The following is a 57107-nucleotide window of genomic DNA, read 5'->3' as shown; positions in this document are numbered from 1 at the left end:
GTACCTGTTCCTCTACGCGCCGATTGCCTTGATCGTGTTGTTCAGCTTCAACGCCGGGCGCAGTGGCCTGGCGTTCCAGTGCTGTTCGGTGCAGTGGTTCGGCACCGCATTCGGCAACCCGTTCATCATGGAGGCACTGGGTAACAGCGCGCTGATTGCTTTTAGCTCGGCGGTGATCGCCACGCTGTTCGGCACCCTGGCGGTGTTCGGTTTGCAGCGCTGCGGCCCCAAAGTGCGCCTGCTGTTCGATGCGCTGACCTATTGCGCAATCATCGTGCCGGGCATCGTCATCGGCATCTCGACGCTGATCGCCTTCATCAGCCTGTTCGACCTGATCAACCCACTGCTGGCGAGTTGGTTGCCGACGGTGCCGAAGTTGAACATGGGCTTCTTCACCGTGATCGCCGCGCACTCGTTGTTCACCATGGCGCTGGTGATGGTGATCGTGCGCAGTCGCGTCGACTCGCTCGACAAGGCCTTGCTGGAAGCCTCGGCGGACTTGTACGCCCCGCCGATGGACACCTTCTGGCGAGTCACCCTGCCGCAGATCAGTCCGGCGATCATGGCCGGGTTCCTGCTGGCTTTCACCTTTAGCTTCGACGATTTCATCATCGCGTTCTTCGTCGCCGGTTCCGAAACGACCTTGCCGATCTACATCTTTTCATCCATCCGCCGCGGCGTGACGCCGGAGATCAATGCAGTGTCCACGGTGATCATCTGCGTGTCGCTGGCCTTGCTGTTCACTTCCCGCCATCTGCAAAACCGCCGCACCGGCGTTCAGGAGTCGCACCATGCGTGATCAGCTCTACATCAACGGCGAATGGGTCAGCCCGGATCTGGGCGGTTATCTGGACGTGATCGACCCAGCCACCGAGCAAGTCTTCCATCGCGTCGCGGCAGGCACTGAAGAGGACGTTGACCACGCCGTGCGTGCGGCCCGTCGCGCCTTCGACAGTGGCTGGAGCCAGACCACCGGCGCCGAGCGCGCGCAGTGGCTGGAAGCATTGGCCAATGAACTGGAAAGCGGCCAGCAGGCACTGGCGGAGCTGGAAGTGCGTGACAACGGCAAACCGTTGCCAGAAGCGCAGTGGGACATTGGCGACGCGATTGGGTGCTTGCGTTATTACGCAGGGTTGGCCCGCGATCTCGATCAACAGCAGGACCAACCGCTGGCCTTACCGGACGCACGCTTCCGCTGCCGCATCCGCCACGAGCCGATTGGCGTGGCCGGGCAGATCATTCCCTGGAACTACCCGTTGCTGATGGCCGCGTGGAAGGTTGCGCCAGCCCTTGCCGCCGGGGCCACGGTGGTGTTGAAACCGTCCGAGCTGACGCCGTTGACCGCCCTGGAGCTGGCGGCCGCCGCCGACCGCATCGGCTTACCCGCTGGAGTGCTGAACGTAGTGACCGGACTCGGTGCCGAGGCTGGCAGCCCGCTCACCGAGCACCCGGGCGTGGACAAACTGGCCTTCACCGGCAGCGTGCCCACCGGGGCGAAAATCATGTCGGCGGCGGCGCTGGACATCAAGAACATCAGTCTGGAGCTGGGTGGCAAGTCAGCCTTCATCGTGTTTGACGACGCTGATATCGATGCCGCAGTGGAGTGGATTCTGTTCGGAATTTTCTGGAACCAGGGCCAGGTGTGCAGCGCCACGTCACGCTTGCTGGTTCAAGAATCCATCGCCCCGCGCCTGATCGAACGGCTGGTAGAAGAAACCCGCAAGATCAGCATGGGTCCCGGCATGCAGCCCGGTGTACTGCTCGGTCCGCTGGTCAGCCAGGGCCAGTACGACAAGGTGCTCGGGTTCATCGATCAAGGACTGGCCAGTGGCGCCCGTTTGCTCACGGGTGGGCGGCGGCCGGCCCACCTGAACCAAGGTTACTTCATCGAACCGGCGATTTTTGATGAGCCAGGCCACAGCAGCATTCTATGGCGCGAAGAGGTGTTCGGTCCGGTGCTGTGCATCAAGCGCTTCAAGACCGAAGAGCAAGCCGTGCAGATGGCCAACGCCAGCCGCTTCGGCCTCGCTGCCGCCGTGATGAGCGCCGACTTGCAGCGCACGGCCCGCGTCGCCAACCAACTGCGCGCCGGGATCGTCTGGGTCAATTGCTCGCAACCGACCTTCGTCGAAGCGCCCTGGGGCGGCATGAAACACAGCGGCATCGGCCGTGAACTGGGGCAATGGGGGCTGCACAATTACCTGGAGGTCAAACAAGTGACCGAGTACATCAGCGATCAGCCGTGGGGTTGGTACTTGAAGTAAGCAGGCCCTGTAGGAGCGAGCATGCTCGCGATAGCGGTGGGCCGGCCAATATCTCTGTTGGACGTGCCGACCTCTTCGCGGGCAAGCCCGCTCCTACCGGGATTTGTGGACGGCCGGCGGATTGGCATTCACTGAAGATCAAACTGTAGGAGCGAGCATGCTCGCGATGGCGGTGGGCCGGCCAATATCTCTGTTGGACGTGCCGACCTCTTCGCGGGCAAGCCCGCTCCTACAGGGATTTGTGGACGGCCGGCGGATTGGCATTCACTGAAGATCAAACTGTAGGAGCGAGCATGCTCGCGATAGCGGTGGGCCGGCCAATATCTCTGTTGGACGTGCCGACCTCTTCGCGGGCAAGCCCGCTCCTACAGGGATTTGTAATCAGCGGGATTGGCGTTCACTGAAGATCAGGCTGTGTATCACTGTGTATCGAACCGGTTTCCCGATACACAGGCTTTCATCCCTCCCACCCTTTCGACACAGAACGGATACGTCACCGCGTTCAAATGCAGGCACGGTTTGAAGGGGAGCACCCCAGAGCCCCTGGCCAATGGCTTGCAACGGAGACATCCCCATGAAGATGGCATTGCAGAAACACTTCACCGCTCACCGCTCACCGCCTGGTCGGCTCGTCGGTCCTTGCTCTCACCCTGTTAAGTGGTTTCGGCGTGGCCCACGCGCAAGCGACTGCGCCCTCGACCAGCGCCAGCGCCTCGTACTCGACCCCTTCTCCGTTCGGCCCGCTCAAACACGTCAACGCCGGCCTGCTGAACGTGGCCTATGCCGAAACCGGGCCGGCCGATGGCCCGGTGGTGATACTGCTGCACGGCTGGCCCTACGACATTCACAGCTATGACGAAGTCGCGCCCTTGCTCGCCGCCAAGGGCTATCGCGTGCTGATGCCGTATGCCCGTGGGTATGGCGACACGCATTTCCTGTCCGAGAAGACCATGCGCAATGGCCAGCCGGCCGCACTGGCCAGTGATGTCATCGACTTCATGGATGCACTCCAGATCAAACAAGCCGTGCTAGGGGGTTATGACTGGGGCGCTCGGTCGGCCGATATCGTGTCGGCACTGTGGCCGGAACGGGTCAAGGCACTGGTGTCGGTCAGCGGCTATCTGATCGGCAATCAGGCGGCGGGCCAGAATCCTTTGCCACCCAAGGCTGAGTTGCAATGGTGGTATCAGTTCTACTTCGCCACCGACCGAGGTCGTGCCGGGTACGAAAAGAACACCCACGACTTCGCCAAGTTGATCTGGCAATTGGCGTCGCCGAAATGGGCGTTCGATGACGCTACCTTCGACCGCAGCGCCAAGGCCTTGAGCAACCCCGACCATGTCGACATCACCGTGTTCAACTACCGCTGGCGACTCGGGCTGGTAAAAGGCGAAAGCCAATACGAAGCGCTGGAGCAAAAACTTGCCACGGCGCCGCCGATCAACGTGCCGACCATCACCCTCGAAGGCGACGCCAACGGCGCTCCGCACCCGGCCCCCGAGGACTATGCCAGGCGATTCACCGGCAAATACGAGTTCCGCCTGATCAACGGCGGCATCGGCCACAACCTGCCGCAGGAAGATCCACAGGCGTTCGCCAAGGCGGTGATTGACGCGGATCATCTTTGAGGTGAGTCAGGCACCTTCACAGCAACGGCCCGTGTGACTGACCGGGCCGCTGTTTTCCGGGCGAGATGTACTGCAAAGAAAAACGCCACACCCTTCACTATTTCCGGCCACCCCCCACGCACAGGGGCATTTACCCCAGAGCTGGTTGGATTGCCCCAGCCCCGCCTTTCATCATTCTGGTTGCCGCGATGGCTGTGGCATTCGCTGTCCCCGGTTTCAGGCGCAACGCTGCAAAAGTGCCGGGGTCTTTCTCATTCGTCGCTCGCCCAAGCCTGTTGGCATAGAGAATGCTGGGTAATCACCCAGGCGTGACCTGCAAACCCAAGCGGGCGAACAGGGATATGAACCACACCAAAGGACACTCGCCATGCATGCACTATCCGCATTGTTCAGGCGCCTGCCTCAAAGAACGAGTGGCTCGATTGCGCCCATTGGACAATTCAACCTCCTGCGCTGGTTTTCAGTCATCAGTTTCATTCTCATCAGTGCGATCGCTGTCGGATTGGGTACGGTTTCAACGCGTTTTCTGGTGACCGAAAGCCTGGAGCGCGACGCCCTGCTGTCAGCGCAGTTCATTCAGACCATCGCGACCGGCGAGATACGCCATCACCAACTGCTCGGAATGCGAATGGGGGATGTGCTGGCGGCCACCCCGTATGGGATGTTGTCGGATGAAATGACGCAGAACAGGCACCGTGCACGCTCGGAGTTTCTCGACCACCTTTCGCACCTCCCCGATTCACTGCTGATCAGCATCTATTCCCCGCTGCGAACGGTGATCTGGTCCACCAACCCACAACGGGTCGGGCAGCGATTTCTGAACAACGACGCGCTGGAAGCAGCCTTTAGCTCCCGGGATCGCGTTTCCACCCAATACAGCGATGCGGATGAAGTCCGCGCCGAGCAGCAATTTTTGTATCCACCCAAAATGTTCTTCATCGAGAGCTACATTCCCCTGGTCGATGACCTGGGGAATACCCTGGCGGTGGTGGAAATCTACAAGGAACCGTTCGACCTGATTGAACGGTTCAACCGGGGGCATCGAATCATCTGGCTGGCCACGGCCGTGGGCGGCCTGCTCTTGTATTTCGGGCTCTACTGGATGGTCCGGCGGGCATCGATCCAGCTGGCGTCCCAGCAAGCCCAGCTGGTTGCCAACAAGACCTACGTTGGCCTGGTCGAGATGTCCACGGCGGTGGCCCACAGTTTGCGCAATCCACTGGCCTGCATCCGCTCCAGTGCTGAACTGGCCAACGACATGGACGGTCAACCGGCGACCAAAAACATCGCCGACATCGTCAACCAGGTTGATCGCATGTCCAAGTGGGTCCATGAGTTGCTACAGTGCTTGCGCCCGATCCACGGCGAGCCAGAGCTGGTGGAGCCCATGGCGATCGTTCAGGCCACAGTGTCCCGCTTCGGTACGCAACTGGCCCAGTCTAGAATTCATGTCGACCTCAACGGCAACGAGCAAACGCCACGGGTAGTCAGCAACCCGCATTTGCTTACGCAAATCGTCGACAGTGTGATGGCCCATGCCATCGAATCGATGCCTGCCGGGGGGACATTGACTATCAAGTCCCGCCTGGAGGACAGCCACCAATGGCTGCATCTGTCGATCGATGACACCGGGGAAGGCGCATCGCGTCAGCAGGAAATGCTCGCGTTCAAGTCTTTCTACACCACCCGGCAAGGCAGGCTGGGTATCGGGTTGATCATGGTGAAACAGATCATGGAAAGTTTTGGTGGAGAGGCCAGTCTGACCCGTCACGAACAACAAGGAACGTCGGTGCGATTGAGTTTCAGGGTGATAGAGAGAACAGACAGCTCCCTGCGATAAACCTTGCCCGTATCCCCGGTCATTGCTCAAATCCTTGAGCACCAACGGTACAAAGTGCAGCGCCCGCAACCCGCTACACTTTCTTCGCTCGGCCGTTGCACCCGTACGGCCGACTCCCCTGACACTTGATCCGGAGGTCTCCCATGAGCGACGCCAGTACCGAACTCAAAACCTTCACCGGCTGGGCCGCCACTGCAGCCGGCGCGCCACTGGAACGCCACAGCTACGATCCAGGTCCCTTGGGCAATGACGAAGTGGAAGTCGCCGTGGAATATTGCGGCGTCTGCCATTCCGACCAGTCGCTGATCGATAACGATTGGGGCATCAGCCAGTACCCGTTCATTCCTGGGCACGAGGTTGTCGGTCGGGTGGTGCGGGCAGGCGCGCAAGTGCGTGGTCTCAAGGTCGGCCAACGGGTGGGCATTGGCTGGTACAAGGGCAGTTGCATGCACTGCTCGTCCTGTATCGAAGGCTCGCATAACCTGTGCCGTACGGTGCAACCGACCATCATCGGCAGTAACGGCGGTTTTGCCGACCGCCTGCGCTCGCACTGGGCCTGGGCCCTGCCGATCCCCGACGGGCTCGACCCGGCCATGGCCGGACCACTGTTCTGCGCAGGCTCAACGGTGTTCAACCCACTGGTGGAATTCGGCATCAAGCCCACTGATCGAGTGGGTGTGGTCGGCATCGGCGGACTCGGTCATCTGGCGCTGGGTTTTCTCAATGCCTGGGGCTGCGAAGTCACCGCATTCACTTCGTCATTGAGCAAACAGGATGAAGCCAAGCGCTTGGGCGCGCACAAGGTGGTGGCCTCGACCGACAGCGAAGCGCTGAAGGCCATCGCCGGCACCCTGGATTTTCTGTTGATCACCGCCAACGCCGATCTGGACTGGGCGGCCATGCTTGCCACCCTGCGTGGCAAAGGCCGACTGCATTTTGTCGGCATCGTGCCCGGTGCGATTCCGGTTCATGTGTTCGACCTGATCCCGCAGCAAAAAACCTTGTCCGCCTCGCCAGTCGGGTCGCCTGCCAACACGGCGCTGATGCTGGAGTTCTGCGCCCGGCATCAGATTCTGCCGCAGGTCGAGATGTTTCCCATGAGCCGGGTCAACGAGGCAGTCGAACATTTGCGCAGCGGCAAGGCGCGTTACCGCGTCGTGCTGGATGCCAGTAAATGACCGCCCCGCTCACACCTTAGGGATTGGCCGCCTGCGCCGGCAATGCCGGCGCCGATGGTTTATACGGGTCCAGGCGAATCGACTGGTTGAGACGTAGAACAGCGTCCGGTCAACGCAACTACTTCGCGTCTGCGCCTTGAGGCTTGTAAAACTTGAACAACCCGATGTTCGCCGTATTGGTGTACTCCCTGGCCCAATCAGGCTTCACCGTACGGTCGTGAAAATACAATGCGCCTTTTGTGCGATCCGGTAGTTGTTTGTTCAATGCCTTGCGCGCGATTTCCTTGGCCAGCGCGTAAGGCACTTCTTCCTGTACGGAATCGGAGCGCCCGTCGCACCACCAGGAGAACTGGCAGCTTTTGCTTTCAGAACCCCGCTTGACCACGGCGCAGACCGTGTCCGGAAAACCCTTGTGCCCCAGTCGATTCATGACCACATTGGCCACCGCTTCCATATCGGCGGCGTTCTTGCCTTTGGCTTCCCAGTAGATCGAGCGGGCCATGCAGGTGATTGCGTCATCCAGTGGTGCTTTGCCTGCCGGGTCCACGGCCTGGACTTCAGGCTGGGTAATGGCTTGCGCCTTGGGTGCCGGCGCCGGGCTCCTGTCCTGTGCAGCTTTTTGCTCAAGCGCTTGGGCCTTGTCTTCGGCGACTTTTTGTTTTTGCTGCTGTTCGGTGGCGAAAACCGGGCCGGCAAGCAACGTGACGGCAAGGCAAGTGGCGATCCAGTCTAGACGCATAGTGGGGTTCAACCCTGTTGGCGATGTGCCTTCAGTGTAGTAGTGAAATGATTGCACTCGCCCCACTACACTTGGAAAATCCGTTGCCCATGAGGGGGCAACTTCGCGCATCATGGGCGCAGTCAGTTCAAAGGGGATTTCCATGCGTTTGACGTCATCCGCCATGCGTTTTGCCGGTTTGTCACTGGGCCTGGTGTTCGCGGCCTCAGCCGCGGCCAGCGACGAGTCGCAGTTGATCGAGTCGATCAACCAGTACCGCAACCAACCGCAGCGCTGTGCCGGCCAGGCCTCCTCGGAGTTGCCGCCGCTGTCGGCCGATCCACGCCTGGTGCTGTCCGCCGCCAGTGTCGGCAACCTGCAACAGGCCATGGCCACGGCGGGTTATCCGATGAAGAACGTGCAGGCGATCAGTTTGTCCGGCCCGCGTGATGCGCCGTCGGCGATGAAAGCCATCCAGGAAAGTTTTTGCCAGATCGTGCTCGATCCGCAATTCGTCGACGTCGGCGTCAGCCGTCAGGACCGTGAATGGCGCATTACCCTGGCGCGTCCCCTGTTGAGCGGGCGACTGGGCGACTGGCAGGCCGAAGGCCAGAAACTCCTGGCCGAACTCAACACCGCCCGCAGCCGCGCCACCCAGTGCGGCACACAATCTTTTGCCGCCACCACGCCGCTGACCTGGAACGCCACGCTGGCAACGGCGGCCGAGACTCACTCGCGGTCCATGGCCAACAACAACTACTTCGATCACAAGGATCGCGACGGCCGCACCCCCGGTGATCGTGCGGAACTGGCGGGCTACGACTTTCAGCAAATCGGCGAAAACATTGCCGCCGGGCAAGACAGCGTGAGCAAGGTAGTCGACGGCTGGCTCGCCAGCCCCGGCCATTGCGCCAACCTGATGAACCCGCAGTTCCGCGATCTGGGCGCGGCGTACGCGACCGACCCGAAGAGCGACGGCGGGATTTACTGGACGGCGATGTTTGGGGCGCAGTGAACGGGGCAACGGGAAGCTTCATAGAGGTTATCGATGACCCGGTCATTAACAGTGATTGGACGCCGCGTCCCTTTGTTTCTAGCCTGCGCCGTTTGATGAACACGAGCCGTGGCTGGACTACGGCTCTTCTCTGGCGAACACCATGATCGTAAGACCCAAGCCCAACCTGATCGGCATCCTGACTTCGCTCAAGGGCTCGATTGCCAAACGCATCGCCTGGCGCGCGTTGATGGTGACGCTGCTCGCGTCAGCCATCGTGCTCGTTGAAATGTGGCACCCCAGCTACTTTTCCAAAGTCAGTGCAACGCCCTTCACCCTGCTCGGCTTGTCGTTGTCGATCTTCATGAGCTTTCGCAACAACGCTTGTTACGACCGCTGGTATGAAGCGCGTAAAGCGTGGGGCGATCTGCTGGTGGGGGTTCGCTCCCTGGCGCGCGAAGCCCAGGTCATCAAGGAGGAAAGCGAGCGTCACAGCCTGCTGCGAAACCTGTGCGGTTTTGCTCACGCGCTGAACGCCAGGTTGCGTAAGGAGGACGAACTGGCCGCCAGTGGCGCCTGGCTCGATCCGGTGCCCAAGGACACTGCCGGCGACCTCTGCGGGCGGATTCTGATGCAGGTCGGACAGCGCTGCTCGACCCTCGCCGAGTCCGGCGCGATCAATGAATGGCGCTACACGCTTATGTCCAACCAGTTGACCCGCCTGACCCAGGTCCAGGCCATCTGTGAGCGGATCAAAAACACCCCGCTGCCCTTCCCCTACACCCTGTTGCTGCACCGGACCATTTACCTGTTCTGCATCCTGCTGCCCTTCGCCATGGCCGAGCCGCTGGGCTGGATGACGCCGATTTTCACCGCGATCGTCAGCTATACCTTTTTCGGTCTGGACGCAATTGCCGATGCCCTCGAGGACCCGTTCGGCGGCGATGAGAACCAGTTGCCCACCGATGCGCTGGTGCGCATCATCGAGCGCGACGTTCTGGCGGCACAAGGTGTGAGCCCCTTGCCACCACTGCTGGAACCCGTGGACTTTGTGCTGAGCTGAACCCATAAGGAAATCCGTTTGAAGCCGATCTCGGAACAGGATCTGTCGACACCTCAAGCCATCAGCCTGCGTGCAGCATTTCTGTTCTGGCTCAAACTGGGCTTCATCAGTTTCGGCGGGCCGGCGGGGCAGATTTCGATCATGCACCAGGAACTGGTCGAACGCCGGCGCTGGATTTCCGAACGGCGCTTCCTGCACGCCCTCAACTATTGCATGTTGCTGCCCGGCCCCGAGGCCCAGCAACTGGCGACTTACATCGGCTGGCTGATGCACCGGACCTGGGGCGGTGTGATCGCTGGCGTGCTGTTTGTGTTGCCGTCGCTGTTCATCCTGATCCTGCTGTCCTGGGTGTACATCGCGTTCGGGGACGTACCGGTGGTGGCCGGGTTGTTTTACGGGGTCAAGCCGGCGGTGACGGCGATTGTGCTGCAAGCGGCGCATCGCATCGGCTCGCGGGCGTTGAAGAATAATTGGTTGTGGGGCATTGCCGCGGCGTCTTTCGTGGCTATTTTTGTACTCAACATGCCGTTTCCCCTGATCGTGCTGGGCGCGGCGGTGATCGGTTATTTCGGCGGGCGACTGGCTCCGGAAAAATTCAGGACCGGGGGACACAGTGCTGCCGAAAAAACCTTCGGTCCAGCGTTGATCGACGACGACACACCGCCCCCTGAACACGCCCGTTTCAGTGGATTGAAACTGGCGCGTCTGCTGGTGATCGGCGCGGTGTTATGGACGCTTCCCATGGCGATCCTCATCACCCTGTTCGGCTGGGAAGGCACGCTGACGCAAATGGGCTGGTTCTTCACCAAAGCGGCGCTGCTCACGTTCGGCGGCGCCTACGCGGTGCTGCCGTATGTGTACCAGGGCGCGGTCGGCCACTATGGATGGCTGACACCGACGCAGATGATCGACGGCCTGGCGCTCGGCGAAACAACGCCCGGCCCGTTGATCATGGTGGTGGCATTTGTCGGCTTCATCGGCGCTTACGTGCATCAGGTGTTCGGCCCGGATCAGGCTTTTGTCGCCGGTGCACTGGCCGCATCGCTGGTAACCTGGTTTACCTTCCTGCCCTCGTTCCTGTTCATTCTCGCCGGTGGCCCGCTGGTGGAGTCGACACACAACGAACTCAAATTCACCGCGCCGTTGACCGCGATCACGGCCGCAGTGGTCGGGGTGATTCTTAATCTGGCGTGTTTTTTTGCCTATCACGTCCTTTGGCCGAACGGTTTCAGTGCAAACCTCGACTGGCCTTCGGCGCTGATCGCGATGGCAGCGGCGGCTGCGTTGCTGCACTTCAAGCGCGGCGTGATCGAAGTATTGATCGGCAGTGGGGTGCTCGGCCTGGGTCTGATGCAATGAATCAGGCGTTTACACACGCCACATTCCCCCCTAGTATCCAGCCACGCCCGGATGGCTTGTCACACTGGCCTCCGACGAAATCCAATGCTGGAAAACTCGCTATGAACCGCATTGTCAATCTGCCCATGGCCTTGAGCCGTTCCAAACTTCGTCACTCCGCACGTCCGCCGGATAGCACCCTGCTCGTCTAAGCGCGTCCCCAACGCGTCGAGCCCTCTCCCTCGCTAATCCCTTGCCTGCATGCCCCGGATCTTTGTATCCGCCGTCGTGCCGAGGCCCGAATCCGTGCGTCCGCAGGACGCCAACGTGAGTGACGAACCATGAAATTCGCAGCCCTTGAAGACGCCAAACGCTTTCTGGCCGACAACCCCGATATCGATATGATCGAGCTGTTCATTCTCGACGCCAACGGCGTGCCGCGCGGCAAGCTGTTGCACCGCGAAGAACTGCTGGCGGTCTACGAAAGCGGCCGTCCGCTGCCCAGCACCATCCTCGGTTTGACCCTGCAAGGTGAGGACGTCGAAAACTCCGGTCTGGTCTGGGACGTGGGCGACATCGATTGCCGCGCCTATCCGCTCGAAGGCAGCCTGGTGCGCTTGCCGTGGCGGCAGATTCCGACCGCCGCCGTGCAGGTCAGCATGCACCCTGAAGAAGGCATGCCGGCGAGCATCGCCGACCCGCGTCACCTGCTGATCAATGTGATCGAGCGTCTGAAAGCCGAGGGTTACTACCCGGTGATGGCCTGCGAACTGGAGTTCTACCTGCTCGACGCCAAACGCGACCACAACGGTCGCCCGCAACCGGCGCTGGACGCGGACGGTGGTCGACCGCGACACACGCAGGTGTATGGCCTGCGCGAACTGGAACAGATCGAACCGTTCCTCGCCGACCTTTATGCGGCGTGCAAGCTCCACGGCATTCCAGCTCGCACGGCGATTTCCGAGTACGCACCGGGTCAGGTGGAAATCACCCTGGAACATGGCGATGCCCTGGAAGCGATGGACCAAGCGGTGCGCTACAAGCGTCTGGTGAAAGCCATCGCCCACAAGCACGGCATGCAGGCGACGTTCATGGCCAAGCCGTTCGATCACCTGGCGGGCACCGGTATGCACATGCACGTCAGCATCGCCGACGCCGAGGGACGCAATCTGTTCGCGTCCGAAGACCCGGCCGGTACGCCACTGCTGCGCACCGCCATCGGCGGCATGCTGGCTTCGTTGCTTGATTCACTGCTGCTGTTCTGCCCCAACGCCAACTCCTACCGGCGTTTCCAGGCCAACAGCTACGCACCGCTGGCGCCGACCTGGGGCGTCGACAACCGCACCGTCAGCCTGCGCGTGCCCGGTGGCCCGGCCAACAGCCGCCACATCGAACACCGCATCTGCGGCGCCGACGCCAACCCGTATCTGGCGGCCGCGGCGATTCTGGCGGGGATTCATCGGGGCATCAGCGAAAACATCGATCCGGGCGATCCGGTGGAAGGCAACGGCTACGCGCAAGCTACGCAATTGCTGCCGACCGATTGGCTGACGTCGCTGACAGCGCTGGAGAATTCAGTATGGGCGCGGGACGCCTTGGGTCAGGAGTTTCTGGGGGTGTATCTGGCGGTCAAACGCGCCGAGTACCGGCAGTTCATGGCTGAAGTGGGTGAGCAGGACTGGCGCTGGTATTTGACTGAAGCGTAAGCCCCTGTGGGAGCGAGCTTGCTCGCGATTGCGGTGTGTCATTGACCTGTGATGTTGCCTGACATGGCCTCATCGCGAGCAAGCTCGCTCCTACAAGATTCGCGTCGCCTTCACTTCCCCTTTTGCGTAGACACCCAAATGACCCAACAACGCTGCAACTCCTACTACACCGCAACCCTCAACCAGGACACTGATTACCCGACCCTGCAAGGCCGGCACCGCGTCGACGTGGTGATCATCGGCGGCGGTTTCACCGGCGTCGCCACCGCTGTCGAACTGGCGGAAAAAGGCCTGAAAGTCGCCATTGTCGAAAGTAATAAAATCGGCTGGGGCGCCACCGGGCGCAATGGCGGCCAGGTCACCGGCAGCCTCTCGGGCGATGAAGCGATGCGCAAACAGATGCGCCGCACCATTGGCGACGACGTCGACGATTTCATCTGGCACCTGCGCTGGCGCGGGCACCAGATCATCCAGCAGCGGGTCGAGAAATACGGTATCGCCTGCGACCTCAAGCACGGTCACCTGCATGCGGCCTACAAGCCTGCTCACATGGACGGCTTGCGCAAGGATTACGACGAAGCCGTGCGCCGTGGCATGAGCGACGAGGTCAGCCTGCTCGATCGCAGCCAGGTACGCGACCTGTTGCAAAGCGACCTCTATCACGGGGCAATCAAGAACACCCGCAACATGCATTTGCACCCGTTGAACCTGTGCATCGGTGAAGCGCGTGCGGCCGAGCGCCTGGGCGCACTGATCTTCGAAAACAGCGAAGTGCTGGAAATCATCCACGGCGACACACCGGGCGTGCGTACCGCCCACGGCCGCATCGATGCCAGTCAAGTGCTGCTGGCCGGTGACGTCTATCACAAGCTCGAACCGGGCAAGCTCAAGGGCAAGATCTTCCCGGCCATGGGCGGCATCGTCACCACTGCGCCGCTGGGCGATCTGGCGAAGCAGATCAACCCCGAAGACCTCGCGGTCTACGACTGCCGTTTCGTGCTCGACTACTACCGCCTGACCGCCGATGGTCGCCTGCTGTTCGGCGGTGGCGCCAACTACAGCGGCAAAGACTCACGCGACATCGCCGCCGAACTGCGTCCGTGCATCGAGCAAACGTTCCCGGCGCTCAAGGGGGTGGCCATCGATTACCAATGGAGCTGCGCGATGGGCATCGTGATCAATCGCATCCCGCAGCTGGGCAAGCTTTCGGACAACGTCTGGTACTGCCAGGGCTACTCCGGCCACGGCATCGCCACGAGCCATATCATGGGCGAAATCATGGGCCGGGCGATTACCGGACAAATGGAGCAGTACGATACGTTCGCCGCGTGCCAGCACATTCGTGTGCCGATGGGGGACCTGCTGGGCAACCCGATGCTGGCGGCGGGCATGTGGTATTACCAGATGCTGGAGCGGTTGCGCTGAGCCAATTGCTGCATTTTCAGCATTGATGTTGTCTGTACGGGCCTCTTCGCGAGCAAGCTTGCTCCTACAGGGATTGCGGTCGAACACAAAATTTGTGTCTGACAGATATCCCCTGTGGGGCTTGCCCGCGATGGGGCCACCCGCTACACCGCAAACACATCGTCAAGTATCAATTCTTTCGATCTCTCAAATCACTACGGCGAATTTTTTATTTGCTCCCGATCTGTTCAAGATGGCGCCATTGCCAATCGAACGGATGGAACCCTCATGAATCTCAATTTCGCTTTCGCCTGCATGATCGTGGTGTCTTTTGCCGTTGCCCTGGGACACGCCTGATCAGCACCGCTTTGTTGACCTGAATCAAGCGTCTGTCGGCAATTTCCGCAACAGGCAGGGAAAAGACTGACAGATCATGAATATGCTCTATAACCAGTGGTGACACGATTTTCGATCAGGGGAACTGGAAGGCTCCCTCGGAAATTGATCTCTATTAATGCCGCGGACAATTGAGTGCCCGCCAGGAGACGCCACGATGAAAGCCCTGAAGATTGCCGCCAGCGAAGGCGCGCAGGAATGTTTCAAAAATGCCCGGGAAGTGGTCCTGCTCGGCAACACCGACTTCACCAATGTTGCGGTTGCGGTGGTCTCTGTTGCCGATGTTTTGGCCGGTGCCCTGGACGCCATCCAGCGCACCGGATTCGATATTCCGATTTTTCTGGTCGCCTCCCCAGGGGTGGAAACCCAACCCCGACAAGTCTACAAGCACCTGCAAGACGTACTGTTGCAGGTAAATGGCATTTTCGACAGGACCCGTGCCAACGTCGAATACCATGGCAACCAACTGGAAACCGCGGCCCGGGCCTATGAAGCAACCCTGCTGCCGCCCTTCTTCGACTCGCTGAAAAAGTACACCGAATCGGCCAACGCCACATTCGCCTGCCCAGGTCACCAGGGTGGGCAGTTCTTCCGCAAGCACCCGGCAGGCCGGCAGTTTTTCGACTTCTTTGGCGAGACGCTGTTTCGCGCCGACATGTGCAACGCCGACGTCAAGCTCGGCGACTTGCTGATCCACGAGGGCCCGGCACTGCTGGCACAAAAACACGCGGCGAAAGTGTTCAACGCCGACAAGACCTACTTCGTGCTCAACGGCACTTCCGCCTCCAACAAAGTGGTGACCAACGCCCTGCTCACCCCGGGCGATCTGGTGCTGTTCGACCGCAACAACCACAAGTCCAATCACCAAGGGGCGCTGATCCAGTCCGGCGCGACGCCGGTGTACCTGGAAACGGCGCGCAACCCCTATGGTTTCATTGGCGGGATCGACTCGCATTGTTTTGAAGAAGACTACCTGCGTGAGCTGATTGCCGAGGTCGCGCCGGATAAAGCCCAGCTGCCACGGCCGTTCCGCCTGGCGATCATTCAGCTCGGCACTTACGATGGCACCATCTACAACGCCCGGCAGGTCGTCGACCGCATCGGCAAATTGTGCGACTACATCCTGTTCGACTCGGCATGGGTCGGTTACGAACAGTTCATCCCGATGATGAAAGACTGCTCGCCCCTGCTGCTGGAGCTGAATGAAAACGACCCCGGCATCTTCGTCACCCAATCGGTGCACAAACAACAAGCCGGTTTCTCCCAGGCGTCCCAGGTGCACAAGAAAGACCGGCACATCAAGGGCCAGGACCGCTACTGCAACCATCATCGGCTGAACAACTCCTTCATGGCCCAGGCCTCGACCAGCCCGTTCTACCCGTTGTTCGCCTCGCTGGACGTCAACGCGCGTATCCACGCCGGACGCAGTGGCCTGCGCCTGTGGGAAGACTGCGTGAAGTTCGGCATCGATGCCCGCAAACTGATTCTGGAAGCCTGCACCATGGTGCGCCCATTTGTGCCCGATACCATTGAAGGCCGCGCCTGGGAAGACTATCCGACGGATGAGATCGCCAACGACCTGCGTTTCTTCGAATTCCATCCGAAGGATCGCTGGCATGCCTTTGGCGGATACGCCGAGAAGCAATACTTCATCGACCCGTGCAAGCTGCTGTTCACCACACCGGGGATCGACCCGGTCGATGGCAGCTACACCGACTTCGGCATCCATGCGGGCATCCTCGCCAACTTCCTGCGCGAGAACGGCATCGTGCCGGAAAAATGCGACCTGAACTCGATTCTGTTCCTGCTCACCCCGGCCGAAGACTGGGCGAAAATGACCCACCTCGCCGCGCAGATCGCTCGTTTTGAGCGTTTCATCAGCGATGACGCGCCGATGAGCCGGGTGTTGCCAACGATCTACGCGGCGAACGAGGAGCGCTACCGCAACTACACCATCCGCCAGCTCTGCCAGGAAATGCACGACCTCTACCGCGAGCGCGACGTCCAGCATCTGCAGAAGGCGATGTTCCGCAAGGAACACTTCCCGAAAAAAGCCATGAACCCGCAGCAAGCGCAGAACGAGTACATCCGTGGCAACGTCGAACTGGTGGCGCTGGCCGATGCAGACGGCCGGATCGCCGCCGAAGGCGCACTGCCCTATCCGCCCGGCGTGCTGTGCGTGGTGCCTGGCGAAATCTGGGGTGGCGCGGTGCTGAAGTATTTCCTGGCACTGGAAGAAGGCATCAACGCCTTGCCGGGTTTCACGCCGGAGCTGCAAGGCGTGTATTTGAAGAACGAAGGTGGCCGCACTCGGGCTTACGGCTATGTGATCAAGGCCTGATGCGCTGATGCAGGGGCCAGGCTTGCCTGGCCCCTGTCATTTTTACGGGTCAGTACTTTTCCGTAATGAACTTGAACGGATAGTTGGGATCCCGATAGTTACCCGGCCCCTGGCGTTTTGGCAGCTTCACTTTCGCCCGAGGAACGTCCTCATAGGGAATGCTGGCGAGCAGATCACTGATGATATTGAGCCGGGCCCGGCGCTTGTCGTTCGAATTGGCAACACGCCAGGGGGCGAACTCGGTGTCGGTGGCTGCGAACATGTCGTCCCGGGCGCGGGAATAGTCGTACCAGCGGTTGTAGGACTTGAGGTCCATTGGCGACAGCTTCCAGATTTTTCGTCCGTCGGTGATGCGCCCCTTGAGCCGTCGAGTCTGTTCCTCTTCACTCACTTCAAGCCAGTATTTGATCAGGATGATCCCCGACTCGACCAGGGCCTGTTCGACACGAGGCGCCACTTTGAGGAAGGTATCGACCTGCTCTTCAGTGCAAAAACCCATGACCCGTTCCACGCCCGCACGGTTGTACCAGCTGCGGTCGAAGATCACCACTTCACCGGCTGCCGGCAGGTGCGGCAGATAGCGTTGCAGATACATCTGGCTTTTTTCCCGCTCGGTGGGTGCCGGTAATGCCAGCACCCTGAATACCCGCGGGCTGACGCGTTCGGTGATGGCCTTGATCGTACCGCCCTTGCCTGCCCCGTCACGCCCTTCGAAAAGAATGCAAACCTTCAGGCCCTTGTGCTTGACCCACTCTTGCAGCTTGACCAGCTCGACATGCAGCCGGGCCAGTTCCTCGAGATAGTCCTTGGTCTTGAGCTTGTCACTTTCAACAGGCTTGCTCTTCGCTGCAGCCTTCTTCTTCGCCATCGCCGATACCTCGTTCATTTCGTGAAATAACGTTCGCAAAGCGTCCGACAGCATTCACTGTCGACTGCGCTGGTAATGATCGACTGCCTGCTCAAGGTTCAAGAACATATGCCCCTCGCCCAGCGTGCGACCCAACGGAGCCTTGACGACCATGTCCCAAACCGTCGGGCTCATGCCCACCATCCACAGCGAAACGCCTTTTTCGCGCATTCGCTGCTCCGCCACGGTGAGCATCTTCAAGGCGGTGTATTCGAGGTCGAACACGCTGCGCAGGTCGAGAATCACCACCTCGGGGTTGGCGTCATTGATCAGCGGGCGCATTTTGTCGCCGATGCGTTCGGCATTGGCGAAGAACACGCGACCTTCCGGGCGCAATAACAGCAACCCGTCAAACTGCTCGTCTGCGGCATTCTCTGCGGACTGCGGACGATAGACGTTGGTACCGGGTTTGCGACCCAGTCGATGCACAGGAGGATCGGACACCTGATAGGCCAGCGCTACCAGCGAGACAACGATCGCCACGACGATGCCTTGCAACGTGCCCAGCAACATCACCCCCAGCATTGCCACCAAGGCCCAGACAAACTCGGTGCGCCGCACCGACAGGATCTCGCGAAACTCTGCCGGTTCGATCAGACCCACCGAATAGACGATCACCACCGCGGCGAGCGTGGCGTTGGGCATCAGGCCAATGAACGGTGCCAGCAGCAGGCAAGTGCCCAGCGACAACCCCGCAGTGACCAGCGCGGCCAGCTGCGAACGCGCCCCGGCCAGGCGATTCACGGCAGTCTGAGTAGTCCCGCCCCCGGCGACCATGGCCCCGAGAAAGGCTCCGCCGATGTTGGCGACACCGGTGGCAACCAGTTCGCGGTTCGGCTGCGGGGTGGGCTCGTCATTGCGGGCGAAGGCGCGTCCTGCGGCAATGGTTTCGGTAAAACTCATCAGCGCGATACCCAAAGCCGAAGGCCACAACGCTTCGGCCATCGACCAGATGGGCATCGTCAGCGCCGGCAGGCCAATCGGCACTGTGCCAACGGACGAGACGCCGAATCGCTCAAGGTCCAACAGACTCATCGCGAGAATGCCGATCCCCACGGCAATCAGCGGTGCCGGCAAGCGCGGGGTAAAACGCTTCATGGCGATCAGCAGCAGCACCATGGACACGCCAACCACCACGGTCGGCAGCGAGGCGTGTCCGAGGCTTTGAAAAGTCGCCACAACGTTATGCAGGAACCCGCCTTTGTCGATGTGCGTACCCAGCAGTTTGGGCATCTGATCGAGCACGATGACCACACCAATGCCAGCCTTGAATCCCACCAGCACCGGTTCAGAAATGAAGTTGGCGACAAAGCCCAGCCGCAGTATCCCAGCGACAATCAGGATCGCCCCCACCATCAGCGCCAGCGTGGCGGACGCCGCGAGCAAGGTCGCCGCATCGCCGTCGGGGCTGACCTGTCCGAGTGCCGAACCGGCCAGGATGGCCAGGGTGGTGGTGGTGCTGACGCTGAGCGGGCGCGAACTGCCGAGCAGCGCATAAATCACCATCGGCACCAATGCCGTGTACAGCCCGACCTGCACCGGCAGACCGGCGATGGTGGCATAGGCCAGTGCCTTGGGAATCACCACCGCCGCGGCGGTGAGTCCGGCGATGATGTCCCCCCTGAACCAGTCGGGCCGATAGTTGCTCAGCCACTCCGGTATCAACAGGTCACGCACCCTACTCCCGCGTTGAAACCCGGGAGTGTGTTCGTGCGGATGGCTGCCTTGCTGATCCATGAGTAACTCCGTCGCAAATCGTGATGCGGATGATGAGTGAACTCAGCTGACCGCACTATCCCTTATCTGCACACGTAACCATTGCAGACCTTCATCGGCATCGAATCGCGTGTGCCAACAGGCAATCAACTCGGGCTCGGGAAACTCAAGCGGCGGGGCGTGACAACTGAGGCTGAACATGTCGGCGAACGTGCGCGCAATAGGGCTCGGCAAGTTACAAATGTAGCCGGTTTGCGAGGCGATGACCGGCATCGCCATGAAATTTTGCACGACCGCGCCAATGCGTCGGCTCAAGGACTTCGCGGCCAGTGTGCGGTCGATGATGTTGCCGCCGCGATCATGCATGCTGATGACGACGTGGGGCCGTTCCAGGTACAGCGCCAGTGGAAAACGCCCGGCGTCCAGGCGCTCGCGCTGCCAGATCAGCGTGAGCAACTGAATGGTCGCCAATTGCTCAAAGCGCAGGCCTGCCCCCAATGCCATCGGGGTATTGACCACCAGATCAATCGCCCCGCTTTCCAGCATCAATGGCAACGCCGCAGGCTCCGGCAAGGGCACGATTTCAATGACAACGCCCGGCGCCGCGATGGAAATGTGTTGCAGCAGCCTGGGCAGGATCAGGAACTCGACAAAGTCGCCCGCCGCGATACGGAACGTGCGGCGGGCCGTTGCGGGCGCGAACGACGCGTCACCCTGCAAGGCCTGGTCAATCTTCTCCAGAGCCTCGCGTATCGGACCGATCAGTTCGGTGGCGCGTGGCGTGGGCAACAGGCCTGCGCGCCCGAGTACGAACAATTCATCGCCCATTCGCTCGCGCAATCGACGCAGGGCATGGCTGACGGCGGACTGGCTCAACGCCAGGCGTTCGCTGGCGCGGGTCACGCTCTGGGTTTCCCAGAGGGTGATGAACACCACCAGCAGATTCAGATCCAGGGTACGGATATTAATATTGTGCATTCCTCGAATGGTACATATTCATTTTACTCATTGTAAGGCCTTTGATTTAGTGGACCCATCGTTCACCGTCGGGAGACTCACAATGAATAAAAAAATCCCCCTGAGCATGGGTTGGTTCTGTCCAACCCTTGGCGACACCAGCGCATTTGGTGATCCGAGCCAGGAAATTCCACGCTCGCTGGAGCACTTCGAACGCGTCGCCCTTGCGGCCGAAAACGCCGGTTTCGACTACATGCTGATTCCAGTCAGCGCCATTTGCTGGGACGCCTGGGTCGTGGCTTCGTACCTCGCCGCGCGCACCACCAAGCTGAAAATGCTGGCTGCCTTGAAACCCGGCTATATCCACCCGGTCGCCCAGGCCAAAATGATCGCGACCTTCGACCAACTGTCCCAGGGCCGCATTTACCTCAACCTGATCGCCGGTGTCAGCGACAAAGACGCGTTGGCCGAAGGTCAATTCGAGGCCAAAGAGGATCGCTACGACCAGCTGCTGGAAGAAGTCGAGCTGATGAAGCGCCTGTGGACCGAGCAAGGTGTCGAGCACAACGGCAAACATTTTCAGGTCAATGGGCCGAAGATCATGCCGGCCACTTTCCAGCAGCCGCATCCACCCTTCTTCCTCGGCGGCGGTTCTGAACAGGCCGCTGAAATCTCCGCCAAGCATTCGTCGGTCCACCTGTTCTGGGGCGATTACCCGGAACGCATCGCCGGGCAGATCATCGAGATGCGCGCCCGCGCGGCCAAATATGGACGCGAAGACGAGATCCGTTTCGCCATGCGCCTGCAAATTATTTGCCGCGAAAACGAAGACGATGCCTGGGCCGCCGCGCAGGCGCTCATCGCCGGTGCGGAAAACTCGGCGCTGGCCGCTGCGGTTCAACTCGCGGCGAAGAGCAACTCCGTCGCCAGCCAGCGTGCCGCTGAACTGTCCAAAACCGCCGGACGCAAGATGACGCCGCACCTGTGGACCGGCATTACCGAAGTGCGTCCGGGCGCCGGGGTTGCCGTGGTCGGCAATCCGCAGCAAGTCGCCGCGCAACTGATGGAGTTCGTCGACGCGGGCTGTACCGGTTTCTGCCTGTCGGGTTATCCGCATCACGAGGAAGCCGAACGCTTTGGCCGCTTGGTCATGCCTTTGCTCTGCCCTTGAAATACAGCGTGATCGCCAGAACAAAAACAAAAAAATTCGCCGCGATCCGTCAGCGGCGATGGAGCCCCTTGCATGAACCCTTCGAATTTCGACCCGCGACAGTTTCGCCAGGCACTCGGTGCCTTTACCACCGGCGTGACCATCGTCACTACCCGCGGCGCGGACGGCCAGGACTATGGCCTGACCGCCAACAGCTTCAACTCGGTGTCTATCGACCCGCCGATGGTGCTATGGAGCTTGAACAAAGACTCGACGTCGGCCCACGCCTTCACCGGTTCCGAACACTTTGCCGTGCACATCCTGGCCACCGACCAGGAACATCTGTCCAACCTGTTTGCCAAGCGCGGCGCCGACAAGTTCGCCGGGCTGACCACCACCCGCGGTTCCGACGGTATCCCGTTGCTGGAAGGTTGTTCGGCACGTTTCCAGTGCCGCACCACCTATCAATATGAAGGTGGCGATCACGTCATTCTGGTCGGTGAAGTGCTGGCCTTCGACCGTTTCGACACCCCGCCGCTGGTGTTTCATGGCGGCGGTTACCGGCGTCTGATGCAGCCTGTACCCACGGTGGACAACAGCGTCTACGGCGAGAACTGGCTCGGCTTCCTGCTCGGCCGTGCCTACTACCAGATGCAACTGCCGATTCGCCAGCAACTCAAGGCCATGGGCATGAGCGATCTCGATTTCGAACTGCTGGGCATGCTCAGTTTTGGCGAAGGCAAAACCCTGGGCGAATTGCGTCGGTTGTTTGAGTTCGTCGGTAAACAGCTGCTTCAGGAACACCTGGACATCTGGGTCGACAAGGGCCTGCTCACCCTGCAAGCGTGTGGCGAACAATCGCAACGGATTTACTTCACCGAGCCCGGGCGGCAATTGACCATCCAATGGCTGGCGTTCGCCAAGGCGGCGGAAATGACAGCGATGGAGTCACTCGACTACGAAGAAGCCCAGCAACTGAAACTGCTGATCGGCCGCGTGATCCAGCAAACCGGCGAAACCCTGCCGGATCACTGGCGCAAGGAAAACATCTGGCAGGACAACAATCTTTGGCAGCAGCCCGGCTAAACGTTTTGCCAAGGCACCACCGGGGGCAGCAACTTGCCCCCACGGGTCGGGTTCAACAATAAAAACAGCGCATGCCATGAGGTCATCACCAGATGTCGAGTTCAACCGGTATCCAGGTCTCCACTGCTCAGCCTTCTGTCGTGGAGCTGCCCCATCGCGGGCAGGCGTATTACACCGTCAGCGTTTTGCTGATCGCCTACATTTTTTCCATCATGGACCGGCAAATCCTGACACTGCTGGTTGGCCCGATTCAGCAGTCGCTGCAGGTCAACGACAGTTGGATGGGGGTGCTTCACGGTTTTACCTTTGCTGCGTTTTATTCCCTGGTCGGCCTGCCAATTGCGCGGCTCATCGACCGTGGTAATCGGCGGCTGGTGATTGCCATCGGTATCGGCCTGTGGTGCCTGGCGACGGCGGCTGGCGGACTTGCCAACGAATTCTGGCATCTGTTGCTGGCGCGCATCGGTGTCGCGGTGGGTGAAGCGGTGCTGTTACCCGGGGCAGTGTCGTTGATCAGCGATCTGTTTACCCCGGAAAAACGCGGGCGCGCCTTGGGAGTATTTGGCACCGGCGCCTCGTTCGGCGCCGGCGCCGGGTTACTCGCCACCGGATTGGTGCTCGGTTACTTCACTGCACATCCGCTGACCCTGCCCGGGTTGGGCTTGCTGCAACCGTGGCAGACCACGTTGATGTCGATCGGGCTGCCAGGGTTGCTGGTATTGGTGCTGATGATCGGCGTTGCGGAGCCACGCCTGCGTAAAAATGCCTTGGGCGTCAAACCCGTCGCACAGCCGCAGGTGCCATTGCGTGAAGTGCTGGCCTACCTGCGAGAAAACCGTCGCACTTTCGTCGCGATCTTTGTCGGTGCCGGCTGTTTCTACACCGCGGTGTATGGCAGTGGCAGCTGGGTGCCGACGTTTCTGGTGCGTGAATTTGGCTGGACCTACGCCCGGGTCGGCGCCTTGATGGGCGCAATCATGTGCGTTTGCGGTCCGCTCGGCGTGATCATCGCCAGCTGGCTGGGTGAGCACTGGCGCAATCGTGGAGTCGCCAACGCCAACCTGCGCATCGCCTTGATTGCCAGTGTGCTGTTGGCGCTGGTGAGCGTTCCGTTGTTGATGGCGTCGAGCATCGAGCGGGCGATCCCCTTCCTCTCACTGGCCGCCACGCTCTGGACCTGCCTGTTCGGCGTCGGCGCAGCCCTGATCGTCGAAGTGGCCCCGGCGTCCATGCGTGGCCAGTTCATGGCGATGTTCACCGGCGCATTGAGCCTGTTGGGCGCCGGCTGCGGACCAGTGCTGGTCGGGATGTTGACCGACTACGCGTTCAAGGATCCGCACGCCATCAAGTACTCGATTCTTTATGTAGTTCTCTTCGGCTGCGGCCTCGCGGCGCTGCTGTTTTTCAGCGCCTGGAGCAGCTTGCGGCACACCGCGCAAAAAGCCTTGCAATGGGAGGCCGAGCGCCTCGTTCACCCGTAATCCCTTTCTCCTCCAAAAAGAGCATTCAACCATGAGCACCCTCAATGGCAGTTGCCTGTGCGGCAACGTTCAGTATTCCACCCTCGCCGTCCCCCTGATGACCGCCGTGTGTCACTGCAAGGATTGCCAGAAACAGTCAGGCAGTGCGTTCTCCGTCAACGTGGTAGTGCCGGCCGACGGCTTTGAAGTCCAGGGCCAGAGTTTGAGCAGCTACTCCAGCAAGGGTGGCAGCGGTCTGCCGGTACAGCGTTTTTTCTGCAGTCACTGTGGCTCGGCGCTGTACACCTCGTTGATGGCCATGCCCGGCCTGTTCGCCGTCAAGGCCGGCACCCTCAGCGACGCGTCGACCCTCACCCCGGCCCTGAACATGTGGTGTGCATCGGCGCAACCCTGGGTCGCCATTGATCGCGATGTAGCGTGTTACGAGCACGCCGTCACCGAGTAAAACTGACTTCAAACCCTGCGAGCGAACCTGCACATGACAACAACAAAAATGATGCTGCAAACCGGCGCTCTCGCGCTTTCACTGTTGGCCACCGCCGTCATGGCCAAAGTCTCTCCCGATGAAGCTGCGCAACTGGGCACTACCCTCACACCCATCGGCGCGGTAAAAGCCGGGAACGCCGACGGCAGCATCCCGGCCTGGAACGGCGGATTGCCGACCAGTGCCGGCACTGTCGACAGTAAGGGCTTCTTGAGTGACCCGTTTGCCAACGAAAAACCATTGTTCGTGATCACTGCCGCCAACGCCGAAAAGTACAAGGACAAACTGTCCGCCGGGCAGTTGGCGATGTTCAAGCGTTACCCCGACACCTACAAGATCCCGGTCTACCCCACGCACCGCACGGCCGCAGCCCCGGCTGATATCTATTCGGTGATCAAAAACAGTGCGGTCAAGACTGAAGAGGTGGATGGCGGTAATGGCCTGGCGGGGTTCACGGACACGCGGTACTACGCGTTCCCGATCCCCAAGAGCGGCGTCGAAGTGCTGTGGAACCACCTGACCCGCTATCGCGGCGGTAACCTCAATCGCCTGGCCACCCGCGTGCAGCCCCAGGCGAACGGCGATTTCAACATGGTGCAACTGGAGGATGAAATCTCCTATCCGCGCGAACTGCCTGACCTCGACAAGGACAAGGCGGAAAACATACTGTTCTACTTCATCCAGCGCGTGACCGGCCCGGCACGGCTGGCTGGCAACGTGCTGCTGGTCCACGAAACCATCGACCAGGTCAAAGAGCCTCGCGAAGCCTGGCTGTACAACGCCGGCCAGCGTCGCGTGCGCCGTGCGCCGCAAGTGGCCTATGACGGTCCGGCCACCGCTGCCGACGGCCTGGCCACCACCGACAACTACGACATGTTCAACGGAGCACCGGATCGCTACACCTGGGAACTGGTCGGCAAGAAAGAACTGTACATCCCCTACAACAGCTACAAACTCGACTCGCCGAACCTCAAGTACGCCGACATCCTCAAGGCGGGCCACATCAACCAGGACCTGACGCGCTATGAATTGCACCGGGTCTGGGAAGTGGTGGCCAAACTCAAGCCGGGCGAACGCCACATCTATGCGACACGCCACATGTACTTCGATGAAGACACCTGGCAATTGGCAGAGGTGGATCACTACGACGGGCGCGGCCAACTCTGGCGCGTGGGTGAAGGTCATGCCCAGCAGTACTATCACAAGCAAGTGCCCGGCTATACCGCCGAAACGCTGTACGACCTGCAATCGGGCCGCTATTCAGTACTGGGGCTGAAAAACGAGGAGAAACGCAGCATCGCGTTTGGTGCGACTGCGTCGGCGGCGAGCTATACCCCGGCGGCGTTGCGCCAGGAAGGAATTCGGTAAGTCAGCCATTGGACTTGTAGGAGCGAGCTTGCTCGCGATGGTCACCAACGATAACGCGTAGTGCTGGTTAATCGTGGCGATCTTGAGTCCATCGCGAGCATGCTCGCTCCTACAGGGGATCATTTCGCAACGTTGAATCAATGACCGGTCTTGCTCAACCCTTTGGTGTTGTGATCACCCGGGGTTGTAGCCGAGATCGCCGTGGCCTTGCTCAGGCCGCGGGTGTCTTTGGAATGGGCGACGCCGGAGGTCGTGGTGCCATGACCTCGATCGCTGTTGCGATCACTGCCGTAGTGGTTCCCGCTTTCGCCATGGTCGCGGACAGACTTTCCGGCGTGGTCGCTGGCCAAACCTTTACCGTGACCGTTACTGGCAGAGCCACCGGAGTGACCCGCACCGCCATTGCCATTGCCGCCGCCCATTCCACCGCCATGGCCGCCACCATTGCCGCCGCCGTTTCCACCGCCATTGCCACCGCCACCGCCACCGCCACCGCCATCTTTCGCGTAGGCGGAGCCCATGATCGACAGGCCATCAGGCAACAACGGGGCAGCTGCCAACATCAGGGCGCACGACAGGACTGCAACGAGACTCTTGTTTTTTAAAAGCATGATCGCTTCCGTAAGGGGGGTTGATATCGCGTGATTTAAGACGCGATTTCGCCCTTACAGTTCAAGTGCCTCGACGGACGGATCGGGGTTGGCGACCAGAGAAATCCGCCGTTCGAAGGTTAATCAAATGCCCCATCGAGAATTTCATAAATCAGCCCGGTGGCCAGCGCAACCAGGATCAGATCCGTGCCGACCTGCTGCCATTCGTAGCCATCATAATGAGGCAACCGGCCGATCAACCGACCGTCCAGCTTCTTGGCGATGCCCGGCGGCAGCGGTTTGCCGCGAGCGAGGTTTTTCTGGATACCCGGTGGCAACGCAGGACCTGGGCTCCAGTAATCCCGATTGCCGCCAATAATCCCGAACACGCTGTCACGATTGACGCTCGGGCCATTGCTCCAGTCCTCTGCGCCACTGTTCTTGTTTTTGTTTCCATGACTGCCCTGGTTGCCATGTTCCTTCCCATTGCCCTGGCCCTTGCCGGGATCGGCCAATGCAGTGACGGAACCGCAGGCCAGTGCCAGGCAGGTAGCGGCTGCGATCAATAGGCGGGATCTGGACATGAGTCGCTCCTTCGTTGCGGGAGAATTCCCTGAAAATTTAGACGCGCCTGGTGAGGTTGGTTCCGTCGGTGAGCGCCCATTAAACCGACTACTCTCATCCGACCGGGGTCTTGAGTCAAACGCACTCAGCGCTTGCACGACCACATCTGGAGACAACGCCATGACCCGAATGCTGCTGACCGCCCTCACGATGCTCGCTCTGCATTTCCCGGCAAACGCTGCGGTGACGCCTTTCCCGGACGCATTCCGCACTCAGGACATTCCCGTCGACGGCGTCACGATGCACGTTCGCATCGGCGGCAAAGGCCCGGCGGTGGTGCTGTTGCACGGTTTTGGCGATACGGGTGACATGTGGGCGCCGTTGGCGGCGGATCTGGCGCGGGATCACACCGTGGTGGTGCCGGACCTTCGCGGCATGGGCTTGTCGTCCATTCCCGACAGTGGCTACGACAAGAAAACCCAGGCAGCCGACATTCGCGGTGTGCTGAGCGCACTGAAGATCGAGCGCTCGATCGTCATCGGCCACGACATCGGCACCATGGTCGCCTTCGCCTACGCGGCGCGTTATCCGCAACGCACGGATCGGCTGGTGGTGATGGATGCGCCGGTGCCGGGCATCACGCCGTGGAACGACATCGTTCGCTCGCCGATGCTGTGGCACTTCGACTTCGGCGGCCCCGACATGGAACGCCTGGTGGCCGGGCGCGAGCGCATTTACCTGGACCGTTTCTGGAACGAGTTCGCCGGTGACCCCACCAAGGTCGATGAAGACATCCGCCAACACTACGCCAAACTCTACGCCCGCCCCGGTGCCATGCACGCGGCGTTCGCCCAGTTCCGCAGCATTCGCCAGGATGAACTGGACAACAAGGCGACCATGACCACGCGTCTGACCATGCCGGTGCTGGCCATCGGCGGGGAAAAATCCTTCGGCAACAACGAAGCCATCGTGATGCGCAATGCTGCGGATAACGTCACCGAAGCGGTGATTCCGGGCGCCGGGCATTGGTTGATGGAAGAAGCGCCGACACAGACGATCAAGGTTGTCCGGGATTTCATCGCCCAGTGACAGCGACGCAAATTAAATGAACCCTGCGAGTGAGCATCCACCTAACTGAAGGACTATCAGGAGGTGGCGAATGCAAAACGTATCAATCTGGATCGTACTGGCGGCAGTGCTGCTGCTCATCGAATTGTGGGCAATCAATCGGGTGCGCAAAAGCCAAGGCAAAGCGAGTACCAAAGGGGTGTGGATGGTGGTGATCGTGTTTGTGCCGTTGGTTGGTTTGATTTTGTGGGCATTGGCGGGACCCAGGCATATCGCTCACAACCCACGGTCGGCACAGGCCCGGCAGTAAGCGCAATACACACTTTACCTGTAGCGATACTCAACCTGTGGCGAGGAAACTTGCTCCCTCGCCACAGGTTTTCGATCGTCTCAACATTTTTACCCGCCAGCACTGCCACCCGCGCCGCCGCCCGATCCACCGCTGCTGCTACCGGTCTGACCGGCCCCCGCAGGCTTGGACCCCGCAGGGATTGGACCGTTGTCAGTCGTCCCGCCGTCCGCCCCTTTAGGCAGCGCCGCCGCATCCGGATCGGCGTTGGTGGGTTTGGGAGCCGGTTCACGCGTCTGGCTTTTGCCATCGGTGGACGTCATGTCCCCAGAGCTCGTTTCAGCAGCCACCGCATACAGCGACCCGCTGGATAAAAACGCCGCAAGCGCGAGCGCGACCACCTTGTGAGTCATCATGTCGATTCTTCCTGCGTAGTGTAGGTAAAACATTGGAAGAAACGGTCACGAGAAGGTGCGGGGCAGCGGACGAACGGTCGACTAAAGTCCCGTCATTGACTCAGACCGAGTGAAGGCAAGCGCGAGATAACTTCAGCGTTGATAGGATTGGTCATCGCAATGCCGACCAGTTTTTCCTCAGTCAATGCCATTTTTCACTCTTGAAAAATCGATTGAACAGACAACGAGCAATGCTGCCCACAAAGGGCTGCTGTCGGAATCAGAAGTTTGCCGGCGTATTCGCGCTGATGATCTCCGCCTCATCCTGGCCGATGTTGCGGAAGCGATGCGGCAAGGTCGTGGGGAAGTAATAGCCGTCCCCGGCGTTGAGCACGCTGATCTGGCCATCGACGGTCAATTCCACGGTGCCACGCGTGACGAGTCCGCACTCCTCGCCCTCGGAATGCACGATCGGCTCTTCTCCGGAGCTTGCACCTGGCGCGTATTGTTCGCGCAGCAGACGCATTTGGCGGCTCGGTACGGAGGCGCCGATCAGCAGCAGGCGCAGGCCGTGGCGGCCGAGGTCTGGTTGCTCGCTGCTGCGGAAGACGTATTGATGTTCGCGGGGCGGCTGGTCGAACGTGAAGAAGTCGGCCAGAGACATGGGGATGCCCTCCAGCAGTTTCTTCAGAGAGCTGACGGAAGGACTGACCCGATTCTGTTCGATCAGGGAGATGGTGGCATTGGTGACGCCGCTACGCCGCGCCAGCTCGCGCTGGGACAGTTTGTAGCTTTCGCGTACTAATTTGAGTCGTGAGCCCGTATCCATGACAGCCTTATGCGCCAACCTGAAGGAGGGGTGGAGAGCAGGCGCGGTTTACGCCGTTTTCCGGTCCCGGAAACGTGAAAGGCGGCTATTAAATCACGTTTGTTGGTAATGCTCAGCAGGTTCGATAAATGGCCGAAAAAATAGCCATTTGCCATGAAGTCGCACAACCTGTGGGAGCCAGCCTGCTGGCGAAAGCGGTGTGTCAGGCGACATCTATTTTGGCAGATATGGCCTCATCGCCAGCAGGCTGGCTCCCACAGGAAAAGCATAAAAAACCAGCGGCGCCTGTTACACAGAAGCCGCCGGCGAGGTAACGCTTAGATACCGAAACGGTCGCGCAGCGAGTAGTACACGGCGCCCAGAGCGGTCAACGGTGCCGAGAAGGTGCGCCCGCCGATCATCGGCATGTGCGGCAGCGAGGCAAACGCGTCGAAGCGCTCAGCGTCGCCACGAATCATTTCCGAGATCAGTTTGCCGGCCAGGTGCGAACAGGTGACGCCGTGACCGCTGTAGCCTTGCATGTAGTAGGCGTTTTTCTCGATACGGCCGAATTGCGGCATGCGTGACATGGTCAACAGGAAGTTGCCGGTCCAGCGGTAGTCGATCTTCACGTCCTTCAATTGCGGGAAGGTCTTGAGGATTTTCGGGCGGATCAGTTGCTCGATGTCGTCCGGTTCACGGGCGCCGTAGACCACGCCACCGCCGTACAGCAGACGGTTGTCCGCTGTCAGGCGGTAGTAATCGAGCAGGTAGTTGCAGTCTTCGACGCAGTAGTTGTTCTTGATCAGGCTACGCGCTTGCTGCTCCGACAACGGCTCGGTGACGACGATCTGCGAGCCGCACGGCATGCTTTTGCTGGTCACGCGGTTGTCCAGGCCCTGCGGCAGGTACGCGTTACCGGCGATCAGCAGGTACTTGGCCTTTACCACACCTTTTGCGGTGCGTACGGTGATCGGCTCACCGTAGGTGATGTCCACCGCCGCCGATTGTTCGTAGATCTTGCCGCCAAGGCCGATGATCGCCGAAGCCTCGCCGAGGGCCAGGTTCAGCGGGTGAATGTGGCCGCCCTGCATGTCCAGCAGGCCGCCGACGTAGGCTTGGGAACCGACTTCGCGCTTGATATCAGCCGCGTCGAGCATTTTCAGGCTCTTGTTGCCGTAGCGCTCCCAGCTCTTCTTCTGCTCGGCCAGGCCGTTGAGTTGTTTCTTGTTCATCGCCGCGAAGATGCCGCCGGGACGGTAATCGCACTGGATGTCGTAGTGCTGTATGCGCTGACGGATGATGTCGGCGCCTTCGAAAATCATGCTGCCGAGGATTTCGGCAGTTTTGTCGCCGTAGCGCTCTTCGATGACATCGACGTCGCGGCTGTAGGAGTTGACCAGTTGACCGCCATTGCGGCCGCTGGCGCCGAAACCGACCTTGGCCGCTTCGAGTACGGTCACGCTGTAGCCCGCTTCGGCTAAGAACAGGGCCGAGGACAGGCCGGTGTAGCCGGCGCCGATCACGCAGACATCACAATCCACCGCACCTTCCAGCACAGGGAAATCACCGGTGAAGTTGCGGGTGGCGGCGTAGTAGCTGTTTACATGCGTTTGTTTCATACATTTCTCCGAGGGCCACCGACAGCTGTCGGCGACCGTCGCCTTATTGTTATCAGAGCTTGATCCAGGTCGCTTTGAGTTCGGTGTACTTGTCGAACGCGTGCAGCGATTTGTCCCGACCGTTACCCGACTGCTTGAACCCGCCGAACGGCGCGGTCATGTCGCCGCCGTCGTACTGGTTGACCCAGACACTCCCGGCACGCAGGCCACGGGCGAAGGTGTGGGCCTTGCTCAGATTGCTGGTCCAAACACCGGCGGCCAGGCCGAAGATGCTGTCGTTGGCAATCGCCAGGGCTTCTTCCGCCGTGTCGAAGGTGATCACCGACAAAACCGGGCCGAAGATTTCTTCCTGGGCGATGGTCATGGCGTTGGTCACGCCGTCGAAAATCGTCGGTTCCACGTACTGGCCACCGGTGTCTTCGAGGGTGCGGTTGCCACCCGCGATCAGTTCGGCGCCTTGCGCTTTGCCGATGCCGATGTAGCGCAGCACGTTGTCCAGTTGACGCTGGTCGACGACCGCGCCGACGGTGGTTGCAGGATCGAGCGCGTGCCCCGGTTTCCACGCTTGCAGCGCTTCGACCAACAACGGAATGAACTGCTCGCGGATCGAACGCTCAATCAGCAGACGTGAACCGGCGGTGCAGACTTCGCCCTGGTTGAAGGCGATGCCGCTGGCCGCTGCCTGCGCGGCTGCACGCAGATCCGGTGCGTCGGCGAACACTACGTTCGGGCTCTTGCCCCCCGCTTCCGCCCAGACGCGTTTCATGTTGCTCTGGCCGGCATAGATCATCAGTTGTTTAGCAATCGCCGTGGAGCCGGTGAAGGCCAGCACGTCGACGTCCATGTGCAACGCCAGCGCCTTGCCGACGGTGTGACCGTAGCCCGGCAGTACGTTGAACACGCCTTTCGGAATGCCGGCATCCAGCGCCAATTGCGCGATGCGGATCGCGGTCAGCGGCGACTTTTCCGAAGGTTTGAGGATGAACGAGTTGCCCATCGCCAGGGCCGGGGCGAACTTCCAGCTGGCCATGATCAACGGGAAGTTCCACGGCACGATGGCCGCGACCACGCCGACCGCTTCGCGGGTCACCAGGCCCAATTGGTCCTGAGGTGTCGCGGCGACTTCGTCGTAGATCTTGTCGATGGCTTCGGCGGTCCAGCGGATCGCGTTGGCGGTCGCCGGAATGTCGATGCTCATGGAGTCGCTGATCGGCTTGCCCATGTCGAGGGTTTCGAGCAGGGCCAGTTCTTCCCGGTTCGCCAGGATCAGGTCGGCGAAACGGATCAGGATGCGTTTGCGCTCGGCCGGGGCCAGGTTGGACCAGACGCCGGACTCGAAGGTGCGGCGCGCGACAGTGACTGCCGCATTGGCGTCGGCTTCGTCGGTACTGGCGACGTTCGCCAGGAAGCGACCGTCCACCGGGCTGATGCATTCAAACGTAGCGCCATCGGCGGCGGTGCAATATTGGCCGTCGATGAAGGCGCGACCTTCAATAGAGAGGGACTGGAAGCGTTGCTCCCAATCGCTGCGAGTGTTTGTCATGGTTGTGACTCGACGCAGGGGAATAGGTGATCGTCGGGCTGAATGCCCACCCAATCAAAAAATGAAATGCGATCCCTGTAGGAGCTGGCTTGCCAGCGATTGCGGTGGATCAGACGTCATCAATGTTGACTGTGACGACGCCATCGCTGGCAAGCCAGCTCCTACAGGGTTGGCGGCGCACACGAGATTTGTGTACACCGCCAACGCCGTCAGACGGTGTGCAAGTACCAGTTGTACTCAAGGTCCGAGATGGAATTCTCGAACTCGGCCAACTCGCTTTCCTTGCACGCCACGAACACGTCGATGTACATCGGGTCGATGTATTTGGCCATGACGTCGCTGTCGTCCAGCTCGCGCAGTGCATCGCGCAGGTTGTTCGGCAGGCTCTGTTCATTCTGCTCGTAGCTGTTGCCTTCAACCGGAGCGCCCGGCTCGATTTTGTTGGTCAGGCCGTGGTGCACGCCCGCCAACACAGAAGCCATCAACAGGTACGGGTTGGCATCGGCGCCGGCCACGCGGTGTTCGATGCGTACGGCGTCCGGCGAACCGGTCGGTACACGCACGGCCACGGTGCGGTTGTCGATGCCCCAGCTCGGCGAGTTCGGCACGTAGAACTGTGCACCGAAACGACGGTACGAGTTGACGTTCGGGCAGAGGAACGCCATCTGCGCCGGCAGGGTCTCGAGCACACCGCCGATCGCGTGTCGCAGCGCGGCGTTCTGCTCGGGATCCTCGCTGGCAAAGATGTTGTTGCCTTCTTTGTCGAGAATCGAAATGTGCACGTGCAGACCGTTACCCGCCTGGCCCGGATACGGCTTGGCCATGAAGGTGGTGTCCATTTCGTGGTCGTAGGCGATGTTCTTCACCAGACGCTTGAGCAGGACGGCGTAGTCGCACGCCTTTATAGGATCGGCCACGTGGTGCAGGTTGACTTCGAATTGTGCCGGGGCGCTTTCCTTGACGATGGCGTCAGCAGGAATGCCCTGCTCTTTCGCGCCTTCGAGGATGTCTTGCAGGCAGTCGACGTATTCGTCGAGGTCGTCGATCAGGTACACCTGGGTCGACATCGGACGCTTGCCGGACACCGGCGAACGCGGCGATTGCGGGCGACCGTTCACGTTGTCCTGGTCGATCAGGTAGAACTCCAGCTCGAACGCGGCGCAGATGGTCAGGCCAAGGTCGTCGAACTTGCGCACGATATTGGCCAGTACTTCACGCGGGTCGGCGAAGAATGGCTGACCTTCGATTTCATGCATGGTCATCAGCAGTTGCGCGGTTGGGCGCTTTTGCCATGGCTCGATGCTCAAGGTGCCGGGGATCGGGTAGCAGATCCGGTCGGCATCGCCGATGTCCAGACCCAGGCCGGTGCTTTCCACCGTGGAACCATTGATGTCCAGAGCAAACAGAGACGCCGGCAGGTTGATGCCTTTCTCGTAAACCTTATGAAGACTGGTGCGTTCGATGCGCTTACCGCGCACCACACCGTTCATATCCGCAATCAGAAGGTCGACGTACAAAACCTCAGGATATTTCTTAAGGAATGCGTTTGCTTCGTTGAGTTGAACGGTACGCAGAGGGACCGACATGATGCACCTATTTTTTACTGTTAATTATTATGTTCACCGCCCTTTCACGAGCCCAGTCAATCCGAAAGGCAAAGTGAAGTCAATAGCGAACACTTGGCCTTTCGACGTTTATTTTAGGGGCTCTCAGGGGGACGAGAGTGCCAGATAGACCCTCAAACACGCGTAGATCCTGAAGATCGGACGTGTGGCGTTTAGAATTTTTTACATGAGAGTTGTTAATTAAAATCAACAAGGCTAAGCTCCGGAAAAGCTCGTTCAAGTGTGAAACTTCGAGGTGATAAAAATGGCATTCAAGCCATTGATCGGCGTTACAGCCTGCGTCAAACAGATTGGCCTGCACCCCTACCACATCAGCGGCGACAAGTACGTTCGCGCTGTCAGCGTTGCGGCGCTGGGGCTGCCTGTCGTTATTCCTTCCCTGGGCGACCTGATCGAAATCGAGGACCTGCTGCCGCAGCTCGACGGTCTGTTGCTGACCGGCTCGCCGTCGAACGTGGAACCTTTCCACTATCAAGGCCCGGCCAGCGCCCCCGGCACGGAACATGATCCGCAACGGGACCGCACCACCCTGCCCCTGATCCGCGCAGCCATCGCTGCCGGCGTTCCGGTCCTCGGCATCTGCCGTGGTTTCCAGGAAATGAACGTGGCGTTTGGTGGCAGCCTGCATCAGAAGGTCCATGAGCTTCCTGGCATGCTCGATCATCGCGAAGCCAACCATCCGGACCTGGCCGTGCAATACGCTCCCGCCCATGCGGTGGACGTGCAGCCCGGCGGTGTGTTCGAAGCGCTGGATCTGCCGACGGTGTTCCAGGTCAATTCGATTCACAGTCAGGGCATCGACCGCCTCGCTTCCGGCCTGCGCGCCGAAGCCGTCGCCCCCGATGGCTTGATCGAGGCGATCTCCGTCGAACACAGCAAAGCGTTTGCCCTCGGCGTGCAATGGCACCCGGAATGGCAGGTGCTGGACAACCCTCCTTATTTAAGGATTTTCCAGGCGTTCGGCGATGCGTGTCGGCAACGGGCGGCACTGCGCCACTCGAGCTGACGGCCTCAAACCACGTTCAACGATTAACTGCCCTGTGCGAGCGGGCAGGCGCTTTTGCGTGCCTCGCTCGCGCAAGCAACACACTGCGATAACAACAAGTACGACCAGGCAGCCAGGATGGCGGCGCCGAATTAACCCGAGGTGGGACACGCAATTCCCTGTAGGAGCGAGCCTGCTCGCGATGGATGTCCGGACACCGCGGGCATTCAGACTGCCAGCGTCATCGTTGGCGACCATCGCGAGCAGGCTCGCTCCTACAGAGGAATGCGCGGACCTGCCCCGGGTTTGCAATCCACTATTAAGCAGGGCCGCGTTGGCCCGGCGACTGAAACCTGTTGGGAGTTTCACATGGCAAACGCCTCCAGCATCTACAGGAAGGCTCTTGAGGGTCACCAGGCACCGAAAAAGGTGTTGGTGAAAGTCGATCGCGTCACCAAGAAATTCGACGAGACCACGGCGGTGGACGATGTGTCCCTGGAGATCCATCAGGGCGAAATCTTTGCCCTGCTCGGCGGCTCCGGTTCGGGCAAATCGACCCTGCTGCGCATGCTCGCCGGTTTCGAGCGCCCGACCGAAGGCCGGATTCTGCTCGACGGTGTCGACATCACAGACATGCCGCCGTACGAGCGTCCGATCAACATGATGTTCCAGTCCTACGCCCTGTTCCCGCACATGACCGTGGCACAGAACATCGCCTTCGGCCTCAAGCAGGACCGTTTGCCCGCCAGTGAAATCGACGCCCGCGTTGAAGAGATGCTGCGCCTGGTGCACATGACCCAATACGCCAAACGCAAACCCCATCAACTGTCTGGCGGTCAGCGTCAGCGCGTGGCTCTGGCCCGTTCCCTGGCCAAGCGTCCAAAGCTGCTGTTGCTCGACGAACCGATGGGTGCACTGGATAAAAAACTGCGTTCGCAAATGCAGCTGGAACTGGTGGAAATCATCGAGCGCGTCGGCGTGACCTGCGTGATGGTGACCCACGACCAGGAAGAGGCCATGACCATGGCCCAGCGCATTGCAATCATGCACCTGGGCTGGATCGCACAGATCGGCAGTCCGGTGGACATTTACGAGGCGCCGGTCAGCCGCATGGTCTGCGAGTTCATCGGCAACGTGAACGCCTTCGACGGCACCGTGATCGAAGACCTGGAAGGTCACGCGATCATCCACAGCCCGGACCTGGAGCAGAAGATCTACGTGGGTCATGGCGTCAGCACATCGGTGCAGGACAAGTCGATCACCTACGCGATCCGCCCGGAAAAACTGTTGGTCAGCACCACCAAGCCTGATACCCGTTACAACTGGTCCAGCGGCAAAGTGCATGACATTGCCTACCTCGGCGGTCACTCGGTGTTCTACGTCGAGCTGCCGGGCGGCAAAGTCGTGCAGTCGTTCATGGCCAACGCCGAACGCCGTGGCGCCCGTCCGACCTGGGACGATCAGGTCTACGTATGGTGGGAAGACGACAGCGGCGTGGTACTGCGCGCATGAGAACCTTCAATCAGCAATTGCTGCGCCTGGTGCCCAGTGGGCGAAAACTGGTCATCGGCATTCCGTTCGTATGGCTGTGCCTGTTCTTCATGTTGCCGTTCTTCCTGGTGATGAAAATCAGCTTCTCGGAAGCCGCACTGGCCATTCCGCCCTACTCGGAGATCTACACCTTCGCCGAGCAGAAATTCAATCTGCTGCTCAACATCGGCAACTACACCTTGCTGGGCGAAGATGAGCTGTATCTCTCGGCTTATCTCGGTTCGTTGAAGGTCGCGCTGTACAGCACGCTGATGTGCCTGGTGATCGGCTTCCCGATGGCCTACGCCATTACCAAGGCGAGCAAGGAAGCGCAAAACGTCTTGATGCTGCTGATCATGATGCCGACCTGGACCGCGATCCTGATCCGCGTTTACGCGTGGATGGGCATCCTCAGCAACAACGGTTTGCTCAACGGTTTCCTGATGTGGACCGGGCTGACCTCCCACCCGATCGAGATCCTCAACACCAATACCGCCGTGTATATCGGCGTGGTGTATGCGTATCTGCCGTTCATGATCCTGCCGCTCTACGCCAACCTGGTCAAACACGACCAGAGCCTGCTGGAAGCAGCGTCGGACCTGGGCTCGAGCACTTTTAACAGTTTCTGGAAAATCACCGTGCCGCTGGCCAAGAACGGCATCATCGCCGGTTGCATGCTGGTGTTCATTCCGGTGGTCGGCGAGTTCGTGATTCCGGAACTGCTGGGTGGCCCGGAAACCCTGATGATCGGCCGAGTGCTGTGGCAAGAGTTCTTCAATAACCGCGACTGGCCGGTGGCGTCTGCCCTGGCGGTGGTGATGCTGTTGATCCTGATTGTGCCGATTCTGCTGTTCAACCGCAGCCAGGCCAAAGAGATGGAGGCACGGGGATGAAACGCTTCGAATTTTCAAAGTTCATGCTGATTTTCGGCCTGTCGTTTATCTACCTGCCGATGCTGATTCTGGTGATCTACTCGTTCAACGCCTCCAAGCTGGTGACGGTGTGGGGCGGCTGGTCGTTCAAGTGGTACGCCGGTTTGCTCGACAACTCACAGCTGATGGGTTCGGTGGTGCGCTCGCTGGAAATCGCCTGCTACACAGCGATTGCAGCCGTCGCGCTGGGTACTTTGGCAGCGTTCGTGCTGACCCGCGTAACGCGCTTCAAGGGTCGCACACTGTTCGGTGGTCTGGTCACCGCGCCGCTGGTGATGCCTGAAGTGATCACCGGTCTGTCGCTGTTGCTGCTGTTCGTGGCGATGGCGCAACTGATCGGCTGGCCGATGGAGCGTGGCATCGTCACGATCTGGATCGCCCACACCACGTTTTGTGCCGCCTATGTAGCGGTGGTCGTCTCCGCCCGCCTTCGCGAGCTGGACCTGTCCATCGAAGAAGCGGCCATGGACCTCGGTGCCAAGCCGTTCAAGGTGTTTTTCCTGATCACCATTCCGATGATCGCGCCGTCACTGGCGGCCGGCGGCATGATGTCGTTCGCCCTGTCGCTGGATGACCTGGTGCTGGCGAGCTTCGTCTCGGGTCCGGGTTCCACGACCTTGCCGATGGAAGTGTTCTCGGCGGTGCGACTGGGTGTTAAACCCGAGATCAACGCCGTGGCCAGCCTGATCCTGTTGGCCGTGTCGATCGTGACCTTCATGGTCTGGTACTTCAGCCGCCGTGCCGAAGCCAGCCGTAAACGGGCGATCCAGGAAGCGATGGACCAGACCGCCAGCGAATCCTGGCAACAACCGCAAAAGCAAATGGCAGGGGCCACCGCGTAGGAGCTGCCGCAGGCTGCGATTTTTTGATCTTTCCTTTAAAAGATCGCAGCCTCGTTGCACTCGACAGCTCCTACAGGATGATGGGCACCCTCCCTCGCCACAGGTTTTGTGATTTATATAAAAAGAAATGGAGTTGTACCGATGAAAATGTTTGGCAGGACTCTGCTGACACTGTCCTTATTGGGCGTGATTGCCTCCGGCGCCCAGGCCAATGACAAGGTTCTGCGCGTCTACAACTGGTCGGATTACATTGCCCCGGACACCGTCAAGAAGTTCGAAGACGAGACCGGCATCCGCGTGACCTACGATGTGTTCGACAGTAACGAAACCCTTGAAGCCCGCCTGCTGGCAGGCAAATCCGGCTATGACATCGTCGTGCCGTCCAACAGTTTCCTGGCCAAGCAGGTCAAGGCCGGCGTCTATCAGGAACTGGACAAGTCAAAGCTGCCGAACTGGAAAAACCTCAATCCGGTCCTGCTGAAAAACGCGTCCGCCAGCGACCCGGACAACGCCCATGCGTTCCCGTACATGTGGGGCTCGATCGGCATCGGATTCAACCCGCAAAAGGTCAAGGAAGTGCTCGGCGCCAACGCACCGACCAACTCCTGGGACTTGCTGTTCAAACCACAAAACGCTGAAAAGCTCAAAGCCTGCGGCATCAGTTTCCTCGATTCGCCCACCGAAATGATCCCGGCCGCCCTGCACTACCTGGGCTACCCGGTGAACGATCAGGACAAGGCGCACATCGCCGAAGCCGAAGCGCTGTTCATGAAGATCCGTCCGTCGGTGGCCTACTTCCACTCGTCCAAGTACATCTCCGACCTGGCCAACGGCAATATCTGCGTCGCCGTCGGTTACTCCGGCGATGTGCTGCAAGCCAAGGCCCGCGCCGAGGAAGCCGGCGACAAAGTGAAGATCGACTACAGCATTCCGAAGGAAGGCGCCGGCAGCTTCTACGACATGGTCGCCATCCCGCGTGACGCGGCGAACGTCGAGGAAGCGTACCTGTTCATGAACTTCCTGATGCGCCCGGACATCATCGCCGAGATCACCAACAACATCGGCTACAGCAACGCCAACCTGGCGGCCACGCCGCTGGTGGATGAAGCGATCCGCAACGACCCCGGTTCGTACCCGTCCCAGGACGTGATGGCGACGCTGTATGCAATTCCGGACATGCCGATTGGCGTGCAGCGGGTCATGACCCGCGGTTGGACCAAGGTAAAGTTGGGTAAATAACCACCGTTTGCGTAGGAGCTGCCAGAGCACATTCATGCAGCGCCTTACCACCGCTGCATCACTCACCTGGCTCCCTCGGTCAAGGTGAATTTCGGCGCCCTCGGGCGCCTTTTTTTGCTTTGGATCACACCGAACCCAGCGGCCACTCGGCCAGTGCCCGGTAGCGTCCCTTGTGCGATTCGAACAAGGTGAACCGATCGGCACGCAGGAAGAATTCCGGCGCCGAGGTGGACTCGGGAACAGGCGCACGAAAGTCACGGGCCAGCGTCAGATGCGGACGGTATTCCCGTGGCGCATCCTCCAGGGCAAACGGCAACAACGCCTGCTCAAGGTCATACACCAGACGCAACAAACCCGGTGGGGTCTGTTCCGGCACCATTACCAGCGCCCCTGCCCTGCGCCAGACATCCAGTCGATCAAGCGTCACGGTCAAGCGACCGGTCGAGGTGCGTACCGCCGCCGCAGCCTCGCAGATATCCGCGATCTGCGCGGTGGCGATCGAACCGAGAAACTTCAATGTCAGGTGAAAATTGTCCGCAGGCACCGGTCTTCCGCTGCGCAGTTGCAGGGCGCTGCGCCATTGGGCGATTGCCTTGCGCTGCGCCGGCGGGCAATCGAGGGCAAAGAACAGCCGCTTGAACGGTTCGCGCGATTCGTCATTCATGCCGGGCTTCTCTTGCGGGAATCTTTGGAGTCTACATCCGGCCAGCGGGTTTCTGGCACCTTGCGGCATGCACGTTATAGTTCAAGCAGGCGAATCACGCGGAGGGGGCCATGCGACAGATCATCAGCAAAGAGCCATGGTGGGCCATGCCACCCACGCCCGGACAGGACGAGCTCACGCTGGAATGGGGCTGGCTGGTGCATTACAGCGAAGGTGAGCCACGTTTCGAATTCATTCGCGAGCGTCCGACGGACGAAGAAATCCGCCAGCGTAAAAGTTGCAGGATCACCCCGACAGCGGAGTGACCCTGTGGCTGGCGTCAGGCCTTGAGGAGTATTTCAAACCCGCCGAACACCATGCGCTGACCGTCAAACGGCATGGGATTGACGTCCGGCTGCATGCGCGGGTCCTGCATCATCTTGTCCATTGCGGCGTTACGGGTCTCCTTGTCCGGCCAGATGATCCAGCCCATCGCCACGGTTTCGTCTTCCTTGAGTTTGACCGCCAGCGGGAACGAGGTGACCTTGCCTTGCGGCACATCATCGCCCCAGCACTCGACCACTTCCAGTGCACCGTTTTCCTTGAAGATCTGCGCGGCGATTTCGGCGTGCTTCAGGTATTGCGCGCGATTGGCGGTGGGTACCGCCGCGATGAATCCATCAACGTAAGACATGAGTGTTCTCCTTCGGTCATGGGGTGTTCTGTTGGGTAGTCGATGGCACCGGACTCCAATCGACAGCGCCGGCACTCAAGCCGACCGGCGGTTGATCAGTGACCGCCAGGTTGCCTTCGATCTGCCCCGCCATATACAACGTGCCGGCCATCACACCGCTGGTCGGGTTCTGCACCAGTTTCGTCCAGGCCTTGTCGAAGGTGTTGCCCAGACTGCTGCGGATCAGCGCCTCGCTGTCGGGTCGGTCGTTGGCTCGAATGATTGCGCGAATGCCCGCCACGCCAACGGTGATCAAGCCACCAGCGAGTTTCCCTGCGGCTGCGGCCACGGCGCTGGCGGCCCCACGCGGGGCCATCTCGGCCTCTATCTGCTGGCTGGCGCGCTTGGCGACCGGAGCCATCGCAGTATCGGTCGAGTCGACGCCCTTGCTCCCCCCGGCCTTATGGATTTTATCGATCAACGCCGCGTACGCCGGCAACGTATTCAATGGCTCGGTGCGCATCACCTGGTACAGCGAGGCATTGCGCGCCGCCGGTGGCCCGAGCGCTATGGCGGGGACTTTCTGGATTCGGCCGTTCAGTTGGGCCATCGGCACGCCGTGGCGCTTGGAAATTTTCTGAAGTTCTTCCTTGAGAATGTCCACATAGAACGCCGAGGCATTGCCCAGGATCGCATCGGGATCAATCTCCAGCGCCACCGGGGCCAGTACCTTTTCCTGATACGCCTCCAGCAGATAGGCCGCCAGCCGTTTGGCGGACGCATCCTGCTCCCCCTCGGAACTGAGGGTGTACCAGCTGACTTTCATCGAGATCCATTCCTGGGTCCAGTAACTGCTGAACCAGGGGATGAAATTCTCTTCGGTCAGTTGATAAACCCGTGTGCGCCAGTAATCCATGGCACCGTGCGCATAGATTTTGGTCTGCTCGGTCGCGGATTTTGACGCATCGACAATTTCTCGATCCACTTGTTGCCAGGTATCGGGGGAAACGAAGACGGGGGCCGCTTGTTGTACAGGGGCGCGCTCAGGCGTGGCGCAACCCGCCAACACCAGTAGCACGACGACGATCAGCGAACGCAGGTCCAAGATCGCGATTCTCTAAAGTCTGCGCCGAACGATATGCTCGACGCGCAAAAAGGCCCTGATCTGAGTATAGGTGGCAGCGTTTGCCCACTCCTCGGCAAACTGGTTGCCTTTGCGGGCAAGTCCGGCTCTTACAAGGTATCGGGCTGATTCAATAGGTGTGACCACTGCGCGAGCCTATTCTCTCGCCCGTACGTCGGTGGCGGGTCGATCAGTCGCCTGACTCATCAAAGAGCTCGCGGTCGTTAGTGAGTTTTTTGCCAGTCGGTGGGAAACCGCACATTCGGCAATGGTGTCGGACCCGGTTAAAAACCTGCCCCGCATGTCACAGCGTTCGCTGGCTGTTGCCGATGCCCTTGGCGATGTCGATGCCCCAATCCATCGCAGCTTCCATGTCCAGCATGTGGGGTCTCGGATCGTGGTTCTCATCGATGACCGTGCCGTCCGGCCGGTAAACACCGATGAACATTCCCAGCGAGCCGTCCTTCAGGATCTCGGCTTTGACTTTGATACTGCATCCGTTCGACAGCGTTTCCTTGTGTTCCACATGGCGCTCGGTCATGGCTGCGTTCCTCCCCAGGCTGGTTTCAAAACCCTACTGGCCATGCTAGTTCAGCCTGTCGAAAAGCGCTGTTTGTCGAGACCAGAGGCCTTACCTGACAGCGGCGTAATGCCACCTATACTACAAGCCACCGCCCCCCCGGGGTCTGCACGTCCAACAATAAAAAGCAGAGGTGGAACATGGTTTGGCAGCAAATCTACGATCCGTTCAATAGCCCGGTCCTTTCAACCCTCATGGCCGCCGTGCCGGTGGTGGTGATGCTGGCGTCGTTGGCGTTCTTCCATGTCAAGGCACACCTGGCGGCGTTGCTCGCACTGGGCTCGGCATTGATCATCGCGATCTTTGCGTTCGGCATGCCGGCGAGCATGGCGGGCTCGGCGGCGCTGTACGGCGCTGCCAACGGTTTGCTGCCGATTGGCTGGATTGTGTTGAACATCATCTTCCTGCACCGGCTGACCACCGAGAACGGCTCGTTCAAAGTGCTGCAGGATTCCCTGGCGCGCATCACCGACGATCGGCGCCTGCAATTGCTGCTGATCGCCTTCTGCTTCGGTGCCTTTTTCGAAGGCGCGGCGGGCTTCGGTACGCCCGTGGCGGTGACAGGGGCAATTCTGATCGGCCTGGGTTTCTCGCCGTTGGCCGCCTCGGGCCTGGCGTTGATCGCCAACACTGCGCCAGTGGCGTTCGGCGCCCTGGGTACACCGATCATTACGTTGGCCAAGGTCACTGGGCTGGATGAGATGGAATTGTCGATGATGGTCGGTCGGCAACTGCCATTTTTCTCGGTGATCGTACCGTTCTGGTTGATCTGGGCCTTCGCTGGCTGGCGCAAGATGCTGGAAATCTGGCCGGCGATCCTGGTGGCGGGCGTCAGCTTTGCCATTCCGCAGTTCCTCGTGTCCAACTATCACGGGCCGATGCTGGTGGACGTGATTGCCGCGCTGATTTCCATGGCCTGCCTGACCGGTTTCCTGAAAGTCTGGAAACCGGCCACCGTACACACCTCCGCCGCCCTGACCGGGCGGGTCGACGACTCGAAAATCGATGCCGAATATGAAAACACATCCGAGCCGACCGCCGCGTTTTCCAGCGACTCGAAAAAAGCCGTCAGACGTGCATGGTTGCCGTGGATCATCCTCACGGTGTTCGTCTTCGCCTGGGGCACCCAAAGCTTCAAGAATCTGTTCGACACCCGCCCGGCGATTGATCCGGCCACGAGCGCAGCCAGGCTCGACCCTCAGGGCAAACCGCTGCGCGAAGCCAACCCTGTGTTCGCTCCGGTCCTGACGTTCACCACCATCCACCAGCAGATCGAGAAAGTACCGCCGGTGGTGCCTGCGCCGAAAGTCGAAGAAGCGGTGTACAAGTTCACCTGGTTCACCGCGACCGGCAGCGGCATCCTGCTGGCCGCGATCGTCGGTGGCCTGTTGATGGGTTACTCCATCCCACAACTGATCCACCAATACCTGCGAACCCTGTGGGTGGTGCGCTACTCATTGATCACCATCACCGCGATGCTCGCCCTCGGCTTCCTCACGCGTTACTCCGGGCTGGACGCCACGATGGGCCTGGCCTTCGCCGCGACGGGGATTTTCTACCCCATGTTCGGGACGTTACTGGGCTGGCTTGGCGTGGCGCTGACGGGCTCGGACACCGCCTCCAACGTGTTGTTTGGCGGTTTGCAGCGGGTCACCGCCGAGCAGTTGGGCCTCAGTCCGGTATTGATGGCCGCAGCCAACAGTTCCGGCGGGGTCATGGGCAAGATGGTCGACGCCCAGTCGATCGTGGTTGCCTCCACCGCCACCCGCTGGTACGGGCATGAAGGGGAAATCCTGCGTTATGTGTTCTTCCACTCCATCGTGCTGGCGATCCTGGTCGGCGGGTTGGTGACATTGCAGGCCTACGTCGCGCCGTTCAGCAATATGGTGGTGGGCGGGCATTGAGTCGCTCTTTGTGTACACCCTTTTCCACGCCCGGGCTCACTGCCCGGGCGTCGGTGCTTTTTGCACAGAGTTAATTAGCGATCAGACGTATCCAACGATCAAACGAGCCATGGACAGCGGACCGTTCCGGGCCAATCATTAACGTCAGTGGCATCTGCGAGTGTCGTGAAGCGATGAACATTCTCTACGATGAACGGGTTGACGGCGCCTTGCCGGACGTCGACAAAACCACGCTGCTGCTGGCCTTGCACACGCAGTGGCCGGAACTGGAAGTCCTGCACCAGAAGGAAGAGCTCAAGCCGTACGAATGCGACGGTCTGTCCGCTTACCGCACCACGCCGATGCTGGTGGTGCTGCCACGGGACATTGCCCAGGTGCAGGGCGTGCTGCGTATCTGTCACGAAATGCGCGTGCCGGTGGTCGCCCGGGGTGCCGGCACCGGCTTGTCCGGCGGTGCATTGCCGCTGGAAAAAGGCGTGTTGCTGGTGATGGCGCGCTTCAACAACATCCTTCACATCGATCCCGCGGCCCGCACCGCGCGAGTCCAGCCGGGCGTGCGTAACCTGGCGATTTCCCAGGCCGCCGCGCCGTTCGGCCTGTATTACGCGCCGGACCCTTCATCGCAGATCGCCTGTTCCATCGGCGGCAACGTCGCGGAAAACGCCGGTGGCGTGCATTGCCTGAAGTACGGCCTGACCGTGCACAACGTATTGAAGGTCGACATTCTCACCGTGGAGGGCGAGCACTTGAGCCTGGGCTCCAATGCCCTGGACTCACCTGGGTTCGACCTGCTCGCGTTGTTCACCGGTTCCGAAGGCATGCTCGGGGTGATCACCGAAGTCACGGTCAAGCTCTTGCCCAAACCGCAGACCGCCAAAGTGCTGCTGGCGGCATTCGACTCCGTGGAAAAGGCCGGACGCGCCGTCGGCGACATCATTGCCGCCGGAATCATCCCCGGAGGCCTTGAAATGATGGACAACCTGGCCATCCGCGCCGCCGAAGATTTCATCCATGCCGGTTATCCGGTCGACGCCGAAGCCATTCTGCTCTGCGAACTTGACGGCGTTGAAGCCGATGTCGCGGATGACTGCGACCGGGTGCGCGAGGTGCTGCTACGGGCGGGCGCGACCGAGTTGCGCCAGGCCAGGGATGAAGCCGAGCGCGTGCGGTTCTGGGCCGGACGCAAAAATGCCTTCCCGGCCGTTGGCCGCCTCTCGCCGGACTATTACTGCATGGACGGCACCATCCCCCGCCGCGAGCTGCCCGGCGTGCTGCACGCCATCGCCGAACTGTCGAACGAGTACGGCCTGCGTGTGGCCAACGTGTTCCATGCCGGCGACGGCAACATGCACCCCTTGATTCTGTTCGATGCCAATCAACCGGGCGAACTGGAACGCGCCGAAAACCTGGGCGGCAAGATTCTGGAGTTGTGCGTAAAGGTCGGTGGCAGCATCACCGGTGAGCACGGCGTGGGACGCGAGAAAATCAATCAAATGTGCGCGCAGTTCAACAGCGACGAGCTGACGGTGTTCCATGCGGTCAAAGCCGCCTTCGATCCGGGCGGTTTGCTCAACCCCGGCAAGAACATCCCGACCCTGCACCGCTGCGCCGAGTTTGGCGCATTGCACGTGCACGGCGGTCAGTTGCCCTTCCCTGAGCTGGAGCGTTTCTGATGCGCAGCACTGAGGATTTCGATGACAGCGCCCTGCTGCTGGAACAGGTCAATCTGGCCCTGGAAAACGCCACGCCCCTGCGCATCCAGGGCTCCAACAGCAAGGGCTTTCTCGGGCGCACCACGGCCGGCGAGATCCTCGATACCCGTTCGCACCGGGGCATCGTCAGCTACGACCCGACCGAACTGGTGATCACCGCCCGCTGCGGCACGCTGTTGTCGGAACTGGCTGAGGTGCTGGACGCCGCGCAACAGATGCTGCCCTGTGAACCGCCGTCCTTCGGCGAGAGCGCCACCCTCGGCGGCATGATCGCCTGCGGACTGTCGGGGCCTCGGCGGCCGTGGTCAGGTTCGGTACGCGACTTCGTCCTTGGCACCCGGGTCATCACCGGTCAGGGCAAGTTGTTACGATTCGGCGGCGAAGTCATGAAAAACGTCGCCGGCTACGACCTGTCACGCTTGATGGCCGGCAGTTTCGGCTGCCTCGGAGTGATCACCGAGGTCTCTTTGAAGGTACTGCCCAAACCTCGGCAGACCTTGAGCATCAGCCTCGACATGGACAGCGAACTCGCGCTGCGCCGTTTGGCGCAATGGGGTCAGCAACCGTTGCCGATCAGCGCGGCGTGCCATGATGGCAAACGCTTGCACCTGCGCTTTGAAGGCGGCGAAGGTTCGGTGGCGGCGGCCCATGACCGCCTGGGCGGTGAGCGTCTGGACGGCATGTTTTGGGACGATCTCAACGAACATCGCTTGAGCTTCTTCGATGAGGACCAGCCGCTTTGGCGTTTGTCCGTGCCGCACAACTCACCGCGCCTGTCGCTGCCCGGTCGCCAGTTGATCGACTGGGGCGGCGCGCAGCGCTGGTTGAAATCCGACGCCGAAGTGACGTTCATTCGCAAGGTCGTCGAAGAGGTTGGCGGCCATGTCACCGGCTTCAGCCATGGTCTGACCGATTCTCCCTTCCAGCCGTTGCCCGCGGCACTGATGCGCTACCACCGCAGCCTGAAACAACAACTCGACCCCCAGGGCATTTTCAATCCCGGACGCTTGTACGCGGAGCTTTGAACCATGCAGACGACATTGAGCGAACGCGCCCGCCACCTGCCCCGTGCCGCAGAAGCCGAAAGCATCCTGCGCACCTGCGTGCACTGCGGGTTCTGCAATGCCACGTGCCCGACCTATCAGTTGCTCGGCGATGAACTGGACGGGCCGCGTGGGCGGATCTACCTGATCAAGCAGGTGCTGGAAGGCAACGAAGTTACGCAAAAGACTCAACTACACCTTGATCGCTGCCTATCGTGCCGCAACTGCGAAACCACCTGCCCGTCGGGCGTGGATTACCACAACCTGCTGGATATCGGCCGGGCCGTGGTCGATGCGGCGGTGCCGCGACCGCTCGGGCAGCGCCTGTTGCGCGAGGGCTTGCGCCAGACCGTTCCTCATCCGGAGTTGTTCAAGGGGCTGGTCAACAGCGGGCAGGTATTCCGGGCGCTGCTTCCCGATGCCCTGCAAAGCAAATTGCCGCGTCATGCGACGCCCGCCAAGCCGCGCCCGCAGACCCATCGCGACCGCCAGGTGTTGATGCTCGAAGGTTGCGTGCAGCCCAGCCTGTCGCCCAACACCAACGCCGCAGCGGCGCGTGTCCTGGATCGATTGGGGATCAGCGTCATCGGTAGCCGCGAGGCCGGATGCTGCGGCGCCGTGGACTATCACCTCGATGCGCAGGCCTCAGGCCTGGACCGTGCCCGGCGCAACATCGACGCCTGGTGGCCGGGCATTGAAAACGGCGCCGAGGCGATTGTGCAAACTGCCAGCGGTTGCGGCGCCTTTATCAAGGATTACGGACATCTGCTCGCCAGCGATCCGATCTATGCGGACAAGGCCAGAAAGGTCAGCGCGCTGGCCCGGGACCTGGTGGAAGTGCTGCGTGATGAACCACTGGAAAACCTCGGCATCCACGCGTCTCAACGCCTGGCGTTCCACTGCCCTTGCACCTTGCAACACGCGCAGAAACTCGGTGGTGCCGTGGAGGCGTTGTTGATCCGGTTGGGCTTCAACCTGACCAGCGTTCCCGACGGCCACCTCTGCTGCGGTTCGGCGGGCACCTATTCGCTGACCCAGCCGGCGTTGTCCCGGCAACTGCGCGACAACAAGCTCAATGCGCTGGAAAGTGGCTACCCCGAGGTCATTGCCACGGCCAATATCGGCTGTCAGTCACACTTGGACGGCGCTGGCCGAACCCCGGTTCGGCATTGGATCGAACTGGTCGAAGCCGCCTTGCCCTAACCGAATCCTGGAGATATCCATGAACCGTAAAGCCGTCCTCAGCCAGACCGAAGTCAGCCAGATCCTCGCTGCCGCCCGGACACAAGCGCAAAACAATCAATGGGCGGTGACCATCGTGGTGGTCGATGACGGCGGACACCCGCTCGCCCTCGAACGCCTCGACGGCTGCGCGCCCGGCAGCGCCTACATCGCCACCGAAAAGGCCCGCACGGCGGCCTTGGGACGACGCGAATCCAAAAGCTACGAGGACATGGTCAACGGTGGGCGCTACGCGTTCCTGTCAGCGCCGCTGCTGACTTCGCTGGAGGGCGGCGTGCCGATTGTTTTCGAAGGCCAGGTGATTGGCGCGGTCGGCGTGTCCGGCGTCAAGGCCGAGCAGGATGCGCAGGTGGCGAAGGCCGGTGCGCAGTGCGTGAAATAATGGATTCGCAACCGACCCTGTAGGAGCGAGCTTGCTCGCGATAGCGGTGTGTCAGACACATGAATATTGAATGTGACACCGTCATCGCGCGCAAGCTCGCTCCTACAGGGATTGTGCTCAACCCGCCCGAAAGGTACGCCAAACATGACCCGTCTCACCGCCAAAGACTTCGCCCCCGAATTGCTGGAGCTGTACGACTACTACGCCCATGGCAAGATCAATCGCCGGGAGTTTCTTGATCGTGCGGCACTGTTCACCCTCGGTGGATTGACCGCCAGTGCCCTGCTGGCGTCGTTGAGCCCCAACTACGCACTGGCCGAGCAAGTCGAGTTCACCGACCCGGACATCATTGCCGAGTACGTCACCTACCCTTCGCCCAAGGGCCATGGCGAGGTTCGGGCTTATCTGGTACGCCCGGCCAAGGCCCCCGGCAAAGTGCCGGCGGTGGTGGTGGTGCATGAAAACCGCGGGCTCAACCCGTACATCGAAGACGTCGCCAGGCGCGTGGCCAAGGCAGGCTTCATCGCCCTCGCCCCGGACGGCCTGAGTTCCGTCGGCGGCTATCCTGGCAACGATGACAAGGGTCGTGAGCTTCAGGCGACGGTCGACCCGGAAAAACTCATGAACGACTTCTTCGCCGCCGTCGAGTGGATGATGAAACACCCGGCCGCCACCGGAAAAGTCGGCATCACGGGATTCTGCTACGGCGGAGGTGTGACCAACGCAGCCGCGGTTGCCTACCCGGAACTGGGTGCCGCCGTTTCGTTCTATGGCCGCCAGCCGACGGCCGAAGAGGTGCCGCGGATCAAGGCACCGGTGATGCTGCATTACGGCGAACTGGACACGCGCATCAACGAAGGCTGGCCGGCCTATGAGAAGGCGTTGAAGGCCGGGGGCAAGACGTATGAAGCGTTTATTTACCCTGGCTGCAATCATGGCTTCCACAACGATTCCACGCCGCGTTATGACGAGGCGGCGGCGAAACTGGCGTGGGAGCGCACGCTGGGGTGGTTTAAAAAGTACCTGGTTTGAATCGAAGTTCGAGGCCGGCAGGACCGGCCGGCCTCATCGCCAGCAAGCCGGCTCCTACAGTGGATTTGTGGCGTTCACAAAACCTGTAGGAGCCGGCTCGCTGGCGATGGCGGTTACATTGCCGAAAACTATTTTGGCTGAGGTACAGTCCGCAAATAGGGCTTCAGGGTCTTGAACCCGTCCGGGTACTTCTTCTTCGCATCCTCGTCAGACACCGAAGTCGGAATGATCACATCCTCACCTGGACGCCAGTTCACCGGCGTCGCCACGGTATGTTTGGCATTCAGTTGCAGGGAGTCGAGCAACCGCAGCACCTCATCGAAATTGCGCCCGGCACTCATGGGGTAGATCAGCATCGCCTTGACCTTCTTGTCCGGACCGACAATGAACACCGAGCGCACCGTGGCGTTGTCCACCGCCGTGCGCGAACCGCCGCTGGCGTTGGGGTGGATCATGTCGTAGAGCTTGGCGACCACCAGGTTTTCGTCGCCGATCAACGGATAGTTGACTGCCGTACCCTGGGTCTCGGCGATATCACCTACCCAGCGGTTATGGTCGCTGACCGGGTCGATGCTCAGCCCGATAACCTTGGTGTTGCGCTTGTCGAACTCCGGTTTGAGCTTGGCCAGGTATCCCAGCTCAGTCGTACAAACCGGGGTGAAATCCTTGGGATGGGAAAACAGAATCGCCCAGCCGTCGCCGATCCATTGGTGGAAGTTGATGCTGCCTTCGGTGGTGTCGGCGGTGAAGTCCGGGGCTTCGTCGCCAATACGAATTGCCATGTTCGATCTCCGTGCAGTGATGGACAGGGACGCCACCGACAGCGCATTTGCGGTGCCGCGACGTGGACGCGAAACAGTATAGGAGAGCTTTCGCGGCCTGTTGCCGACTAGCTCACCAACGCAATCAGCTGCTGGCGCTGGGCATCGGTGAGCATCGGGCCGAAACCGGCACCGGCGTTTTCCGCCATGTAGCGTGGGTTACCGGTACCGGGAATGACACAGGTCACCGCCGAATGGGACAGCAGGAATTTGAGCGCCAGTTGCGGCCAGCTCTTGACCCCGACTTGTGCGGCCCAGCCGGGCAGCGGTTTACCCTGGAGCCGGCCAATCAAGCCACCGCCACCGAACGGTCGGTTGCAGATCACCGCCACGCCCCGGTCACGGCACAGCGGCAGGATGCGTTTTTCAACGCCGCGGTCGTCCAGCGCATAGTTGATCTGCAAGAAGTCCAGCGGCTCGGCCTTGAGCACCGCTTCCACTTCTTCATAGGCCGACGCGGTGTAATGGGTGATGCCGATATAACGGATGCGCCCCTGCTCCTTCCAGTGACGCAAGATCGGCAAATGGGTTTGCCAGTCCAGCAGGTTATGGATCTGCATCAGGTCGATGCGGTCGGTCTGCAACAGGCTGAAGGATTGCTCCATCTGCGCGATGCCTTCCTCGCGGCCACGGGTCCACACCTTGGTCGCCAAAAAAGCCGGCGAGCGTGGCTCATGGATCGACAGCAGCTCACCGGTGGTCTGTTCGGCGCGGCCGTACATGGGCGAGCTGTCGATCACCTTGCCGCCCTTCTCGAACAACGCATCAAGCACCGCGGGCAGGTTTTTGTAGGCGGGATCCGACGGGGCCACATCAAAGCCGCGATAGGTGCCCAGCCCGACGATCGGCAATGACTCGTTACTGGAAGGAATGACGCGGGTCTGCATGGTCTTGCCTCCTGTTCCCGTCGGCGGCGCCGATTGTGCGCCGACCGGACCGAACGTGAAGACCGCCGAAGCGCCGGCAGCCAGCGTAAGAAATTTTCTACGGGTGTAACCCTCAGAATGGCTCATAAAATGTCCTTCACCAGTCGATCAGGTTTGAACTTGTTGCGCCTGTCGCCGCGCCAGCCACAGACATAACCAGCCCCACGCCCCGGCGAACGGCACAATAAACAGTGCCACCGAGGCAAAACCTGCGCCCATCGCCGTCAAACCTGCCGACAACCAACCGCTGGCCGCATCGCCACCGCGATACACCAGGGTTTCGATCACGTTCTTGGCCTTGTATTTCTCCTCGCGGCTGACCACCGTCCACAACACCTCCCGCGCCGGGCGCACAATCGCGAACTCCACCGCCCGCCGCAGTCCTTGTGCCAGCGCGACCGTGGCCGGCACCGGCGCAAGTGCCATGGCGGCAAACGCCACGACCGTCGCCAGCGGCAAGGCCACCAGTGCCCCGCCCATCCCGACCGCACGGATCAGCGGCGCCGTGAGCAGCAGCTGAAAAATCAAGGTCAGGGCCGACACCGTCAGGTCGACCAGCGCAAAGAATTGCGTCCTGCTTGCCACATCAGCGTAGCTGCCAGCGACGATTCTTCCCTGTTCGAAATACAACAAGGTTGCGGCACTGGTATGCAAGAGCATGAACAACACCAGCCCCAACAGGTAAGGCGAGCGCACGATCAGCGTGATCCCGGCGAGCATGCTGCCGCCCATGCGCCGATCGTCGACCCATCGGCCTTGCGCATGCGCCTGTGTTTGCCTGAGCAGTCGGCGATAGCAATGCACGGCGATTTCCAGCAACAGCGCCGCAGTGAACGTCAGGGCAATCGGCCCCAGACGGGTCGCCATGGTCGCGGCCAACATTGGCCCGATAAACGTGCCGAGGGTGCCTCCCGCCGCAATAAACCCAAACAGGCGCCGACCTTGCTCACTGGAAAAACGATCGACCAACACGCTCCAGAAAATCGACACGATGAACAGGTTGTAGATACTGATCCAGACGAAAAACACCCGCCCGACCGCCACGGGCGCGATGTGATTGGCGATCAACAGCCCAAACACCAGCATCGACAGCGCAATCACGCGATAGATCAGCGGTACGAACCGCGTGGCCGGCAGCCGCGAGGCCAGCGCGCCGAACACCGGAACCATCAGCAGCATCACCACGAACGTGGCGGTGAACAGCCATTGCAGTTTGTCGGCGCCTCCTTCCAGACCCAAGGCATCGCGCAAGGGTCGCACCAGGTAATAGCTGGCGAGCACACAGAAATGGAAGGCGAACCCCAGGGCCAGCGCCGCTCTTTCTGACGGCAACACGTTGAGCCACTTCAGACCGATGGGCATCGATGCCCTCCTTTACCGCCAGCTACACTCCGACTGCACCCCGGAGCCGTCAATGCCGCCCACTAACGTTAGCCGAATGTCCCGAACCCTGGTGTTACTCGTCGTCGTCCTCGCAGCGCTGTACCTGGTGCTCTGCCTGGCCCTGTTTGTCTTTCAGCGCTCGCTGATCTACTACCCGCAACCCCGTGCCTCAGACTCATCCGTACCCCTGCTGACGCTGTCCGTCGACGACGCGCAGGTGCTTGTGTCGGTGCGTGAGCATCAGGGTCCTCAAGCGCTGGTTTATTTCGGCGGCAATGCCGAGGATGTCGCACGCAGCCTGCCGGAATTCGCCGAAGCCTTCCCCGACCTTGCCTTGTATTTCATGCATTACCGGGGCTTCGGCGGCAGCAGCGGCTCACCCTCCGAAGAAGCCATCGCCCGGGATGCCATGGCCTTGTTCGACAAGGTTTACGCCGACCATCGGCAGATTACCGTGGTCGGTCGCAGTTTGGGTTCGGGGGTCGCGGTACGCCTGGCCAGCGCCCGGCCGGCGACGAAGCTGGTGCTGATCACGCCGTACAACAGCCTGGAAGAACTCGCTGCCCGCCAGTTCCGCTGGTTTGCGGTGCAGTGGCTATTGAAGGACAAATTCGAGTCCTGGCGCTACGCCGCGCATATCACAGTGCCGACAAAGCTGATCGCCGCCGAGCACGACGAGGTGATTCCCGGCACCAGTACCCAGCGGCTCTACCGCCATTTCCCCCCGGGTGTGGCGTCATTGCAGGTGATTGCGGGGACCGGGCACAACTCGATCAGCGACAGCCCCGAGTACTTCAAGGCATTGGCGGATGGCTTGTGAATCTGCAGGCGCAACATGCCATCAGCCTGGCGAGCCGCCCAACTGCACCTGGATCTTTTCCACCACGGCCTGCATCGCCGGCAAATAGCGGCGAGCCGCTTCCTCGATAGACATCGCCTTGGCGATGTAGACCAGATTCAGGCAACCCATCAGACGGGCTTCGTGGCTGATCGGGATGGCAATCGAGGCGATCTTGCGCTCCTGCCCCCAATGGGCGTTGTTTTCGCCGTAGCCCCTGGCCAGGGTGTGCTCCACCAGTCGCTCGACAAAACGGCGGTCCGCCGCCAGCGCCGATTGTTCGTCCTCGCGACTGATCATCAACTCGATCAGTTCTTCACGCTCGGCGGGCGGGCAAAACGCAAAATACGCCCGTCCGGTGGCGGTCATCAGCAACGGCAAGCGCCGGCCAACCATGGAGCGGTGGAACGACAGGCGACTGAAGCGATGGGTGGTCTCGCGAATCACCATGGCGTCGCCGTCCAGGGTACACAGATCAGTGGGCCAGACGACTTCCTGCAACAGCTCCCCGAGCAGCGGTGCGGCGACGGAAGAAATCCATTGCTCGTCGCGAAACCCTTCGCTGAGTTCGCGCACTTTCAGGGTCAGGCGATAGCTGTCGTCCGACTCGCTGCGCCGCACGTAACCCTCTGTCTGCAAGGTCTCGAGCAAACGCCGGACCGTGGTGCGATGCAGCCCGGTCTGCTCGGCCAGCTGCGCGGTACTGGCCCCGCCGTCGAAGCGATTGAGGCCGTTGATCAGCGCCAGGCCACGCATCAGACCACGCACGGCCTTGTATTCTGTCTCGCTCATTGATCGCTCCGTTTGTGTTGTAAATCAACGATGTGCACTAAGTGCACACTAGCAAGGGTTGTCGTTGTCGACCAGCCCGGTGATTTCCATACTGCGCCCAACAAGAAATCCAAAAGCGCTGTACGGAGATACCCATGAGTCCTGCACCCACTCCTGCCACGGTGGAACTGACCACCGACGTCGCCATTGTCGGCGCCGGCCCTGTCGGCCTGATGATCGCCAACTACCTCGGTCAGTGCGGCGTGAAAGTTACCCTGGTGGAAAAACTCGACAGCCTGATCGACTACCCTCGCGCCATCGGCCTGGACGACGAAAGCCTGCGCACGTTCCAGGCCGTCGAACTCGCTGACGCGGTGTTGCCACACACCACCCCCTGGCATGCCATGCGTTTCCTGACGCCGAAAGGTCGGTGCTTTGCCGACATCCAGCCAAAGACCGACGAGTTCGGTTGGCCGCGGCGCAACGCCTTCATCCAGCCCCTGGCCGACCGCGTGCTGTTCGAAGGCCTGCAGCGCTTCGACAAGGTCAAGGTGCTCTTCAACCGCGAGCTGGACAGTTTTGAACAAAGCGACAGCGCGGTGGTGCTCAACCTCAAGGATCAGCACGGCCGTGGCGAACGCCTGCACGCCCGCTACCTGATTGGTTGCGACGGCGGCAACAGTCTGGTGCGACGTAGTCTGGACATCAGCTTCGAAGGCAAGACCGCGCCAAACCAGTGGATCGTGGTCGACATTGCCAACGACCCGTTGAGCACGCCACATGTCTACCTGTGCTGCGACCCGGTGCGGCCTTATGTCTCCGCCGCCCTGCCCCATGGCGTGCGCCGCTTCGAATTCATGGTGATGCCCGGCGAAACCGAAGCCGAGCTGAGCAAGCCGCAAAACATGCGCAAACTACTGGGCAAGGTGCTGCCGGACCCGGAGCGCATCGAGCTGATCCGCAGCCGCGTCTATACCCACAACGCTCGCCTGGCCGGCCGCTTCCGTCAGGGCCGGGTGCTGTTGGCCGGCGATGCCGCGCACATCATGCCGGTCTGGCAAGGCCAGGGTTATAACAGCGGCATGCGCGACGCTTCCAACCTCGCGTGGAAACTGTCGCTGGTGATCAAGGGCCTGGCCGCCGACAGCCTGCTCGACACCTATGAACAGGAACGTCGCGACCACGCCAAGGCGATGATCGACCTGTCCGTGCTCGCCGGCCATGTGCTGGCGCCACCCAAGCGCTGGCAGGGCACCCTGCGCGACGGCGTGTCGTGGCTGCTCAACTATGTGCCGCCGGTCAAACGCTACTTCCTGGAAATGCGCTTCAAGCCGATGCCGCAATACACACAGGGCGCCTTGATTGCACCGGATCAAAAGTCGTCGCCTGTGGGCAAAATGTTCATTCAACCGCAGGTCCTGACCGAGACTGGCGAACGTGTACTGCTCGATGAAGTGATCGGCAGCAATTTCGCGATCATCGCCTGGGGTTGCGATCCGATCTGGGGCATGAGCCGCGCGCAAGTCGAACAATGGAGCGCACTGGGTACGCGCTTTATTCAGGTATTGCCGGACGTTCAGCTCAGGGCTGCCAGTGATGTCAGTCCCGGTGTGATTCGCGTCGGTGACAGCACCGGGCGCCTGCGTGAATGGTTCGCCCATGGATCGTCATCCATAGCGCTGGTACGCCCTGACCGTTTCCTCGCAGGGCTTGCGATCCCGCAAACCGTCGGCCAGGTCTGCGATCAATTGGCCCTGGCGCTCAAGGCTTTGCCACAACCGGCCACGGCGACCGTCGCCAGCAAGGTGGCATGAGATGAGCGCCTACGTTCACTGCCTGTCCCACACGCCACTGGTGGGCTACGTCGACCCGACGCCAGAGGTGCTGGCCGACGTCGATCGGATGACCGCCGCCGCCCGTGAGCGCATTGCCCGCTTCGACCCGGAGCTGATCGTGCTGTTCGGTCCGGACCATTACAACGGC

General features: G+C 60.7%; 51 protein-coding genes and 1 pseudogene (2 of these 52 cut by a window edge). 33 read left to right on the top strand and 19 right to left on the bottom strand.

Annotated elements, in window-relative coordinates; genetic code table 11:
- From QMK58_RS12965 to ahr, 5 genes and pseudogenes are all read left to right on the top strand, one after another.
- Nucleotides 1-799: the 3' portion of an ABC transporter permease gene (locus QMK58_RS12965; protein ID WP_053160996.1), read on the top strand. 29 nt of this gene lie to the left of the window's left edge; only the last 799 of its 828 coding nucleotides appear in the window; its start codon lies beyond the left edge, outside the window; it ends in the stop codon at nt 797-799.
- Complete coding sequence (locus QMK58_RS12960; protein WP_320396405.1) at nt 792-2264, top strand: aldehyde dehydrogenase family protein; 1473 nt, start codon at nt 792-794, stop codon at nt 2262-2264. The genes QMK58_RS12965 and QMK58_RS12960 overlap by 8 nt, the downstream gene beginning before the upstream one ends.
- 574 nt (nt 2265-2838) lie before the next feature.
- A pseudogene (locus tag QMK58_RS12955) lies at nt 2839-3892 on the top strand (alpha/beta fold hydrolase).
- A 367-nt stretch (nt 3893-4259) separates the two neighbouring features.
- Nucleotides 4260-5732, top strand: a complete 1473-nt coding sequence (locus QMK58_RS12950; protein WP_053161002.1) for a sensor histidine kinase — start codon at nt 4260-4262, stop codon at nt 5730-5732.
- Between the two features lie 143 nt (nt 5733-5875).
- The gene (ahr, locus tag QMK58_RS12945) at nt 5876-6910 is read left to right on the top strand and encodes an NADPH-dependent aldehyde reductase Ahr (RefSeq protein ID WP_053161005.1); all 1035 of its coding nucleotides are present in this window, start codon (nt 5876-5878) and stop codon (nt 6908-6910) included.
- Between the two features lie 118 nt (nt 6911-7028).
- On the opposite strand, the gene QMK58_RS12940 is transcribed toward ahr, so the two are convergent.
- Nucleotides 7029-7649, bottom strand: coding sequence for a cell wall hydrolase (locus QMK58_RS12940; protein ID WP_320396403.1), 621 nt, complete (start codon nt 7647-7649; stop codon nt 7029-7031).
- 142 nt (nt 7650-7791) lie between these two features.
- Here QMK58_RS12940 and QMK58_RS12935 point away from each other — a divergent pair, with 142 nt between their 5' ends.
- The 6 genes from QMK58_RS12935 (at nt 7792) to speF (ending at nt 16870) form a co-directional block, all read left to right on the top strand.
- Entirely contained in the window at nt 7792-8643 is an 852-nt protein-coding gene (locus QMK58_RS12935; protein ID WP_320396402.1) for a CAP domain-containing protein, read from the top strand.
- A 142-nt stretch (nt 8644-8785) separates the two neighbouring features.
- A complete protein-coding gene (locus QMK58_RS12930; RefSeq protein WP_320396401.1) occupies nt 8786-9685 on the top strand; it encodes a bestrophin family protein in 900 nt (299 codons plus the stop codon).
- Nucleotides 9686-9712: 27 nt separating this feature from the next.
- The gene (chrA, locus tag QMK58_RS12925; RefSeq protein WP_413817427.1) at nt 9713-11044 is read left to right on the top strand and encodes a chromate efflux transporter; all 1332 of its coding nucleotides are present in this window, start codon (nt 9713-9715) and stop codon (nt 11042-11044) included.
- Nucleotides 11045-11364: 320 nt separating this feature from the next.
- Nucleotides 11365-12729, top strand: a complete 1365-nt coding sequence (locus QMK58_RS12920; protein ID WP_053161014.1) for a glutamine synthetase family protein — start codon at nt 11365-11367, stop codon at nt 12727-12729.
- Between the two features lie 138 nt (nt 12730-12867).
- Complete coding sequence (locus QMK58_RS12915) at nt 12868-14154, top strand: NAD(P)/FAD-dependent oxidoreductase (protein WP_053161016.1); 1287 nt, start codon at nt 12868-12870, stop codon at nt 14152-14154.
- Between the two features lie 532 nt (nt 14155-14686).
- Nucleotides 14687-16870 (top strand): ornithine decarboxylase SpeF, encoded by a 2184-nt coding sequence (speF, locus tag QMK58_RS12910; RefSeq protein ID WP_053161018.1) that lies wholly within the window; start codon nt 14687-14689, stop codon nt 16868-16870.
- A gap of 49 nt (nt 16871-16919) precedes the next feature.
- Here the strand turns inward: speF and ppk2 are convergent, their stop codons facing one another.
- Genes ppk2 through QMK58_RS12895 form a run of 3 tightly spaced genes read right to left on the bottom strand, consistent with a single transcriptional unit; the run spans nt 16920 to nt 20471 of the window.
- Nucleotides 16920-17738: a polyphosphate kinase 2 gene (gene ppk2, locus QMK58_RS12905; protein ID WP_053161364.1), complete on the bottom strand. Its 819-nt coding sequence runs from the start codon at nt 17736-17738 to the stop codon at nt 16920-16922.
- Between the two features lie 54 nt (nt 17739-17792).
- Nucleotides 17793-19514 carry a SulP family inorganic anion transporter gene (locus QMK58_RS12900; protein WP_053161021.1) on the bottom strand — a complete coding sequence of 574 codons (1722 nt, stop codon included), beginning with the start codon at nt 19512-19514 and terminating at the stop codon, nt 17793-17795.
- Nucleotides 19515-19556: 42 nt separating this feature from the next.
- Nucleotides 19557-20471: a LysR family transcriptional regulator gene (locus QMK58_RS12895; RefSeq protein WP_053161023.1), complete on the bottom strand. Its 915-nt coding sequence runs from the start codon at nt 20469-20471 to the stop codon at nt 19557-19559.
- A gap of 82 nt (nt 20472-20553) precedes the next feature.
- On the opposite strand from QMK58_RS12895, the gene QMK58_RS12890 reads away from it, so the two are divergent.
- The 5 genes from QMK58_RS12890 to QMK58_RS12870 all read left to right on the top strand — a co-directional run bounded on the left by QMK58_RS12890 (nt 20554) and on the right by QMK58_RS12870 (nt 26019).
- Entirely contained in the window at nt 20554-21621 is a 1068-nt protein-coding gene (locus tag QMK58_RS12890) for an LLM class flavin-dependent oxidoreductase (protein WP_053161025.1), read from the top strand.
- Between the two features lie 72 nt (nt 21622-21693).
- Nucleotides 21694-22686, top strand: a complete 993-nt coding sequence (locus QMK58_RS12885; protein ID WP_256220707.1) for a flavin reductase family protein — start codon at nt 21694-21696, stop codon at nt 22684-22686.
- Between the two features lie 92 nt (nt 22687-22778).
- The gene (locus QMK58_RS12880) at nt 22779-24167 is read left to right on the top strand and encodes an MFS transporter (protein ID WP_320396399.1); all 1389 of its coding nucleotides are present in this window, start codon (nt 22779-22781) and stop codon (nt 24165-24167) included.
- 31 nt (nt 24168-24198) lie between these two features.
- Nucleotides 24199-24612: a GFA family protein gene (locus QMK58_RS12875; RefSeq protein ID WP_053161028.1), complete on the top strand. Its 414-nt coding sequence runs from the start codon at nt 24199-24201 to the stop codon at nt 24610-24612.
- A 33-nt stretch (nt 24613-24645) separates the two neighbouring features.
- Entirely contained in the window at nt 24646-26019 is a 1374-nt protein-coding gene (locus QMK58_RS12870; RefSeq protein WP_053161030.1) for a DUF1329 domain-containing protein, read from the top strand.
- Between the two features lie 137 nt (nt 26020-26156).
- Here the strand turns inward: QMK58_RS12870 and QMK58_RS12865 are convergent, their stop codons facing one another.
- Nucleotides 26157-26630: a hypothetical protein gene (locus QMK58_RS12865; RefSeq protein ID WP_053161032.1), complete on the bottom strand. Its 474-nt coding sequence runs from the start codon at nt 26628-26630 to the stop codon at nt 26157-26159.
- 119 nt (nt 26631-26749) lie between these two features.
- Nucleotides 26750-27193: an anti-virulence regulator CigR family protein gene (locus QMK58_RS12860; RefSeq protein WP_053161034.1), complete on the bottom strand. Its 444-nt coding sequence runs from the start codon at nt 27191-27193 to the stop codon at nt 26750-26752.
- 160 nt (nt 27194-27353) lie between these two features.
- Between QMK58_RS12860 and QMK58_RS12855 the strand changes: the two genes are divergently transcribed.
- Nucleotides 27354-28262, top strand: coding sequence for an alpha/beta hydrolase (locus QMK58_RS12855; protein WP_320396398.1), 909 nt, complete (start codon nt 27354-27356; stop codon nt 28260-28262).
- Between the two features lie 70 nt (nt 28263-28332).
- The gene (locus QMK58_RS12850; RefSeq protein WP_053161039.1) at nt 28333-28551 is read left to right on the top strand and encodes a PLD nuclease N-terminal domain-containing protein; all 219 of its coding nucleotides are present in this window, start codon (nt 28333-28335) and stop codon (nt 28549-28551) included.
- An 89-nt stretch (nt 28552-28640) separates the two neighbouring features.
- On the opposite strand, the gene QMK58_RS12845 is transcribed toward QMK58_RS12850, so the two are convergent.
- The 5 genes from QMK58_RS12845 to QMK58_RS12825 all read right to left on the bottom strand — a co-directional run bounded on the left by QMK58_RS12845 (nt 28641) and on the right by QMK58_RS12825 (nt 34484).
- Nucleotides 28641-28853, bottom strand: a complete 213-nt coding sequence (locus QMK58_RS12845) for a hypothetical protein (RefSeq protein WP_320396397.1) — start codon at nt 28851-28853, stop codon at nt 28641-28643.
- 352 nt (nt 28854-29205) lie between these two features.
- The gene (locus QMK58_RS12840; RefSeq protein WP_053161042.1) at nt 29206-29754 is read right to left on the bottom strand and encodes a cupin domain-containing protein; all 549 of its coding nucleotides are present in this window, start codon (nt 29752-29754) and stop codon (nt 29206-29208) included.
- Between the two features lie 317 nt (nt 29755-30071).
- Nucleotides 30072-31355, bottom strand: coding sequence for an NAD(P)/FAD-dependent oxidoreductase (locus QMK58_RS12835; protein ID WP_053161045.1), 1284 nt, complete (start codon nt 31353-31355; stop codon nt 30072-30074).
- A gap of 52 nt (nt 31356-31407) precedes the next feature.
- Complete coding sequence (locus QMK58_RS12830; RefSeq protein ID WP_053161047.1) at nt 31408-32898, bottom strand: aldehyde dehydrogenase; 1491 nt, start codon at nt 32896-32898, stop codon at nt 31408-31410.
- Between the two features lie 209 nt (nt 32899-33107).
- Nucleotides 33108-34484: a glutamine synthetase family protein gene (locus QMK58_RS12825; RefSeq protein ID WP_053161048.1), complete on the bottom strand. Its 1377-nt coding sequence runs from the start codon at nt 34482-34484 to the stop codon at nt 33108-33110.
- A gap of 283 nt (nt 34485-34767) precedes the next feature.
- Here QMK58_RS12825 and QMK58_RS12820 point away from each other — a divergent pair, with 283 nt between their 5' ends.
- The 5 genes from QMK58_RS12820 (at nt 34768) to QMK58_RS12800 (ending at nt 40051) form a co-directional block, all read left to right on the top strand.
- Complete coding sequence (locus tag QMK58_RS12820) at nt 34768-35529, top strand: gamma-glutamyl-gamma-aminobutyrate hydrolase family protein (protein WP_053161050.1); 762 nt, start codon at nt 34768-34770, stop codon at nt 35527-35529.
- A 348-nt stretch (nt 35530-35877) separates the two neighbouring features.
- The gene (gene potA, locus QMK58_RS12815; RefSeq protein ID WP_053161052.1) at nt 35878-37020 is read left to right on the top strand and encodes a polyamine ABC transporter ATP-binding protein; all 1143 of its coding nucleotides are present in this window, start codon (nt 35878-35880) and stop codon (nt 37018-37020) included.
- Between the two features lie 29 nt (nt 37021-37049).
- A complete protein-coding gene (locus tag QMK58_RS12810; RefSeq protein ID WP_413817426.1) occupies nt 37050-37931 on the top strand; it encodes an ABC transporter permease subunit in 882 nt (293 codons plus the stop codon).
- Complete coding sequence (locus QMK58_RS12805; RefSeq protein WP_320396395.1) at nt 37928-38812, top strand: ABC transporter permease subunit; 885 nt, start codon at nt 37928-37930, stop codon at nt 38810-38812. Before QMK58_RS12810 ends, QMK58_RS12805 begins: the two co-directional genes overlap by 4 nt.
- Nucleotides 38813-38953: 141 nt before the next feature.
- Nucleotides 38954-40051, top strand: a complete 1098-nt coding sequence (locus tag QMK58_RS12800; protein WP_053161057.1) for a polyamine ABC transporter substrate-binding protein — start codon at nt 38954-38956, stop codon at nt 40049-40051.
- A gap of 124 nt (nt 40052-40175) precedes the next feature.
- Here the strand turns inward: QMK58_RS12800 and thpR are convergent, their stop codons facing one another.
- On the bottom strand, nt 40176-40715 hold the full coding sequence (thpR, locus tag QMK58_RS12795; protein ID WP_320396394.1) for an RNA 2',3'-cyclic phosphodiesterase: 540 nt from the start codon (nt 40713-40715) through the stop codon (nt 40176-40178).
- A 110-nt stretch (nt 40716-40825) separates the two neighbouring features.
- On the opposite strand from thpR, the gene QMK58_RS12790 reads away from it, so the two are divergent.
- Complete coding sequence (locus QMK58_RS12790; protein WP_053161061.1) at nt 40826-41020, top strand: hypothetical protein; 195 nt, start codon at nt 40826-40828, stop codon at nt 41018-41020.
- Between the two features lie 14 nt (nt 41021-41034).
- On the opposite strand, the gene QMK58_RS12785 is transcribed toward QMK58_RS12790, so the two are convergent.
- The 3 genes from QMK58_RS12785 to QMK58_RS12775 all read right to left on the bottom strand — a co-directional run bounded on the left by QMK58_RS12785 (nt 41035) and on the right by QMK58_RS12775 (nt 43031).
- Nucleotides 41035-41388 (bottom strand): DUF1428 domain-containing protein, encoded by a 354-nt coding sequence (locus QMK58_RS12785; protein ID WP_320396393.1) that lies wholly within the window; start codon nt 41386-41388, stop codon nt 41035-41037.
- A 16-nt stretch (nt 41389-41404) separates the two neighbouring features.
- Nucleotides 41405-42472: a hypothetical protein gene (locus QMK58_RS12780; protein ID WP_320396392.1), complete on the bottom strand. Its 1068-nt coding sequence runs from the start codon at nt 42470-42472 to the stop codon at nt 41405-41407.
- A gap of 322 nt (nt 42473-42794) precedes the next feature.
- Nucleotides 42795-43031 (bottom strand): hypothetical protein, encoded by a 237-nt coding sequence (locus tag QMK58_RS12775; protein WP_053161068.1) that lies wholly within the window; start codon nt 43029-43031, stop codon nt 42795-42797.
- Between the two features lie 179 nt (nt 43032-43210).
- Here QMK58_RS12775 and QMK58_RS12770 point away from each other — a divergent pair, with 179 nt between their 5' ends.
- The 6 genes from QMK58_RS12770 to yghX all read left to right on the top strand — a co-directional run bounded on the left by QMK58_RS12770 (nt 43211) and on the right by yghX (nt 50385).
- Nucleotides 43211-44974 (top strand): L-lactate permease, encoded by a 1764-nt coding sequence (locus QMK58_RS12770; RefSeq protein WP_053161070.1) that lies wholly within the window; start codon nt 43211-43213, stop codon nt 44972-44974.
- A 173-nt stretch (nt 44975-45147) separates the two neighbouring features.
- Nucleotides 45148-46647 (top strand): glycolate oxidase subunit GlcD, encoded by a 1500-nt coding sequence (gene glcD / locus QMK58_RS12765; protein ID WP_053161071.1) that lies wholly within the window; start codon nt 45148-45150, stop codon nt 46645-46647.
- The gene (glcE, locus tag QMK58_RS12760; protein WP_053161072.1) at nt 46647-47711 is read left to right on the top strand and encodes a glycolate oxidase subunit GlcE; all 1065 of its coding nucleotides are present in this window, start codon (nt 46647-46649) and stop codon (nt 47709-47711) included. The genes glcD and glcE overlap by 1 nt, the downstream gene beginning before the upstream one ends.
- 3 nt (nt 47712-47714) lie before the next feature.
- The gene (glcF, locus tag QMK58_RS12755; protein WP_053161073.1) at nt 47715-48932 is read left to right on the top strand and encodes a glycolate oxidase subunit GlcF; all 1218 of its coding nucleotides are present in this window, start codon (nt 47715-47717) and stop codon (nt 48930-48932) included.
- 19 nt (nt 48933-48951) lie between these two features.
- Nucleotides 48952-49353 carry a heme-binding protein gene (locus QMK58_RS12750; RefSeq protein ID WP_053161074.1) on the top strand — a complete coding sequence of 134 codons (402 nt, stop codon included), beginning with the start codon at nt 48952-48954 and terminating at the stop codon, nt 49351-49353.
- Nucleotides 49354-49497: 144 nt separating this feature from the next.
- The gene (gene yghX / locus QMK58_RS12745; protein ID WP_053161075.1) at nt 49498-50385 is read left to right on the top strand and encodes a YghX family hydrolase; all 888 of its coding nucleotides are present in this window, start codon (nt 49498-49500) and stop codon (nt 50383-50385) included.
- A gap of 128 nt (nt 50386-50513) precedes the next feature.
- Here the strand turns inward: yghX and QMK58_RS12740 are convergent, their stop codons facing one another.
- From QMK58_RS12740 to QMK58_RS12730, 3 genes are all read right to left on the bottom strand, one after another.
- Nucleotides 50514-51167 (bottom strand): peroxiredoxin, encoded by a 654-nt coding sequence (locus QMK58_RS12740; protein ID WP_053161076.1) that lies wholly within the window; start codon nt 51165-51167, stop codon nt 50514-50516.
- Nucleotides 51168-51274: 107 nt separating this feature from the next.
- Nucleotides 51275-52219, bottom strand: a complete 945-nt coding sequence (locus tag QMK58_RS12735) for an aldo/keto reductase (RefSeq protein WP_172681837.1) — start codon at nt 52217-52219, stop codon at nt 51275-51277.
- 21 nt (nt 52220-52240) lie between these two features.
- Nucleotides 52241-53494, bottom strand: a complete 1254-nt coding sequence (locus tag QMK58_RS12730) for an NTP/NDP exchange transporter (protein ID WP_053161078.1) — start codon at nt 53492-53494, stop codon at nt 52241-52243.
- Nucleotides 53495-53546: 52 nt separating this feature from the next.
- On the opposite strand from QMK58_RS12730, the gene QMK58_RS12725 reads away from it, so the two are divergent.
- Complete coding sequence (locus tag QMK58_RS12725) at nt 53547-54335, top strand: alpha/beta hydrolase (RefSeq protein WP_053161079.1); 789 nt, start codon at nt 53547-53549, stop codon at nt 54333-54335.
- 21 nt (nt 54336-54356) lie between these two features.
- On the opposite strand, the gene QMK58_RS12720 is transcribed toward QMK58_RS12725, so the two are convergent.
- Nucleotides 54357-55145, bottom strand: a complete 789-nt coding sequence (locus QMK58_RS12720) for a DNA-binding transcriptional regulator (RefSeq protein WP_053161080.1) — start codon at nt 55143-55145, stop codon at nt 54357-54359.
- Between the two features lie 134 nt (nt 55146-55279).
- On the opposite strand from QMK58_RS12720, the gene QMK58_RS12715 reads away from it, so the two are divergent.
- The gene (locus QMK58_RS12715) at nt 55280-56938 is read left to right on the top strand and encodes a bifunctional 3-(3-hydroxy-phenyl)propionate/3-hydroxycinnamic acid hydroxylase (RefSeq protein ID WP_320396391.1); all 1659 of its coding nucleotides are present in this window, start codon (nt 55280-55282) and stop codon (nt 56936-56938) included.
- Nucleotide 56939: 1 nt separating this feature from the next.
- Nucleotides 56940-57107, top strand: the 5' end (the start) of a protein-coding gene (gene mhpB / locus QMK58_RS12710) for a 3-carboxyethylcatechol 2,3-dioxygenase (protein ID WP_320396390.1). 786 nt of this gene lie beyond the right edge of the window; 168 of the gene's 954 nt are visible here — the first part of the coding sequence; its start codon is at nt 56940-56942; its stop codon lies beyond the right edge, outside the window.

Origin of the sequence: Pseudomonas sp. P8_241 (genome assembly GCF_034008315.1) — a bacterium.
Classification (GTDB): domain Bacteria; phylum Pseudomonadota; class Gammaproteobacteria; order Pseudomonadales; family Pseudomonadaceae; genus Aquipseudomonas.
This window is presented reverse-complemented; position numbering and strand designations above follow the sequence as displayed.

What these genes read in the sequence shown, in the direction of transcription:
- QMK58_RS12775 (WP_053161068.1), bottom strand. Translation starts at nt 43,031, where the DNA reads ATGACCGAGCGCCATGTGGAACACAAGGAAACGCTGTCGAACGGATGC.
- QMK58_RS12900 (WP_053161021.1), bottom strand. Translation starts at nt 19,514, where the DNA reads ATGGATCAGCAAGGCAGCCATCCGCACGAACACACTCCCGGGTTTCAA.
- QMK58_RS12915 (WP_053161016.1), top strand. Translation starts at nt 12,868, where the DNA reads ATGACCCAACAACGCTGCAACTCCTACTACACCGCAACCCTCAACCAG.
- QMK58_RS12895 (WP_053161023.1), bottom strand. Translation starts at nt 20,471, where the DNA reads ATGCACAATATTAATATCCGTACCCTGGATCTGAATCTGCTGGTGGTG.
- thpR (WP_320396394.1), bottom strand. Translation starts at nt 40,715, where the DNA reads ATGAATGACGAATCGCGCGAACCGTTCAAGCGGCTGTTCTTTGCCCTC.
- QMK58_RS12935 (WP_320396402.1), top strand. Translation starts at nt 7,792, where the DNA reads ATGCGTTTGACGTCATCCGCCATGCGTTTTGCCGGTTTGTCACTGGGC.
- QMK58_RS12960 (WP_320396405.1), top strand. Translation starts at nt 792, where the DNA reads ATGCGTGATCAGCTCTACATCAACGGCGAATGGGTCAGCCCGGATCTG.
- QMK58_RS12820 (WP_053161050.1), top strand. Translation starts at nt 34,768, where the DNA reads ATGGCATTCAAGCCATTGATCGGCGTTACAGCCTGCGTCAAACAGATT.
- QMK58_RS12740 (WP_053161076.1), bottom strand. Translation starts at nt 51,167, where the DNA reads ATGGCAATTCGTATTGGCGACGAAGCCCCGGACTTCACCGCCGACACC.
- QMK58_RS12930 (WP_320396401.1), top strand. Translation starts at nt 8,786, where the DNA reads ATGATCGTAAGACCCAAGCCCAACCTGATCGGCATCCTGACTTCGCTC.
- QMK58_RS12735 (WP_172681837.1), bottom strand. Translation starts at nt 52,219, where the DNA reads ATGAGCCATTCTGAGGGTTACACCCGTAGAAAATTTCTTACGCTGGCT.
- ppk2 (WP_053161364.1), bottom strand. Translation starts at nt 17,738, where the DNA reads ATGGCGAAGAAGAAGGCTGCAGCGAAGAGCAAGCCTGTTGAAAGTGAC.
- QMK58_RS12845 (WP_320396397.1), bottom strand. Translation starts at nt 28,853, where the DNA reads ATGACGTCCACCGATGGCAAAAGCCAGACGCGTGAACCGGCTCCCAAA.
- QMK58_RS12730 (WP_053161078.1), bottom strand. Translation starts at nt 53,494, where the DNA reads ATGCCCATCGGTCTGAAGTGGCTCAACGTGTTGCCGTCAGAAAGAGCG.
- QMK58_RS12725 (WP_053161079.1), top strand. Translation starts at nt 53,547, where the DNA reads ATGCCGCCCACTAACGTTAGCCGAATGTCCCGAACCCTGGTGTTACTC.
- QMK58_RS12825 (WP_053161048.1), bottom strand. Translation starts at nt 34,484, where the DNA reads ATGTCGGTCCCTCTGCGTACCGTTCAACTCAACGAAGCAAACGCATTC.
- QMK58_RS12890 (WP_053161025.1), top strand. Translation starts at nt 20,554, where the DNA reads ATGAATAAAAAAATCCCCCTGAGCATGGGTTGGTTCTGTCCAACCCTT.
- QMK58_RS12720 (WP_053161080.1), bottom strand. Translation starts at nt 55,145, where the DNA reads ATGAGCGAGACAGAATACAAGGCCGTGCGTGGTCTGATGCGTGGCCTG.
- QMK58_RS12830 (WP_053161047.1), bottom strand. Translation starts at nt 32,898, where the DNA reads ATGACAAACACTCGCAGCGATTGGGAGCAACGCTTCCAGTCCCTCTCT.
- QMK58_RS12715 (WP_320396391.1), top strand. Translation starts at nt 55,280, where the DNA reads ATGAGTCCTGCACCCACTCCTGCCACGGTGGAACTGACCACCGACGTC.
- QMK58_RS12750 (WP_053161074.1), top strand. Translation starts at nt 48,952, where the DNA reads ATGAACCGTAAAGCCGTCCTCAGCCAGACCGAAGTCAGCCAGATCCTC.
- ahr (WP_053161005.1), top strand. Translation starts at nt 5,876, where the DNA reads ATGAGCGACGCCAGTACCGAACTCAAAACCTTCACCGGCTGGGCCGCC.
- QMK58_RS12865 (WP_053161032.1), bottom strand. Translation starts at nt 26,630, where the DNA reads ATGCTTTTAAAAAACAAGAGTCTCGTTGCAGTCCTGTCGTGCGCCCTG.
- QMK58_RS12835 (WP_053161045.1), bottom strand. Translation starts at nt 31,355, where the DNA reads ATGAAACAAACGCATGTAAACAGCTACTACGCCGCCACCCGCAACTTC.
- QMK58_RS12800 (WP_053161057.1), top strand. Translation starts at nt 38,954, where the DNA reads ATGAAAATGTTTGGCAGGACTCTGCTGACACTGTCCTTATTGGGCGTG.
- QMK58_RS12840 (WP_053161042.1), bottom strand. Translation starts at nt 29,754, where the DNA reads ATGGATACGGGCTCACGACTCAAATTAGTACGCGAAAGCTACAAACTG.
- speF (WP_053161018.1), top strand. Translation starts at nt 14,687, where the DNA reads ATGAAAGCCCTGAAGATTGCCGCCAGCGAAGGCGCGCAGGAATGTTTC.
- QMK58_RS12790 (WP_053161061.1), top strand. Translation starts at nt 40,826, where the DNA reads ATGCGACAGATCATCAGCAAAGAGCCATGGTGGGCCATGCCACCCACG.
- QMK58_RS12860 (WP_053161034.1), bottom strand. Translation starts at nt 27,193, where the DNA reads ATGTCCAGATCCCGCCTATTGATCGCAGCCGCTACCTGCCTGGCACTG.
- QMK58_RS12920 (WP_053161014.1), top strand. Translation starts at nt 11,365, where the DNA reads ATGAAATTCGCAGCCCTTGAAGACGCCAAACGCTTTCTGGCCGACAAC.
- QMK58_RS12875 (WP_053161028.1), top strand. Translation starts at nt 24,199, where the DNA reads ATGAGCACCCTCAATGGCAGTTGCCTGTGCGGCAACGTTCAGTATTCC.
- QMK58_RS12785 (WP_320396393.1), bottom strand. Translation starts at nt 41,388, where the DNA reads ATGTCTTACGTTGATGGATTCATCGCGGCGGTACCCACCGCCAATCGC.
- QMK58_RS12880 (WP_320396399.1), top strand. Translation starts at nt 22,779, where the DNA reads ATGTCGAGTTCAACCGGTATCCAGGTCTCCACTGCTCAGCCTTCTGTC.
- QMK58_RS12770 (WP_053161070.1), top strand. Translation starts at nt 43,211, where the DNA reads ATGGTTTGGCAGCAAATCTACGATCCGTTCAATAGCCCGGTCCTTTCA.
- glcF (WP_053161073.1), top strand. Translation starts at nt 47,715, where the DNA reads ATGCAGACGACATTGAGCGAACGCGCCCGCCACCTGCCCCGTGCCGCA.
- glcD (WP_053161071.1), top strand. Translation starts at nt 45,148, where the DNA reads ATGAACATTCTCTACGATGAACGGGTTGACGGCGCCTTGCCGGACGTC.
- QMK58_RS12885 (WP_256220707.1), top strand. Translation starts at nt 21,694, where the DNA reads ATGAACCCTTCGAATTTCGACCCGCGACAGTTTCGCCAGGCACTCGGT.
- glcE (WP_053161072.1), top strand. Translation starts at nt 46,647, where the DNA reads ATGCGCAGCACTGAGGATTTCGATGACAGCGCCCTGCTGCTGGAACAG.
- QMK58_RS12870 (WP_053161030.1), top strand. Translation starts at nt 24,646, where the DNA reads ATGACAACAACAAAAATGATGCTGCAAACCGGCGCTCTCGCGCTTTCA.
- potA (WP_053161052.1), top strand. Translation starts at nt 35,878, where the DNA reads ATGGCAAACGCCTCCAGCATCTACAGGAAGGCTCTTGAGGGTCACCAG.
- QMK58_RS12940 (WP_320396403.1), bottom strand. Translation starts at nt 7,649, where the DNA reads ATGCGTCTAGACTGGATCGCCACTTGCCTTGCCGTCACGTTGCTTGCC.
- QMK58_RS12950 (WP_053161002.1), top strand. Translation starts at nt 4,260, where the DNA reads ATGCATGCACTATCCGCATTGTTCAGGCGCCTGCCTCAAAGAACGAGT.
- QMK58_RS12805 (WP_320396395.1), top strand. Translation starts at nt 37,928, where the DNA reads ATGAAACGCTTCGAATTTTCAAAGTTCATGCTGATTTTCGGCCTGTCG.
- QMK58_RS12855 (WP_320396398.1), top strand. Translation starts at nt 27,354, where the DNA reads ATGACCCGAATGCTGCTGACCGCCCTCACGATGCTCGCTCTGCATTTC.
- QMK58_RS12850 (WP_053161039.1), top strand. Translation starts at nt 28,333, where the DNA reads ATGCAAAACGTATCAATCTGGATCGTACTGGCGGCAGTGCTGCTGCTC.
- yghX (WP_053161075.1), top strand. Translation starts at nt 49,498, where the DNA reads ATGACCCGTCTCACCGCCAAAGACTTCGCCCCCGAATTGCTGGAGCTG.